This is a genomic window from Vibrio gelatinilyticus (assembly GCF_022836845.1).
GTDB classification, from domain to species: Bacteria; Pseudomonadota; Gammaproteobacteria; order Enterobacterales; family Vibrionaceae; genus Vibrio; species Vibrio gelatinilyticus.
Window position 1 is genome coordinate 1 of sequence record NZ_JAJNNZ010000021.1, and the last position, 46,008, is coordinate 46,008.

The 46,008-nt window shown below is 44.5% G+C and carries 48 protein-coding genes, 1 tRNA gene and 1 riboswitch; of the genes, 18 read left to right on the forward strand and 31 right to left on the reverse strand.

The window, feature by feature from the left end:
- Positions 1–412 precede the first annotated feature (412 nt).
- Entirely contained in the window at positions 413–859 is a 447-nt protein-coding gene (locus tag LNL84_RS17985; RefSeq protein WP_244359098.1) for an RNA recognition motif domain-containing protein, read from the forward strand.
- On the opposite strand, the gene murI is transcribed toward LNL84_RS17985, so the two are convergent.
- The 3 genes from murI to LNL84_RS18000 all read right to left on the reverse strand — a co-directional run bounded on the left by murI (position 822) and on the right by LNL84_RS18000 (position 4,261).
- Positions 822–1,631 carry a glutamate racemase gene (gene murI, locus LNL84_RS17990; RefSeq protein ID WP_244359100.1) on the reverse strand — a complete coding sequence of 270 codons (810 nt, stop codon included), beginning with the start codon at positions 1,629–1,631 and terminating at the stop codon, positions 822–824. The genes LNL84_RS17985 and murI overlap by 38 nt on opposite strands.
- A gap of 97 nt (positions 1,632–1,728) precedes the next feature.
- Positions 1,729–2,382 (reverse strand): Dph6-related ATP pyrophosphatase, encoded by a 654-nt coding sequence (locus LNL84_RS17995; protein WP_244359101.1) that lies wholly within the window; start codon positions 2,380–2,382, stop codon positions 1,729–1,731.
- A 43-nt stretch (positions 2,383–2,425) separates the two neighbouring features.
- Positions 2,426–4,261, reverse strand: a complete 1,836-nt coding sequence (locus LNL84_RS18000; RefSeq protein WP_244359103.1) for a TonB-dependent receptor domain-containing protein — start codon at positions 4,259–4,261, stop codon at positions 2,426–2,428.
- Between the two features lie 51 nt (positions 4,262–4,312).
- Positions 4,313–4,522: riboswitch (cobalamin riboswitch) on the reverse strand.
- Positions 4,523–4,676: 154 nt separating this feature from the next.
- Here LNL84_RS18000 and trmA point away from each other — a divergent pair.
- Positions 4,677–5,783 carry a tRNA (uridine(54)-C5)-methyltransferase TrmA gene (gene trmA, locus LNL84_RS18005; protein ID WP_244359105.1) on the forward strand — a complete coding sequence of 369 codons (1,107 nt, stop codon included), beginning with the start codon at positions 4,677–4,679 and terminating at the stop codon, positions 5,781–5,783.
- A gap of 77 nt (positions 5,784–5,860) precedes the next feature.
- Here trmA and LNL84_RS18010 read toward each other — a convergent pair whose 3' ends face one another.
- Positions 5,861–6,235 carry a YijD family membrane protein gene (locus LNL84_RS18010; RefSeq protein ID WP_244359154.1) on the reverse strand — a complete coding sequence of 125 codons (375 nt, stop codon included), beginning with the start codon at positions 6,233–6,235 and terminating at the stop codon, positions 5,861–5,863.
- A gap of 4 nt (positions 6,236–6,239) precedes the next feature.
- On the reverse strand, positions 6,240–6,875 hold the full coding sequence (gene fabR / locus LNL84_RS18015; protein WP_244359107.1) for an HTH-type transcriptional repressor FabR: 636 nt from the start codon (positions 6,873–6,875) through the stop codon (positions 6,240–6,242).
- Between the two features lie 329 nt (positions 6,876–7,204).
- On the opposite strand from fabR, the gene sthA reads away from it, so the two are divergent.
- Complete coding sequence (sthA, locus tag LNL84_RS18020) at positions 7,205–8,605, forward strand: Si-specific NAD(P)(+) transhydrogenase (RefSeq protein ID WP_244359108.1); 1,401 nt, start codon at positions 7,205–7,207, stop codon at positions 8,603–8,605.
- 81 nt (positions 8,606–8,686) lie between these two features.
- Here the strand turns inward: sthA and dinF are convergent, their stop codons facing one another.
- From dinF to lexA, 3 genes are all read right to left on the reverse strand, one after another.
- Positions 8,687–10,033 carry an MATE family efflux transporter DinF gene (gene dinF, locus LNL84_RS18025; protein WP_244359109.1) on the reverse strand — a complete coding sequence of 449 codons (1,347 nt, stop codon included), beginning with the start codon at positions 10,031–10,033 and terminating at the stop codon, positions 8,687–8,689.
- Positions 10,034–10,143: 110 nt separating this feature from the next.
- Positions 10,144–10,956 (reverse strand): class I SAM-dependent methyltransferase, encoded by an 813-nt coding sequence (locus LNL84_RS18030; protein WP_244359110.1) that lies wholly within the window; start codon positions 10,954–10,956, stop codon positions 10,144–10,146.
- Between the two features lie 117 nt (positions 10,957–11,073).
- Positions 11,074–11,694, reverse strand: a complete 621-nt coding sequence (gene lexA, locus LNL84_RS18035; protein ID WP_244359111.1) for a transcriptional repressor LexA — start codon at positions 11,692–11,694, stop codon at positions 11,074–11,076.
- A 291-nt stretch (positions 11,695–11,985) separates the two neighbouring features.
- Here lexA and plsB point away from each other — a divergent pair, with 291 nt between their 5' ends.
- Positions 11,986–14,409 carry a glycerol-3-phosphate 1-O-acyltransferase PlsB gene (plsB, locus tag LNL84_RS18040; RefSeq protein WP_244359112.1) on the forward strand — a complete coding sequence of 808 codons (2,424 nt, stop codon included), beginning with the start codon at positions 11,986–11,988 and terminating at the stop codon, positions 14,407–14,409.
- Positions 14,410–14,483: 74 nt separating this feature from the next.
- Here the strand turns inward: plsB and ubiA are convergent, their stop codons facing one another.
- Positions 14,484–15,338: a 4-hydroxybenzoate octaprenyltransferase gene (gene ubiA / locus LNL84_RS18045; protein WP_244359113.1), complete on the reverse strand. Its 855-nt coding sequence runs from the start codon at positions 15,336–15,338 to the stop codon at positions 14,484–14,486.
- Positions 15,335–15,889 (reverse strand): chorismate lyase, encoded by a 555-nt coding sequence (locus LNL84_RS18050; RefSeq protein ID WP_244359114.1) that lies wholly within the window; start codon positions 15,887–15,889, stop codon positions 15,335–15,337. Before LNL84_RS18050 ends, ubiA begins: the two co-directional genes overlap by 4 nt.
- 157 nt (positions 15,890–16,046) lie before the next feature.
- On the opposite strand from LNL84_RS18050, the gene LNL84_RS18055 reads away from it, so the two are divergent.
- Positions 16,047–16,460: a flagellar basal body-associated protein FliL gene (locus LNL84_RS18055; protein ID WP_244359115.1), complete on the forward strand. Its 414-nt coding sequence runs from the start codon at positions 16,047–16,049 to the stop codon at positions 16,458–16,460.
- Here the strand turns inward: LNL84_RS18055 and glpG are convergent.
- The 6 genes from glpG to ftsY form a co-directional block, all read right to left on the reverse strand.
- A complete protein-coding gene (glpG, locus tag LNL84_RS18060; protein WP_244359116.1) occupies positions 16,457–17,293 on the reverse strand; it encodes a rhomboid family intramembrane serine protease GlpG in 837 nt (278 codons plus the stop codon). The genes LNL84_RS18055 and glpG overlap by 4 nt on opposite strands.
- Positions 17,294–17,620 carry a thiosulfate sulfurtransferase GlpE gene (gene glpE, locus LNL84_RS18065; RefSeq protein ID WP_244359117.1) on the reverse strand — a complete coding sequence of 109 codons (327 nt, stop codon included), beginning with the start codon at positions 17,618–17,620 and terminating at the stop codon, positions 17,294–17,296.
- Between the two features lie 451 nt (positions 17,621–18,071).
- Complete coding sequence (rpoH, locus tag LNL84_RS18070) at positions 18,072–18,929, reverse strand: RNA polymerase sigma factor RpoH (RefSeq protein ID WP_244359118.1); 858 nt, start codon at positions 18,927–18,929, stop codon at positions 18,072–18,074.
- Positions 18,930–19,100: 171 nt separating this feature from the next.
- A complete protein-coding gene (gene ftsX / locus LNL84_RS18075; RefSeq protein WP_425244336.1) occupies positions 19,101–20,069 on the reverse strand; it encodes a permease-like cell division protein FtsX in 969 nt (322 codons plus the stop codon).
- Positions 20,056–20,727 carry a cell division ATP-binding protein FtsE gene (gene ftsE, locus LNL84_RS18080; protein ID WP_244359120.1) on the reverse strand — a complete coding sequence of 224 codons (672 nt, stop codon included), beginning with the start codon at positions 20,725–20,727 and terminating at the stop codon, positions 20,056–20,058. The genes ftsX and ftsE overlap by 14 nt, the downstream gene beginning before the upstream one ends.
- Before the next feature lie 110 nt (positions 20,728–20,837).
- On the reverse strand, positions 20,838–22,052 hold the full coding sequence (gene ftsY, locus LNL84_RS18085) for a signal recognition particle-docking protein FtsY (RefSeq protein WP_244359121.1): 1,215 nt from the start codon (positions 22,050–22,052) through the stop codon (positions 20,838–20,840).
- A gap of 186 nt (positions 22,053–22,238) precedes the next feature.
- Here ftsY and rsmD point away from each other — a divergent pair, with 186 nt between their 5' ends.
- Together rsmD and LNL84_RS18095 are read left to right on the forward strand one after the other, a co-directional pair.
- Positions 22,239–22,838, forward strand: a complete 600-nt coding sequence (rsmD, locus tag LNL84_RS18090; protein ID WP_244359122.1) for a 16S rRNA (guanine(966)-N(2))-methyltransferase RsmD — start codon at positions 22,239–22,241, stop codon at positions 22,836–22,838.
- A complete protein-coding gene (locus LNL84_RS18095) occupies positions 22,835–23,101 on the forward strand; it encodes a DUF1145 domain-containing protein (protein ID WP_244359123.1) in 267 nt (88 codons plus the stop codon). The genes rsmD and LNL84_RS18095 overlap by 4 nt, the downstream gene beginning before the upstream one ends.
- Before the next feature lie 55 nt (positions 23,102–23,156).
- Here the strand turns inward: LNL84_RS18095 and LNL84_RS18100 are convergent, their stop codons facing one another.
- The 4 genes from LNL84_RS18100 to LNL84_RS18115 all read right to left on the reverse strand — a co-directional run bounded on the left by LNL84_RS18100 (position 23,157) and on the right by LNL84_RS18115 (position 26,088).
- Positions 23,157–23,744, reverse strand: a complete 588-nt coding sequence (locus tag LNL84_RS18100) for a YhgN family NAAT transporter (RefSeq protein ID WP_244359124.1) — start codon at positions 23,742–23,744, stop codon at positions 23,157–23,159.
- Positions 23,745–23,865: 121 nt separating this feature from the next.
- Positions 23,866–24,102 carry a YecH family metal-binding protein gene (locus LNL84_RS18105; RefSeq protein WP_244359125.1) on the reverse strand — a complete coding sequence of 79 codons (237 nt, stop codon included), beginning with the start codon at positions 24,100–24,102 and terminating at the stop codon, positions 23,866–23,868.
- Positions 24,103–24,164: 62 nt separating this feature from the next.
- A complete protein-coding gene (locus tag LNL84_RS18110; protein WP_244359126.1) occupies positions 24,165–24,785 on the reverse strand; it encodes a lysoplasmalogenase in 621 nt (206 codons plus the stop codon).
- A gap of 934 nt (positions 24,786–25,719) precedes the next feature.
- Complete coding sequence (locus LNL84_RS18115) at positions 25,720–26,088, reverse strand: DUF4145 domain-containing protein (RefSeq protein WP_244359127.1); 369 nt, start codon at positions 26,086–26,088, stop codon at positions 25,720–25,722.
- Positions 26,089–26,352: 264 nt separating this feature from the next.
- On the opposite strand from LNL84_RS18115, the gene LNL84_RS18120 reads away from it, so the two are divergent.
- Together LNL84_RS18120 and LNL84_RS18125 are read left to right on the forward strand one after the other, a co-directional pair.
- Positions 26,353–26,679, forward strand: coding sequence for a DUF2500 domain-containing protein (locus LNL84_RS18120; RefSeq protein ID WP_244359128.1), 327 nt, complete (start codon positions 26,353–26,355; stop codon positions 26,677–26,679).
- Between the two features lie 68 nt (positions 26,680–26,747).
- Positions 26,748–27,758 carry an amidohydrolase family protein gene (locus tag LNL84_RS18125; RefSeq protein ID WP_244359129.1) on the forward strand — a complete coding sequence of 337 codons (1,011 nt, stop codon included), beginning with the start codon at positions 26,748–26,750 and terminating at the stop codon, positions 27,756–27,758.
- A 65-nt stretch (positions 27,759–27,823) separates the two neighbouring features.
- Here LNL84_RS18125 and rhtB read toward each other — a convergent pair whose 3' ends face one another.
- Positions 27,824–28,441, reverse strand: coding sequence for a homoserine/homoserine lactone efflux protein (gene rhtB / locus LNL84_RS18130; protein ID WP_244359130.1), 618 nt, complete (start codon positions 28,439–28,441; stop codon positions 27,824–27,826).
- A 129-nt stretch (positions 28,442–28,570) separates the two neighbouring features.
- Here rhtB and LNL84_RS18135 point away from each other — a divergent pair, with 129 nt between their 5' ends.
- Both LNL84_RS18135 and LNL84_RS18140 read left to right on the forward strand, forming a co-directional pair.
- Complete coding sequence (locus tag LNL84_RS18135) at positions 28,571–29,554, forward strand: alpha/beta fold hydrolase (RefSeq protein ID WP_244359131.1); 984 nt, start codon at positions 28,571–28,573, stop codon at positions 29,552–29,554.
- Between the two features lie 115 nt (positions 29,555–29,669).
- Entirely contained in the window at positions 29,670–30,497 is an 828-nt protein-coding gene (locus LNL84_RS18140) for a Cof-type HAD-IIB family hydrolase (protein ID WP_244359132.1), read from the forward strand.
- 43 nt (positions 30,498–30,540) lie between these two features.
- Here LNL84_RS18140 and LNL84_RS18145 read toward each other — a convergent pair whose 3' ends face one another.
- A complete protein-coding gene (locus LNL84_RS18145; protein ID WP_244359133.1) occupies positions 30,541–31,002 on the reverse strand; it encodes an EVE domain-containing protein in 462 nt (153 codons plus the stop codon).
- Positions 31,003–31,044: 42 nt separating this feature from the next.
- Between LNL84_RS18145 and LNL84_RS18150 the strand changes: the two genes are divergently transcribed.
- Together LNL84_RS18150 and LNL84_RS18155 are read left to right on the forward strand one after the other, a co-directional pair.
- On the forward strand, positions 31,045–32,070 hold the full coding sequence (locus LNL84_RS18150; protein ID WP_244359134.1) for a COG3650 family protein: 1,026 nt from the start codon (positions 31,045–31,047) through the stop codon (positions 32,068–32,070).
- Positions 32,071–32,080: 10 nt separating this feature from the next.
- Positions 32,081–32,662, forward strand: a complete 582-nt coding sequence (locus tag LNL84_RS18155) for a tRNA-uridine aminocarboxypropyltransferase (RefSeq protein ID WP_244359135.1) — start codon at positions 32,081–32,083, stop codon at positions 32,660–32,662.
- Here the strand turns inward: LNL84_RS18155 and yigB are convergent.
- The 6 genes from yigB to lptM all read right to left on the reverse strand — a co-directional run bounded on the left by yigB (position 32,659) and on the right by lptM (position 37,411).
- A complete protein-coding gene (gene yigB, locus LNL84_RS18160) occupies positions 32,659–33,375 on the reverse strand; it encodes a 5-amino-6-(5-phospho-D-ribitylamino)uracil phosphatase YigB (protein ID WP_244359136.1) in 717 nt (238 codons plus the stop codon). The two genes, LNL84_RS18155 and yigB, sit on opposite strands and share 4 nt — an antisense overlap.
- On the reverse strand, positions 33,372–34,301 hold the full coding sequence (gene xerC / locus LNL84_RS18165; RefSeq protein WP_244359137.1) for a tyrosine recombinase XerC: 930 nt from the start codon (positions 34,299–34,301) through the stop codon (positions 33,372–33,374). The genes yigB and xerC overlap by 4 nt, the downstream gene beginning before the upstream one ends.
- Positions 34,279–34,980: a DUF484 family protein gene (locus LNL84_RS18170; RefSeq protein ID WP_244359138.1), complete on the reverse strand. Its 702-nt coding sequence runs from the start codon at positions 34,978–34,980 to the stop codon at positions 34,279–34,281. The genes xerC and LNL84_RS18170 overlap by 23 nt, the downstream gene beginning before the upstream one ends.
- 163 nt (positions 34,981–35,143) lie before the next feature.
- Complete coding sequence (gene dapF / locus LNL84_RS18175) at positions 35,144–35,974, reverse strand: diaminopimelate epimerase (RefSeq protein ID WP_244359139.1); 831 nt, start codon at positions 35,972–35,974, stop codon at positions 35,144–35,146.
- A 10-nt stretch (positions 35,975–35,984) separates the two neighbouring features.
- A complete protein-coding gene (gene lysA, locus LNL84_RS18180) occupies positions 35,985–37,238 on the reverse strand; it encodes a diaminopimelate decarboxylase (protein WP_244359140.1) in 1,254 nt (417 codons plus the stop codon).
- A 38-nt stretch (positions 37,239–37,276) separates the two neighbouring features.
- The gene (gene lptM, locus LNL84_RS19845; protein WP_425244337.1) at positions 37,277–37,411 is read right to left on the reverse strand and encodes an LPS translocon maturation chaperone LptM; all 135 of its coding nucleotides are present in this window, start codon (positions 37,409–37,411) and stop codon (positions 37,277–37,279) included.
- A gap of 75 nt (positions 37,412–37,486) precedes the next feature.
- Here lptM and cyaY point away from each other — a divergent pair, with 75 nt between their 5' ends.
- A complete protein-coding gene (gene cyaY, locus LNL84_RS18190) occupies positions 37,487–37,801 on the forward strand; it encodes an iron donor protein CyaY (protein WP_244359142.1) in 315 nt (104 codons plus the stop codon).
- On the opposite strand, the gene LNL84_RS18195 is transcribed toward cyaY, so the two are convergent.
- Positions 37,798–40,335, reverse strand: coding sequence for a class I adenylate cyclase (locus LNL84_RS18195; RefSeq protein ID WP_244359143.1), 2,538 nt, complete (start codon positions 40,333–40,335; stop codon positions 37,798–37,800). The two genes, cyaY and LNL84_RS18195, sit on opposite strands and share 4 nt — an antisense overlap.
- A gap of 337 nt (positions 40,336–40,672) precedes the next feature.
- Between LNL84_RS18195 and hemC the strand changes: the two genes are divergently transcribed.
- The 4 genes from hemC to LNL84_RS18215 are packed head-to-tail and all read left to right on the forward strand — an operon-like array spanning position 40,673 to position 44,737.
- Positions 40,673–41,611: a hydroxymethylbilane synthase gene (gene hemC, locus LNL84_RS18200; RefSeq protein WP_244359145.1), complete on the forward strand. Its 939-nt coding sequence runs from the start codon at positions 40,673–40,675 to the stop codon at positions 41,609–41,611.
- A 3-nt stretch (positions 41,612–41,614) separates the two neighbouring features.
- Positions 41,615–42,373, forward strand: a complete 759-nt coding sequence (locus LNL84_RS18205) for a uroporphyrinogen-III synthase (RefSeq protein WP_244359147.1) — start codon at positions 41,615–41,617, stop codon at positions 42,371–42,373.
- A complete protein-coding gene (locus tag LNL84_RS18210) occupies positions 42,363–43,559 on the forward strand; it encodes a uroporphyrinogen-III C-methyltransferase (RefSeq protein ID WP_425244338.1) in 1,197 nt (398 codons plus the stop codon). Before LNL84_RS18205 ends, LNL84_RS18210 begins: the two co-directional genes overlap by 11 nt.
- Positions 43,559–44,737 (forward strand): heme biosynthesis protein HemY, encoded by a 1,179-nt coding sequence (locus LNL84_RS18215; RefSeq protein WP_244359150.1) that lies wholly within the window; start codon positions 43,559–43,561, stop codon positions 44,735–44,737. The genes LNL84_RS18210 and LNL84_RS18215 overlap by 1 nt, the downstream gene beginning before the upstream one ends.
- Before the next feature lie 34 nt (positions 44,738–44,771).
- Here LNL84_RS18215 and LNL84_RS18220 read toward each other — a convergent pair whose 3' ends face one another.
- Positions 44,772–45,758 (reverse strand): ecdysteroid 22-kinase family protein, encoded by a 987-nt coding sequence (locus LNL84_RS18220; RefSeq protein WP_244359152.1) that lies wholly within the window; start codon positions 45,756–45,758, stop codon positions 44,772–44,774.
- Positions 45,759–45,881: 123 nt separating this feature from the next.
- Positions 45,882–45,972: transfer RNA gene (locus tag LNL84_RS18225), tRNA-Ser, on the reverse strand.
- Positions 45,973–46,008 lie beyond the last annotated feature (36 nt).

The following is a 46,008-nucleotide window of genomic DNA, read 5'->3' on the forward strand; positions in this document are numbered from 1 at the left end:
TCTTTTTTGATTATCATCAACGAGTGCCCACACAGATTGATAGGTTTAAATTGTTAAAGAGCGTTGCTTAGCGAACTAAGCAAGGGGTGCGAATTATACTCTTCAAAGTATCCGAGTCAACAACTTTTTCATTGTTATTTTTCACCCCTCAACACGATGTGTGATTTGTCTCTCACTCCGTGTCGGTGAGGCGGCATTATAGAGATCACTCAAAGTATGACAAGTCTTTTTTCTCACTTTTTTTTCGTTCGCTCAAAAACCAATCAACCGCATATTTTTCGGATAAAAATTCAACATTTGAAACATATCACATCAATTAATTGGAAAAACCATGCTCATAAACGTAATATTCATGTATCTATTTTGTTAAAAATAGATTCGTATTTTTCTCTTATAAAAGTAGTAATTAAATATGGACTCCAAAAAAACAATTTTACTGGTGATTTCCCTTGTGGTTCTCGGGGGACTGCTCTTTTCACGACTTGATGTAAATCCTGCTGTTTCTTTTATAATTGGTGTTGTTGTTACTTTCTTTATTTACCATTTCTCACTTTCTCCTAGAAAAACGGTAAGTAAAGAAGAAGCACCATCAACTAAAACCCTTTATGTAGGCAACCTTCCATACAAGGCCAATGAATCACATGTTCGTGATCTGTTTTCTGAGTATGGAGAAGTCTTTGCCGTTCGCCTAATGAAAGACAAGCGAACAGGTAAACGCAGAGGTTTTGGTTTTGTTGTCATAGCGAGTAACGAAGCTGAGGCAGCAATTTCGGCGCTAAATGAAAAGGACTACATGCAGAGAACGTTAAAAGTTCGAATTGCTAACGATCCGAAGCATCCTGAATCGGAAATAGATTAACCGAAGCAAACCCATAGTTTTTAATCATAGAATTTAGTGCGTCCTCTTTAAAAGGAGGCGCACTACAAAAAGCCTCGTAACAGACATTGCTGTTTAAACGGCTCTCTCCTAGCAATTCTCTAACTCGCCTTGCAATCGCCTCACCTGAATCAACCAACTTTACTCTATCTCCCAATACCCTTCCAATTTCACGCCTAATTAGGGGGAAGTGAGTACAGCCCAGAACGGCCGTATCTACTTTTCCAATCAGTGGTAACAGAATATCTTCAAGTTCGGACAAATCAACGGCAATTCCGCGTAGCTTTTCTTCTGCTATTTCAACTAGACGCGTAGAGCCCAGCAGTTTTACGTCTTTATCAATCGCAAAGTCACGAATAAGGTCATGTGTGTATTCACGTTTCACTGTCGCTGGTGTCGCTATAATAGCCAATGCCTGAGTAGATAGCTGAGATGCTGGCTTTACTGCAGGGACGACACCGACAACCGGAATGGTTAACTCTGCTCTGAGCGTAGGAAGCACTATGGTGCTTGCCGTATTGCACGCAATAACCACGATATCGATGTGGCGCTGCTCAACCATTTGGCTAACCAGCCGAGAAGTTCGATTGATTAGTTCGCTAGGCTCTAGTTCTCCATATGGATACGCTTCGTTATCAAATAAGTACACAACATTGATATCCGGCAATAGCAGTTGGATTTCTTGTTGAACAGAAAGTCCTCCGATTCCTGAGTCAAAGATCAGAACGGTTTTATTTGTCGACTGCTTTTGCATAGGTAATAAGTTCTATTATTGAGTAACGAAACGGGGAAATCATACTGACTAACCCAAATATGGTAAAGCGATTCACTTCCTTATGAGCGCTTGTACTTTACACACAGTATCTCAAATGAGTAAATCTAACGTGATGCTCTAACGACTCACAGCGCAGTGTGATTGGGTTGGCAAAGTATTTAGAATTGCATACTAGAGTATGAAACTCTCCGTTTTCGCCACAGGGATCGACATTCTCTGGCAGCATATCTATCAAACTTTTCGAGTACAATTCACCGCACAGGTTTCTTGATAACACATTTGAGTCTACAGTCACCAATCGAGTCTCAATATTTCGCTTCAATATCTCGTTTGCAAGAGCCTGGCTATCTTCCCCTAACAAGGGGAAAACCGGCTCAAAGCCAGCAGGCTCGATGTAGCTCTTACGATATTCAACGATTCCATTGCAGAACATATCCCCAAATGCAACAGCATCAATGGTTAAATGAGAATTCTTCAAGCCGTCAATGACATGTTTTTGATAAATGGGATTACTCGGAAAAACCTCGGGGAGTTCAATAGCAATAAGCGGTAAGTTTAGGGCGTCCGCTTGCATTTGAACGACATGAAGAGGAGTTACCTGAAATGGAACCTCGCCTTTTACATGGGTGGTATACAAACCGACAACATTGTATTGGTTGGACTCGAATAGTCGTTCTAGTGTTAGCATAGAGTCTTTGCCAGAGGACCAACTGATAATGATATTCTTCATACATTCAACCTAAAAAAAGCCGCCTTTCGGCGGCCAGAAATAATTAAAATTCGTAGGAGGCATTCACATAATAGTTGCGCTCTGGAGTCTTATAGCCCTTCGCAGTTTCATATTTAGCATCAAATACATTTCCAACTTTAGCGCCAAGTACTAGTCCATTACCAAAGAAGTAGCTGCCCGCTATGTCGACCAATGAATAGGGGTCAAGTTCCTTTGTATTGGCTAAGTCATCAAAGCGTTTCCCTTGATACAGATAGCTCAAGTTAAACTGCCATTCGGCATAGCTGTATGACGCATTCCACTTTGCACTATGTTGCGCTCGACGCGCCAAAAAGTTTCCTGTTGTTTTGTCTCTCGCGTCTAAATAGTCATAAGACACCTCGTGAAACAGAACCCCTGTATTAAAACGCGTGAGTAATTCAACGCCTTCTATCTTTGCTTTATCAATATTTACCTGAGTCAAACCATTACTGGCGATCATTTTATCCACGTCACTTTGATGAGCCGCGACTCTAAAACTCGCGTACGAATAGCTTCCCTCGATAGCCACTTCAGATGTTTTTGATTCTTCAGGAACGAGGTTAGGATTCCCCGAATAGCATCCCCAGCCACCACACTGCAAAGGCCAGTACAGTTCATTGAAGGTCGGTGCTTTAAAAGCTGTACCATGCATAGCGACGAGTTTGACTCGCTCAGTAACTTGATAGCCAGCGCCCAACTGATAGGTCGTGTAGTTACCATAGGCACTGTTATTATCAGCTCGAACATTGCCCTCTAATGAGACCTGTTCACCAGTAAACGTCGAGCCAATGAATGCAGCGCCGTTATCGCGAGTTGTTTCTGTCATTGTAGTTGAAGTGTTATCGACTTTATCTTGATACCAATCCAGACCCGCGAGGATATTGATAGACTCGTTCAGTTTGACATTGTTATTCCAGTTTGCCGCCACTCGATTAGTCGATATTGTACTCTCCGGGACGCCTTGACCATAAGATTTGGCCTTATCCTGGTTCGTCGACAAGCTGACTTTAGAATCAAACAGCCCCTTACTGTATTCACCAGCCACCGAAAGGTTGTAAAGGTCGCTATCAGATTGATCAACACCTTGCCATGGGTTATCGAACTCTAAATTGTGCTTCTGATAGTAACCGTTAGCTTTTAACAGCCATTCATCTGTTAGTCGGTTTCCCATATCAACGATCAGATATTGACTAACATAGCCATCATCATCGGCGTCTACAGGGTTCGTACTCGTGGGTTGAATGTTATAACCATTGCTTTGTTGATGAGTCGCTGTCATGTTGAGCCAGCTATTTTCGTTACGACCAAGCGATAACGTTGCTCCAAGGTTATAGCTGCCATAACTGCCAGCGCCGAGTTTGACACGGCTCGTGTCATTGTTTCGGTTACTGGTAATGATGTTAACGACACCACTAACAGCATCCGAGCCATAAACCGCGGCTCGCGCACCTCGAATCACTTCAATTCGTTCGACACCATCAAGCGGAATGGCTGACAGGTTTGCAAATCCTAAGGTAGCACTACCAATGCGTACTCCATTGATAAGAACCAATGTGTTTTTGGTTGAACGTCCTCTGATATAAAGCTCACTGTTATGCCCGACACCTCCAGCATTCGCAACTTGCACCCCGGGTAACCGTTGAAGAACCTCTGACAGTGATTTGGCTTGAATAGCGTCAATTTGTGTTTTATCGACCACTTCAATTGGCGCTAAAACATCTTTAAGCTGCTGTTCAAAATTATTCGCCGTCACAACCATAACTTCGTCAGTAAACTTATTTGGCTCATTAGCTAAAGTGTAAGGGGTATAAGAAGAGAGCGATGCAGCCACTGCTATCGCTAAAATAGATTTGTTCATTTTTATTGTCCTAAATCGCGTAAGTCCTACCAAGTTACCGTTATCCATATATCGTCAACTTGGCTGCTGGCAGGTATTCGGACTTAAGAGCGTAAGGAACATCGTATTCCTAAACCTACTAACTCGACTTCCCGTATGCGATACAGTGTCTTATGAATGTTCGTTCTCTTTTACCGCTGCGCGTCAGTTCTGGATTTACACCAGATTCCCTTTTCAGTGAGATTCCTTTGTCATTCTCACACCAGCTAGGCGGCATGGTATTAACAACATGATAGTTTGTCCATAACAGATTGGACTAAGCTATGAATATACAGCCCTATGAATAGGCATTTTTGGGAAAAACTGGACATGTGGCGGATATTGAATAAAATCTGCCCTCTTTTGTTGCACTTAATCCATAACAGTAGGCATTACAATGGCAAATCTCGACTTCACACCCGAAGGCTATCAAATTCAGCTTGATGAAAAGGCACAACGTTTAGCCGATATGATGGTGCCATACCATGCTCCAAAATTGGAAATCTTCACTTCTCCTGAAAAGCACTACCGGATGCGTGCAGAATTTCGAGTATGGCACGAAGGCAACGACATGTATTACATCATGTTTGACAAAGAAACTCGCCAGAAGTATCGCGTGGATCAGTTTCCTGCTGCAAGTCGCCTAATCAACGATTTAATGCCGCTTCTTATTGAAGCAATGAAAGACAACGAGACCTTACGTCGCAAACTGTTTCAGGTCGATTTCTTATCGACATTAAGTGGTGAGGTTTTGGTTTCTTTACTTTACCACCGCCAGCTAGATGACGAATGGAAAGCACAAGCGAACGCACTCAAGCAGCGTCTCAATGATGAAGGTTTTAAACTCAACATCATTGGTCGTGCACGCAAGATGAAGTTGGTATTGGATCAAGATTACGTTATCGAGACCCTTACTGTAGAAGGCAAACCCTATATCTATCAACAAGTCGAAAACAGCTTTACTCAGCCTAATGGGCCTGTTGCTCAGAAAATGCTGGAGTGGGCGGTAGACTGCACTCAAGATAGCAGCGGCGATTTATTGGAGTTGTACTGTGGAAACGGTAATTTCTCGCTGGCGCTGGCACAAAACTTTGAGCGAGTACTGGCCACTGAGTTGGCAAAACCATCCGTAGAGTCTGCTCAATTCAATATTGCGGCCAATAACATCGATAACGTCCAAATCATTCGTATGTCGGCTGAAGAATTTACCGAAGCGATGGAAGGTAAGCGTGAATTTCGCCGCTTGAAACAACAAAACATCGATCTTGGCAGCTACAACTGCAATACGATTTTTGTTGATCCACCTCGTGCGGGTATGGATGTTGATACATGTAAGATGGTACAAGGCTATGAACGTATCCTCTACATCTCGTGCAATCCAGATACGTTAAAAGACAACCTCGACATTTTGGCCAGTACTCACACCATTACGCGCTTTGCTTTATTTGACCAATTCCCATTTACGCACCATATGGAAGCGGGTGTTTTACTTGAGCGTAAGTAACATTGGATATTGAAAACCGTCAAAAAAACAAAAAAACGAGCCAATCGGCTCGTTTTTTGTTTGTTCAAAGTTTACTGCTAGTTCGCTTCTTTCAGAACATAGCCCATCTTTTTACCTATCCAAAATAGCAATGCCAGTACGATCACAATGGCAATAAAATTAGACCCGGAATCTGGGTACTGAGCTTTAACGAAAGCAGAATGACCAAAACCACCAACAAAAAAGGCCGCTAATCCCACCAATGGGAAATCCTCTGGGATCGGATTGCGCAGATATTCTTGATATAGCGCTTGTACGGACAACACCAATGCTATCCATGGAAATACGGAAAATGCCACTTCACTAATAGTCATCCAAGACAGCAATGCGTTACCGCACATCCCTGCAACTAAAGCGAGTACCAGAGTTTTCTTTCCGTTGTTTTGTAATTCGGCGTTATTTACATTAGACATCATCTCACCCTTCTTTTAAGCGATTACGTTCACGTTCTTTTCGGTACCAGTACGCACCTTTTGCCACAATTCGCAGTTGAATAATAAGCCTTTCAGAAAGCTCATTACGCTCTTGTTTATTCAAATCTAACGCTTCTGAGCCAGAGCTAAAAACCAAAGTCACAGAGGCTTCAGCTTGAGCCAATGCCTCATCTCGACTCATATTGGTGCTGATTAAATACTCGGTTAATTCCGCTGAAAAATGTTGTATCTCACGTGCAACAGCAGCACGAAAGTCAGCTGAAGTCCCTGAACGTTCACGAAGTAACAAACGAAAAACGTTGGGACTACTCTCAATAAACTCCATAAAGGTGTCTACCGATGTACGAATCACGCTGCCCTCTTTGGCGATACGTTGGCGCGCCTGGCGCATCAATTGCCTCAGCAACAAGCCTCCTTCGTCGACCATCGTCAGGCCTAACTCATCCATGTCTTTAAAGTGCCGATAAAAAGAAGTGGGGGCCAGCCCTGCCTCTCTTGCCACCTCACGCAAACTTAAATTAGAAAAACTTCGCTCTGCACTCAGTTGACTGAACGCGGCATCTATCAATGAGCGACGGGTTTTTTCTTTTTGTTGTGCACGGATTCCCATTGATTTCATGTTTGACCTAAGTTCGTTGTTATTGACCATATCTCATGGCAATCGAAAGAGAGCCTGTAATATAGCGCGATTATTAGCATTGTATAAGCCTGCTTTTTCTCAAATCTAAAAAATTCCGCAACGAAGCTTTTCTAAGTTGTAAGCAATTACGTCTTTCGCTGCAACAGCCTCTAACTAATTGCCCATGGTTGCGTGATCTTTCACACCCTATCGTGCCAGATTGGTTTACCCTGATAAATATTCAGTTAAAATTGCGCTAACACTATGTTAACGCCGAACCTCATCTCTTTATTAGGGCCTTCGGCTTCAACAAAATAAAAGGATAGGATATGAGTCGCTCCAAACACTTTGATGTCATCGTTATCGGCAGTGGTCCTGGTGGTGAAGGTGCTGCTATGGGCTTGACAAAAGCTGGATTGAAAGTTGCCATCATTGAAAAAGAGTCAAGTGTTGGTGGAGGCTGTACCCACTGGGGAACTATTCCTTCAAAAGCTCTACGACACGCAGTGAGTCGTATTATTGAATTCAACAGTAACCCGCTTTTCTGTGGTAACAACACCAGCCTTCACTCAACCTTTTCAAATATCCTAGGGCACGCCAAAACCGTGATCGACAAACAGACCCGATTACGCCAAGGCTTCTACGACAGAAACGAGTGTGCTTTGTTGTTTGGTACCGCGCGCTTTGTCGGCCAAAATGCTCTCGAAGTGACTAAAGCCGATGGCACCGTTGACCATTACACTGCAAAGAAATTTGTTATCGCCACGGGCTCGAGGCCTTATCGACCAGACGATGTCGACTTCTCACATCCCCGCATCTATGACAGCGACTCCATCCTTTCTCTTGAACACGACCCTAGACACATCATCATCTATGGTGCGGGAGTGATAGGTTGTGAATATGCCTCGATTTTTCGCGGCCTCGATGTTAAAACCGATCTAATTAACACTCGCGAACGGCTGCTTGCCTTTCTTGATAACGAAATGTCCGATTCATTGTCTTATCACTTCTGGAATAGCGGCATGATGATCCGCAACGACGAAACCTATTCTAAAATTGAAGGAACGGAAGACGGCGTTATCATTCATCTAAAATCCGGGAAGAAAATGCGCGCTGACTGTTTGCTTTTCGCCAATGGCCGAACAGGTAATACCGATGCACTTAACTTAGGGTCCGTTGGGCTCGAGGCTGATTCTCGTGGCCAGCTAAAAGTAGACAGTAACTATCAAACTAAGGTTGATCACGTTTATGCTGTTGGCGATGTCATTGGTTACCCAAGCCTTGCTAGCGCAGCGTATGACCAGGGGCGATTTGTGGCACAAGCCATCACTAAGGGTGAAGCCGAAGGCAACCTGATAGAAGACATTCCAACAGGTATTTATACGATCCCTGAAATTAGCTCAGTAGGAAAAACAGAACAGGAGCTCACTGAGGCAAAAGTGCCTTACGAAGTCGGACGCTCTTCTTTTAAGCATTTGGCCCGAGCTCAGATTGCTGGCAAAGATGTTGGTAGTTTGAAAATTCTTTTCCACCGAGAAACAAAGGAAATTCTTGGTATTCACTGTTTTGGCGAACGTGCAGCTGAAATCATTCATATCGGCCAAGCGATTATGGAGCAAAAGGGAGAAGCGAATACGATAGAGTATTTTGTGAATACGACTTTTAACTATCCAACGATGGCTGAAGCCTACCGTGTGGCCGCTCTCAATGGATTAAATCGTTTGTTTTAAAAATAGTCATTCTAAAGCCATTCGGATTAAGTGTTCAGGAGTTTCTAGGGTTCGCCCAGTGAAACTCCTTTCGTTTGAAGTCTACGCCAATAGAAACGAGTTTGTTTTCCACTGCTTAAAAAGGACAACGGCGAGAGTGACACCGCGTAGCAACATAAAGCACAACATGGCTAACCAAAGTGCATGATTGGCAAAGTCTGAAAATGAATAGAACACCACAAAAAAGCTAATCGTTGAAAAGAACATACTGTTACGCATCTCCCTACCCTTAGTTGCACCGACAAAAATCCCATCAAAAAGAAAGCACCACATTGACACCAGCGGCATGGCAATCAACCAAGGTAAATAGAGGGAGGCTTGTTGCTGAACGCTCTCAATAGAAGTGATCAACGCTACCAGCTGTTCACCACCAGCCGCAAACAATACGGTTAACAAAGTGCAAATAATCAAACTCCAAAAGAAGGTTCCTATCAGAGATTGCGACAACGCTTTAGGGCTCTTTTCTCCTATGGCCTTCCCTACCATGGCTTCGATAGCATAGGCGAAACCATCCATGCCATACGAAATCATCATAAGAAAACTCATTAATACTGCATTCGCCGCGATGATATCATCCCCAAATGCAGCTCCTTGGAAAGTCATAAAACTGAAGGTCGCTTGCAAGCAAAGTGAGCGCAGAAAAATATCACGATTGAGCTTTATGAAGCGGCCAATATCATTGAAAACATCGCCAATAATCGAGGTAACACTTGGTAGTTGTTGTCGCTTCCAAACCCGAGAGGCGCACAGCAAACCAAAAGCGAAACCCATATAATCAGCGATCACCGATGCCAATGCTGCTCCTTCAACTTTCCAGTCCAACACCATGACAAACAGAATGTCTAAGACAATATTCGTTGCGTTGGTAATGATTACCATCCACATAGGAGCTTTGGCGTTTTGAGTTCCTAAAAGCCAGCCCAACAAGACAAAGTTCGCCAAAGCGGCCGGAGCACTCCAAACTCGAATCGAAAAGTACTGGTTACCGTAGAACTTGACCTGTTCTCCGGCACTACTGAGCGAGAATATTACATCTGCAACCCATGAGTGGATGAACAAAAACAATAAGGCAAATAGCATCGCCATGACGATACCCTGAGTAAAGACAAGAGCAAGCTGACGCTTTTGCTTCGCACCAAAAGACTGAGCGGACAAACCGGTGGTCGACATTCTGAGAAAACCCAATAGCCAGAATGTCACGCTGATCATGGTACTGCCTAGTGCAACACCGCCAAGGTACCAAGCATGTTCAAGATGGCCGATCACTGCGGCATCCACTAAGCCCAGCAGTGGAACGGTGATGTTGGATAACACCATTGGGATGGCAAGCAACAATACTTGCTTATGAACCTCAATATTGGATAGGGTCCGACGAAGAGATTGGGGCATGAATACCTCTCATGGTTTTCTAACCAACCTAAAAAGACCTAGGCAGCAAGAACTAAGGAAGGTCATGGTACTCTTTTCCCATTGCGCGAACAATTAGCGCCTGTGCATGACTACCATTTCATTCGCAATACGACAGGGGTAAGCCGATGCTTCAAAGACGGTATCTTAGCTATGATGCGCTGCCAACGAGCCCAGCGGCGACAATTTTGATCCAGTGGTGAGAAAAGTCGCGTCGAATATATCCATGGTAACCACCTCACCGCTTTTTGGGCGATATTGTGAATACCATGCTGATACTGCTCACACCCCATTGCTTTGCCGATTTGGCTTCCAGCTTTGTCCCCTGCGACCACCATGCACAATTCGGCATGGCTGAAGTAACAACCTAAAGACTGGACAAAATGAGCAATGTGATTCTCACCACGCATCAACAAGGCTTGTTCGCACAGGATCAACACTGGGCCGTCACAAGAAATACTCAGCTGGGATAACCAAGACATATCGTCAATAGAGCCACAAGCAAGCTGGTATCGTTCACTGCGATGGAACAACTTTTGTCGCCACAGCAAGTTTTCACTCACGTCCAGTTCAATCCATTGGCAGCGGCCGTTATCAAGACGATAAAAACGCGTATCTAATTCGGCACCCACATTAATAATCAGGCCATTAGGATTGAGCTCTAAGAAGTGACTAACTTGGATGTCACAAATCTGTGCCAGCGAGACATGGAGTAGCTGATTCTGGTCAACGTTACCTCTAAGACACTCGGTAGCGAGTTCACAACGATTACAGGCATGTGCTGCAATTGGATCATAAATAGAGGCATTGTCGAGCAAGCTTTCTCGACTGCGCAGCCATAAAGGACGAAGCAGATGACTAGGCACCCTAAACGGTTTGTTTTCAGATGTTGATTGAACTTTCATTATCATCAGCCTCTTACAATATTCCGAAGACCCAGATGATAATGAATATCAATTAGATTTGCAATCTGACAATATTGCCTAAATCGCGTTAATGCGACTCAAGCCAAGTGTGTATCGCTACATCCAGTCAGTATTGCGAATAATACCAACGGCAATGCCTTCAATGGCCAAGTGCTGTGAGGTTAAATCCACAGAGATAGGACTAAACTCTTCATTTTCAGCATGCAGTAAAACTGTCGCACCTTTGCGCTCTAAGCGCTTAACCGTCACATCATCATCAACACGAGCGACAACCACCTGGCCATCACGTACGTCTTGTGTTTTGTGCACAGCCAGAAGATCACCATCCATAATGCCAATGTCTTTCATACTCTCGCCATTGACGCGCAAGAGAAAGTCAGCTTGTGGTCGAAACATCGAAGGATCTACCTGATAATGCGCTTCAACATGCTCTTGAGCAAGAATCGGTTCTCCAGCAGCAACTTGACCGATAAGGGGTAAACCTTCATTGTCGTTTGCAGAATCCTCTAGAAGAATGCGAATGCCACGCGATGCTCCAGGGATGATTTCAATCGCCTTTTTACGCGCTAATGCTTTTAGGTGTTCCTCGGCCGCGTTTGCTGAGCGAAATCCGAGTTCTTTCGCAATTTCTGCTCGTGTAGGTGGCATGCCTACGTCGTCAATTTTATTCTTAATCAAGTCGAACACTTGTTGCTGTCTTGCAGTCAACGGCTTCATACATCACCTGTCTGTTTATACAGTTCACTGTGAGTATATCCAGTAGAGCTGTATTTGCAAATACAATTGGTTGTTTTTTAGTAAATTAGCTTACAACCCCGTCAAAGTGAGTCATTTCTACTTTATTTGCTTTGCTTGACTTATTTCCATGAAAGGTAGGACCAGTTTCTGGTATTCTTGGCGCGCTTTATTTTTGATGCTTGAGCTAAACTATTGAAGGTCACCTTATTGGATGGCTTAACTCAGCTTGGGTGCGATAACTTTTGAACATAATTGAGGCTGTGAATCCCTATGTCTTCAGGACAATCTCTTTATCGTTCACTATTGAAACTGCCATTGTCAGCATTAGTGAAAGGAACGGCAATTCCGTCAAACCCAATTGACGATCTTGGTATCGATATCAGTAAGCCGGTAGTGTATGCCTTACCGTTCAATTCTAATGTTGATCTGCTAACACTGCAAAAGAAAGCCATTGAATTAGGGCTGCCCGATCCACTCGAACCTATTGTGTTAAATGGAAAAGAAAGGCATCGTTTCGTCTTCATCGCTTCTAGACCGACACTGGTGCATAGTGACAACCATGTACCGAACGACTCTATTGAGCTTTTTTCCGATCTACTAAAAGAACACGAAACCGACAAAGCGCTTGATATACAAGTCATTCCAACCACCGTGCTCTGGGGAAGAAAGCCAGGAAAAGAAGAAGTTGCCAAGCCTTACCTTCAGGCAATGAATGGTCCACAAAAAACCAAAGCCATTCTAACCTCTGGTCGTGACTGCATGGTTCGCTTCAGCTCAGTCGTGTCTCTACGTTATATGGCGGATGTACACGGTACTGACAAATCGATCGCACAAAAACTGGCTCGTGTCGCCCGAATTCATTTCTCTCGCCAGAAACTCGCAGCATCAGGGCCCGATTTACCCAATCGGCAGCTGCTGTTTAAACGTTTACTACGATCTCCTGTGATTGAACAAGCCATCCAAGAGCACGCGGAAAGCAATAGTGTTTCCATTGAGAAAGCCAGAAAAGAAGCGCATACCATCATGGATGAGATTGCCGCCGATTTTTCTTACAACCTGGTCAAAAGCGGTAAAACCATCCTCTCTTGGCTTTGGAACAAGCTCTATCAAGGTATTAACGTTAATAACGCTGCGACCGTACGTCGATTGGCTCAAGACGGCCATGAAATCGTGTATGTTCCATGTCATCGAAGCCACATGGACTACCTTCTCCTCTCTTATGTGTTGTATAACGAAGGAATGGTCCCTCCTCATATTGCCGCAGGTATCAACCTTAACTTCTTCCCAGCTGGCCCCATTTTTAGACGCGGTGGTGCATTTTTTATCCGACGCAGCTTTAAAGGCAACAAACTGTATTCAACCATCTTCCGTGAATATCTATCAGAGCTGTTTTCCAAAGGGTATTCGGTCGAATATTTCAGCGAAGGTGGGCGCTCCCGTACTGGACGGTTGCTTCAGGCAAAAACAGGAATGCTAGCGATGACCATTCAGGCCATGCTACGTGGGCAAAAGCGCCCTGTCACTCTAGTCCCTATCTATATTGGCTACGAACATGTGATGGAAGTGGCGACTTATGCAAAAGAGCTTAGAGGCAAACACAAAGAAAAAGAAAATGCCGGGTTAGTGTTAAAAACTCTCAGGAAGCTACGTAATTTCGGCAAGGGCTACGTCAACTTTGGTGAGCCAATTCCTTTAAACCACTACTTGAACGAGCAGGCTCCTAACTGGACTCAAGATATTGACCCAATGGGGGCAAGTCGCCCACAGTGGTTAAATCCGATCGTCAACTCATTAGCAACTAAAATGATGACGCACATTAACGATGCGGCCGCGTGCAACGCACTCACATTGTGTGCGACGGCGCTACTCGCCTCCAAACAAAGAGCGCTTTCGCGTGACAATCTTATCAAACAGATCGACTGCTATCTTTCGTTGCTAAAGAACGTCCCCTACTCTGACACGGCGACGTTACCGCAAGGCAGCGCAGATAAGCTTGTTAACCACGCGGAATCCCTCGACAAGTTCGTTATTGAATCTGATAGTCTCGGCGATATTATTTCGCTCGATCGAAATCAATCGATTTTGATGACCTACTATCGAAACAACATTATTCATCTTTTCGCACTGCCGTCGTTAATCGCACAAATGTTGATTCGTCAGCATTCTCTATCCGTTGAAGAAATTAAGTTCAATGTTGCAAAACTGTATCCCTTCCTTAAAAAGGAACTGTTCCTAAATCTAGATATGTTGGAGTTGGATAGCACTACTGATGCCATTCTCAAGGAACTAACTCGTCAAGACTTGATCATCATCGACGAAGGCAGAGTGACAATGAATCAATCCAATACACAGTCACTAATGCTACTTGGGCGAACCATTTCCGAAACGCTGCAGCGATACGCAATCACACTCAATCTTTTGGTTTGCAATCCAGACTTAGGAAAAAGCGATCTGGAACAGCGCAGTCAGGATATTGCTCAACGCCTTGGTCGACTACACGGTATCAATGCGCCCGAATTTTTTGATAAGGGAGTGTTCTCTGCAATGTTCAGCACACTAAAAGAACAGAAGTATTTAGACAGAGAAGGGAATTGCGATCTTGCAAGTTCACAAGATCTCGCCACTCTGCTGTATGCCTTCTTATACCCTGAAGTACGCTTAACCATTCAAGAAAGCGTCTGCCAAGCCGACTAGCCAACAGTATACTCATCGCATGAAAAAGCCGCTCATATGAGCGGCTATTTTTATTTTTCCTTGCCAAGCTGAGGCTACCAAAAACCCACAAGCAGCCCAATCGTCACTGCCATACCAACATAGTTGTTGTTTAAGAAAGCTTGAAAGCACTCTGGTCGGGTGCGATGTCTGATCAACCATTGTTGATACACAAAAAGAGCACCCACAATCAAAAGACTCCAAAAATAGCTCGCGCCAAGCGCGTACCATTCGCCGAGGGTCATCAACATTGCTAAAGTCAATATTTGCAGCACACCAATCACTAGCTTATCACGGCGACCAAACAGTATAGCCGTAGATTTAATGCCGATAGTCAGGTCATCGTCACGATCGACCATGGCGTATTGAGTATCATAAGCAATGGTCCAAAAGGCATTAATGACGAAAATAAACCAAACAATCGCTGGCAGTTCATTCGCTTGAGCAGCCCAAGCCATTGGGATCGCCCAGCTAAATGCTAACCCTAAAAACAGCTGCGGTAAGTGGGTAAAGCGCTTCATAAACGGGTAGATAAACGCAAGCACCATACCCACGAATGACAACTGTATTGTCAATGGATTCATTGTCAGGACGAGCAAGAATGACAGAATCGCGAGGGCGAGAAACAGGGTTATAGCTTCTTTTTCCGATACCCTTCCTGACGGCAGCGGTCGTAATTTCGTCCGTTCAACATGGCCATCGACATGACGATCGGCAAAGTCATTTATCACACACCCGGCAGAGCGCATCATCAATACGCCCAAGCAGAATACCACCAATACTTTGATGTCAGGGATCCCCTGGGCTGCGAATATCAGCGCCCATAACGTTGGCCAAAGTAACAACAAGCTACCGATGGGACGATCCATTCTCATCAATTGCCAATACGCTTTCGCCTTAACTAGTGTCATGCATCCTTCTCCATTGCATAAACTGGGGACTCTGGTAAAAAAAGCTCTGCGACTAAACAAGGTGACTCGGACATCCACAGTCTCGAGCGCCTTGCCAATAACGTGCTACCATTGATATCCACGCTTGCGACCATCAGTGAGTCTCGTTTGGCATTGGCCGACGAAAATACTGTGATTCCTAAAGGAATGGTTCCTTGTTGTGATAAATCAAATTGACCGACTTTCATAGTGGAGACTGGCATTAGCGTACGTCCTAACACCCATGGTGTATTGTCACCAAGCAATACCACTTCACGCAGCCAGCTGTCTTCTTGCGACAGCATGCCAATTTCTTCACCTGTCATTTGGCTCATGTGATGTTCATGGTTGCTGACAAGCTCTACCGATAGCGATGTACACGATTGTTTAATCCGCCTAGATAGAGAGCCTTGCTCTGTAAGCCACTCTTTGGCCGTTGGACTAGGGAACACAAACTGTTCAAGAGTCTGCCAATTCGCCGTGCTTAAGGCGTGTAAATAGTGCGATAGTGAATGATTCATTTTACTGTTCAATAATACGCAGTTAACGCGTACAATAATTATTCTGATGACGGTTTTAATGTACCGTTTATAAAATTTTGGAAAAGCTCAATAGCTCTTTTAGTGTGCGCTATTGTAGCAAACAATACCCACTGAAATATCGGCTAAATGGTAAATCAAAGAGACAAATATGCGTAAACGTTATTCAACTCAGTTTTTGCTAGCTTTGAGCTTGATCTTCTCTGCTTCTAGCTTTGCAACTCAAGAAGGTACCGCGCCGACATTATCATATTTCACATTAGAACCCGAATTGACCACCAATTTTCATACCGAAGGCAAAAAACTCGGTTACGTGCAGGTCAGAATAGATATCATGGTAGGCGATAGCAACGACCTGTTTATCATTGAACACCACCAACCACTGATTCGCGACGCTGTAGTAGAGCTGCTCGGTAGACAAAGTGAAGATGTCATCAAATCTCTGGCAGGTAGAGAACAAATTCGTAAAACACTGGTGGAGAACTTAAATAACTTATTACTGGTTGAGACTGGTAAATCCGTCATTGCTGATCTTCTCTTTACCAAATACCTGTATCAGTATTAACGCACTTTCAAACGGCGCCGACTATCCACAAAGCCGAGCACCATACCGGATAGCAAACCGGCTAAATGTGCCATATTGGCAATGGCCATGAAAGGTTGAACAAACCCTAGCACTAACCAAACAAGCATAAAACCGACGATCGGCTTTGGCATGTCCAGGCCAGCCTCGGGGCGCAGCCAGGTCACTATCCACAAGTAGCCAACTAGCGCATAAACCACTCCTGATAAACCACCAAAGTTGGCGCCAGCAAGCCAGTATTGCCCTGTCCCTGATACCGCTGCTGAAATAAGAAAGATTTCCAACAACTTACGAACGCCTAGTTTTTGCTCAATGTCACCGCCCAGTTGCCACCACCAGAGTAAGTTAAACACGATATGCAGTACTGAAAAGTGCAGAAAAGCGTGCGTGAACCAGCGCCAAACCTGCCACTGCTGACCCTCAAGAGCGGGGAAATGCAGACTATCGAATATAACTTGCCCTAATCCCAAAGTCTGAAATGCAAAAATCACGCAACTAACCAGCATCACTGATAGGGTTAGTGGTCCCGCTTTAGCTTTTAATAGATTCAACAGACTGGGCGTATTGTAGCGAAAAGGATTTTTCCTGGTTTCCGCCATATCCCATGAGGATGCTTGATATTTAGGATGCTGTGGCTGGGCCAAAAACTGTTTAAGCTCAGCTTCGGCCTCAGTGCTATCCTCATCATTTAAAAGCCAAATGACAAACTGATCACCATTTTCAGGCATCATTTGTGCCTCAATTTTGCGCGTTGCAAGATAGTCAATGAACGCCTGCCCCATACGAGGGTTATCTAATGTGATCAATCGAAGCATTTATACCACCCTATTAACGGGCAGCTGTGCCCTGTGCCAAGCCTCGAATCCACCATCGATGCTGTAGACTTCCTCAAAGCCCTGATTAAGAAGGTATTGCGCCGCCCCCTGACTGCTTATCCCGTGATAACACATAACAAAAATAGGAAGCTCAAAATCGACTTCTTCCATGAAGCTAACCAACGAGTCGTTAGTTAGATGGAAGGCACTTGGCGCATGCGCGACTTGAAACGATTGAGCATCACGAATATCCACCAATCTCGCCAAAGGATTTTCTTGCAACTTTTGATATGCTGCTACAACATCGATTTGTTTCATTGATTCCATGTCACTCTCATTCTCTGCTAAAGACCACCCTGTTGAGTCATCCAATCTAGGGCTTTACAATGGCCATTTTGAACCGATTTTTCCATGCCTTATTCTAACACTATTCAGTGCTGAATAAGTACATACGTAAATTGGGGTTATCTGGATGCGTACAACTATCAATCAATTGTGCATAACTCTGTGGATTGCGTGAATAAAGTAGCTTTTGATCTTTTGATCCACAATATGTAGTAATGATCGTGATTTTTCTGTGTGTAAATTAAATACTATCCCCAATGCCTCATCACGATCTAGCGCCCGACAGTTGACGCTTTCCTACAGCTCACAAAGAAATTTACCACAGAGTTATCCACAGAATTTTCTGCACAAAATGATCACAAAATCGATCGCAATAAAAAAGCCGAGATCTAATGATCTCGGCTTTTTCAATATTCTTTCTTTTTTGGTGCTGTTAGAACTCACCAACCGCCAGTTTCAGCTTCTTCATCGCATTCTTTTCTAACTGTCGAATACGTTCTGCTGAAACACTGTACATTTCAGCAAGTTCTTGCAGCGTGGACTTCTCATCGTTTAACCAGCGAGAGCGAACAATATGCTGACTGCGCTCATCTAAGCTTGCCAGTGCATGGCCTAAACGAGTATTGGTATGATCTTCCCAGTTCTGGGCTTCAACGTGTTCTGCAACATCAGAAGCTTTGTCTTCTAAATACAACACAGGCGCGGAGTATGATGCCGCAGAGTCATCGTCATCAGAAGGCATTTCGAACGTAGCGTCCTGCGCCGCTAAGCGAGATTCCATTTCGCGAACCTCTGACGGTTCAACACCCAATTCACGAGCAACAGTTTCAACTTCTCCGTTGTTAAACCACCCTAAACGCTTTTTCGATTTGCGTAGGTTGAAAAACAGTTTTCGTTGAGCCTTGGTGGTTGCGATTTTCACAATACGCCAGTTTCTCAGCACGTATTCATGAATTTCGGCTTTAATCCAGTGTACCGCAAATGAAACCAGACGAACCCCCACTTCTGGGTTGAAACGTTTGACCGCCTTCATTAGGCCAATATTGCCTTCTTGAACAAGGTCAGCCATTGGTAGGCCGTAACCAGAGTATCCACGAGCAACATGAACAACAAAACGAAGATGTGACAAAATCAGGCCTTTTGCAGCCTCAATCTCACCTTTGTAATGCAATCGCTCGGCAAGTTCACGTTCTTCGTCTGGCGTTAGCATCGGGTAGCTGTTTGCTGAACGAATATAGCTGTCTAAGCTATCTTGTGTCACTAAAGCCATTGGATAAGCTTGTTTAGTCATTCACTTCCTCATCAAATCTGATCTGGATATCAACCCACTAAGACCTTATTAATACTGTTGACTATAGCCAATAAGATCATAGAAGGGGGTAGATATTATGCACAAATCCTAGTGCTGGGCAAGTCATATGCCGCTTAAAGTTTGATCGCCTCTCAATATGACAAGCGAAGTTTAGGTCGGTTCAATCTGTTTGAGATGACGCTTAACAGACACTCGCGCCGCCCCAATACCTAAGAATATCCCGAGCATCAGAATTAGCAAGGTCTCATCCCAGCTTAAGCCAATTAACCTAAACTCACTGTCGTACAGATCAGCAAGGGTACTTACCGCACTGTTTAGCAAAATGGTAATCAAGGCGGTCAACAGCCACGCAACTGATGCGCCAATAAGTCCATACCACATGCCAGAATATAAGTAAGGACGAAGAATATAAGGATCTGTCGCGCCAATTAACTTCATCGTCTGTATTTCTTCTTTATTAGCTAACACGTTGAAACGCAAAGTATTGCCCACTATGAGAAACACCGAAACCAGCATGAGAACCGAGAGAGTGATCACTAACGTCGTCGCTAGATTTTGAATCGCACCAAAGCGTGACAGCCAATCTTCATCGGTTCGGATATCAATCACGCTCTTTTGCTGACCCAGTTTATCTATTAAGCTCTGATGACTGCTTTGCGATAACTGCTTTGGTTCGATAATCAATACCGCCGGTAGGGCATAACCTTCCAATACACTGAGCGCTTGATCTAAACCTGAATGCTCACTGAGATCGGCAAGGCCTTGCTGCGGCGTGATGTACTTGACCGAAGACACTTCGGGCCAGGTTTCGACCTGATCTTTTAAAATAAGTGCTCTTGCATCAGGAGACCCCACCTGCAAATAGGCCGAAATATTCGAGTGATTGACACTCTTATCGGCTACCGCTGCCACATTTTTACCCAGCAAGTACAAGCAGGATGGCATGGTCAATGCCATTGAAATCACTGCGAGTGTCAACATGTTACCTAGCGGTCTTTGCCATAACTGCGATAGCGCATTTTTGGCCTGCTTCCAGTGGATAACAAAAAAGCCATCGGACTTTAAGTGATGTCTTGCACCACTTTTGGTTTTCAATTTGTTTTTCTTAAACATGACCACCAGCCTCACTTAGAAAGCCCTGATTAAGCTCCAAATAACGATACTGAGGTCGAGATTCCACAAGCTGGGTGTCGTGAGTTGCCAGCAAGATTGAAACACCAGCACGGTTAAACTCTTCAAGCAAGTGCAAAACCTTATTTGATAACTCAGGATCTAAGTTACCTGTAGGTTCATCGGCAAGTAGCACTGTAGGGCGATTAACGACCGCTCGTGCGATCCCAACACGCTGCTGTTCACCGCCTGAGAGCTGACTAGGTAAACAACGCGCTTTATCTAGTAAACCGGTCTTGTCCAGAGCAGCTGAAACCCTACGTTTGATCTCATGCTCATTGATCGATTCAATTCTCATCGGCAACGCCACGTTATCAAAAACACTTCTATCCATGAGCAAACGATGATCTTGAAATACAATTCCAATGTTGCGTCTAAGGAAAGGGATATCTTTAATTGGGATTCGGGTAATGTCATGTTTATTAAATAGGATGCGTCCATCTGTTGGGCGTTCAAGTGCGCAAATTAGCTTCAATAATGTACTTTTACCCGCACCTGAATGGCCTCCTAAAAAAGCCATTTCACCCTTTCGCAAGTGGAAGTCAACTTTCTGTAGTGCTTGTCGCCCACCACGATAGGCTTTACTCACTTGTTCAAACTTGATCACAAACTCTTCCTCTGACGTCTCAGAATATCTGCAGTATTAGTGTGTAACGAATCAGAAGCTCCTTTCTGATCCATAGAGAAAAAGAGATGCTATGCATCCCTCTTGTTCTATTAGTCTTCTCTGCTGAATAGCGCTTCAATAAAGTCATGCGACTTGAATTGACGCAGATCATCAATACCCTCACCAACCCCAATGTAACGAATTGGGATCTCGAACTGATCTGCAATGGCAAAGATTACGCCACCTTTCGCCGTACCATCCAGTTTGGTTAAGGTGATCCCTGTTAATGGGGCAACCTCACTAAATAATTTCGCCTGACTAATCGCGTTTTGCCCTGTACCGGCATCAAGCGTTAGCATAATTTCATGAGGTGCAGAGTCGTCCACTTTCTTCATTACCCGGACGATTTTACGCAGCTCTTCCATCAAGTTAGCTTTGTTTTGTAAACGGCCAGCGGTATCGGCAATAACAACATCCACACCACGAGCTTTTGCCGCTTCAATAGCATCGTAAATAACAGAGGCGCTGTCTGCTCCCGTATGCTGTGCAATCACGGGAACTTGATTTCGTTCACCCCAAACTTGCAATTGCTCGACCGCTGCAGCTCTGAACGTATCGCCAGCAGCCAACATCACTTTCTTGCCTTGAGCTTGAAACTGTTTAGCTAATTTGCCAATAGTGGTGGTTTTCCCTACACCATTAACACCCACCATAAGAATGACATACGGCGTTTTACTGGTATCCACTTCTAATGGTTTCTCTACGTGGCTCAGTATATCGGCCATCTCTTCTTTCAATAATCCGTATAGGGCCTCACCGTCTTTCAGGTCTTTCTTAGAGGCTTTTTCCGTCAAGCTATCAATGATCTTGACGGTGGTATTCATTCCCACATCTGCAATTAATAATTGCTCTTCAAGCTCTTCAAACAGCTCATCATCGATCTGTTTGCCTTTGAACATACCGAAGAAGCCCGAACCTATATTCGCTTTGGTTCGACTCAAGCTGCGCGTTAGACGAACAAAAAAGCTCTCTGTCGGCTTTTCTTGCTCTACGATTCTAGGCTCTTTTGCTCGCTCTTCTGCTTCTGCTTCTGCTTCTGCTTCTGCTTCTGCTTCTGCTTCTGCTTCTGCTTCTGCTTCTGCAAGAACATTCTCTAGCTCTGGCTCTGCTCGCTCAATATCGGCTTGCTCTGACGATGCCGTCGTATCCGCTGTACTTTGTTTTTCCAAGCCCTCTTGAGACTGTTCATTTTGCTTGTTCTCGCTTTGTTCTTCATCGCCAAAACCAAGCCAAGAGAGTAATCCGCGTTTTTTCTTTTCTGTCATCTGGAGCAATCCTAGAGCGTGCTTTTCAAATATCTAAATCATGGCATGAGCTTATCTTTGTATTAAACAAATTATGACAAAGCAGTGAAAAGTTTTATCCTAAATTGATACACTTTATCATTTGTCGAAATACACCCATGCTTTAGGGCTAGGTATAATATCACTTTATTGGCGGTCAAAAAATCAATGGTTAGACGTCGCAAGCAAACCCCATCACAAAAAACAGCCTCAATTGGCAGTGTTCGCATTATTAGCGGACTGTGGAGAGGGCGAAAACTCCCTGTTCACGATGCACAAGGGCTTCGCCCAACGACCGATCGAGTTAAAGAAACGCTCTTTAACTGGCTCGCTCAAGACATTCCACACGCTAAGTGTCTTGATGTCTTTTCTGGCTCGGGGGGCTTAGGCTTCGAGGCTGCATCGCGTCAGGCCGAGCTGGTCACTATGGTGGAACTTAATGATCAAGCATTCCGACAGATTAAGGAAAATATAGAGCGGGTGGCTGCTACCAATATCGAAGTACACCACGGTGACGCTTTGCAATACTTGGCTCAGTCTGGGCAAGCTTATGACGTTGTCTTTATCGACCCTCCTTTTCGACAAGGTTTGTTGGCCGAAACTATCGATAAGTTGGAAAGCAATGGATGGCTGGCACGAAATGCCGTAGTTTATATAGAGACAGAAAAAGAACTTGAGCTACCGAACCTTCCAGAACATTGGCAGCTAACAAAAGAGAAAACAGCAGGACAGGTCTGTTATCGCTTATTTGAGAGGAATGAAAAATGAAAATACTTCTGCTAATAGCTAAAGCCGCTATAGCCTTTGTTTGGTTTGTATTGCTGGTGAATATTTTTCATCCTTTTCCAGGAAAAGCAGCCATTGCCTTATACATAATGACGGCTTTTCTGTTTATGATGCACGGTGTTCAAATGCTGATTTTCATCGGTGCATTCGGTGAAAAGGTCAATATGTCCCGCTGGGAAAAGTGGTCCATTCTGGTATTTGGCATCTTCGCGTTGCTCGATATTCGACGTAAACACATGATGTAAAAAAAGCCGCTTAAAGCGGCTTTTTTATTGCGTATCACATTAGCGCCTGATAACCCTACCCACCTAAATAGCTTTTCACACCATTTAAGAACATTTGCGTCGAAATCATTACCAATAACAATCCCATCAACCTTTCGATGGCTTTCAGGCCTCTTTCGCCGAGCATTTTATGGAAGAAGTTGTAGAACATGAGAATGAAGAAAGTGGTTCCCCATGCAATCATCACCGCTCCAGAAAGCTCCAAAAGTTGATCTGGATTCTGGGTAGACAGCAACAGCAAAGACGCGATCACGGATGGACCTGCAATCATTGGTATCGCCATTGGAACAAAAAACGGCTCTTCACCCGCGGCCAAACCCGTCACACTTCCTGTCTGTGGGAAGATCATGCGAATGGCAATAATAAAGAGGATGATCCCGCCTGAAATACTGAGCGTTTCAGGTTCGACATGTAAGAAGCTTAGAATACTTTGTCCCGCGAAAAGGAACAGCAGTAAAATAGCCAGCGCGAAAAACAGCTCTCTTACGAGTACTATCCGACGCCTTTTAGGGTCGAGATGCTTAAGTATCGACAATACGATAGGTAGGTTCCCTAGAGGATCCATGATTAAAAACAACATAGTCGCTGCGGATAGAATATCCATTGATTACAGCCTGGTAGCGATGGGACATGGCGGCAAGTATAGCAGGGTGATGTGATGATTTCGAAGTACAAAAAAAGCAGCCTAGAACGGCTGCTTCTCTGAATTCGTGCGACTTGACTGATTAATGTGAACAGACACGTTCTACGTTGAGGTGAAATTTACCGTCGGTTAACGTCACTTTCTGTTTTGCGATAAAGAACGTGAGTAGAGACTGAACATCGAATCCCTCTCGACTACAGGTATGAAAACTCACATCGGTTCCGAAATCCGATGCTATCTTTAGTAATAACTCATCTTGAGACAACGCTTGCTCACGAAGCAAGTTAAGCACTTTGTGTGCATGAACCGATTTCGACATTTGTATACACCTCTTACGACATCTAACGTTGATAACTTCTAAAGCTATACCAAACAGGCAAATTATAACACCGAAGCGACGATCAGTGCATGTGATAGAAAATAACTACCCGAAATTAGATAACGAGCACCTGACCGAGGCCGCTTATATTTTTCAACAGCAAATAGCAGCGCTGAAACAGCCATAATTAGGGCACCCAAAAAGCCTAAAAAATCACTTTGACTATGAGTGGTTAACCACACTTCCCCGGCACTGCAAACCAATAAAAGTAAGGCACAGCCCATAACTGTCACTGGGAGCACTAAAGAATCTAAGCGTGGCAACAAAAGGAAAAAGGTGACAACGGCTATACCGACCAACAAAGCGGGAAGCCATAACACCACATCAGACTGTATCTGCAACCAGAAGAACTTACTGTAAAACACTTGGGCGACTATATACCCCAGAAAGCACATTTTATGGGACAACTTCATGTACCCGGCAGCATCAACGATGAGAAACAGCCCAAGGCCAGCTACAAGCCAGTAAATCTTTGCAGACCAGCTACCCATTTGGCCGACCACTAACACCATAAGCAAGATATGGGTAAATGAACCAAAAACAATTGACCAAGAACGATTGTTATTCACTGACGCAAAAATTGATAGTAATGACGACAAAGCAATCGCAAGCCAGCTCCACATAAACCCACCTATTTATAATTTTCGAACCCAGTGTATGTGGCCAATTAGACATGTCCAGTATCAAGCTATAAAAGTTGGACTTACCTTAAAAGAAAAATTCCTTCGCTACACAAGGCTAAGTAAGCACTCGCCGTTCAAAAGCAGACAAAATTGTAATTTCGGTTATGGTTCTCCCTAATTGCATTTGGCACCAATACCAACAATGATAAAGCAAACGTTTGCTTGCTCCTGATGGAGTCTATTAACAATAACATCAGGTAAAGAGCTAGAAATAGGATTTAAAAAGCGATATTTAAAATAATCTACCAATATTAATTATCTGTAAATAAAGAGGAAATAATCATCAAACCTTCTAAATTGCACCAATCATCCTACCGGTGAAGCTGAGAGTCATTTTCCTGATTTATCTGCTCATTTTGATAAGAAGTGTGGCTTTCAATCCTCGAACACAGTAAACGGCGTGTAATAAATTAGCCTACAATGTGATTTTCTCGCCATCACCACCAGCAGATCATCCAAAGCTACCAAACACACAAAGAACAAAAGAGAACAACTATTAACCCACTATTAGGCCATTAAAAACAATAAGTTGAACCCCAAGAAAGGCAAAACAGTGACAACAACTCACATAATAACCAATAAAAAAACCATGTTTCATTGCCCACATACGGTCATCAATATGAAAGAAAACATACAAAAATGAAGAGTTGGCAATAAAATGGTTGATCAAACACCAAAAGCAGTGCTATTCTAAATACATAGATTGAAGAATTAAAAAAGGAGCAGTGTTATGATTTCTTCCTCTCAAAAGCAGGGACTAGTAATGATCGCCGTGGTAGTTGGGCTAATGACACTGCCAATGATGTATTAAACTTGTCGTTTACAAAAAAGGGACGCCTATCTGGCGTCCCTTTTTGTTTTTATGAATCTAACGTTACGACAAAATGGTCATCACTTTTTCCCAGTGAATATAATAGAAGCCAAGCGCAAGCAAGGTGATGAGCGCCATTAACCAAAAGGCGGCTCGCCAGATAAATCGGTTGCTGCGGGGGGTAAGCTCTTCTTCGCACTCATCACAGACTTGTAGAAAGTCTTGCTGATCATCCAACTCAAAATCATCTTCATGTACCACCTTGTTTCTGATGGTCGCTACGTATCTGAGTTTTGCAATCACGTCGTGAGGCAAACGCTCCTCACAACTCGATATCAGTTGGTGTAGCCCCTTGCCGTTGGCACGGTATTGCTCTCTCAACAATTGTTCAATACGCCGAGAGCGCCTAACCACTCTATCAATATCAGCCATACTCAGATCTCCTTATGAGTCAGCCTTCGAGAACATTGACTGCTGCTCGCCTAAATGTGGAACCATTACTATTATTCTTATCGATTTTTTCAAATAGATCGATACAAGCCAGACAAATTCAGGCAAAGATGTCGCGGACCTCACAGACTATTAGTGTGATGTGACACTCAAATCGCAATATGCTGTACAACTCCACTCGTTTTTCACATGCAAAGTATGCGATCTTACTGTCAATTCAAGTCTCGCGTTTCTAAAGAGGTCATCATGCCGACTGTTTTGATACTTTCGATTTTCATTCTGATAATTGTAGCCGCTTGTTTTTTCTCTCTATTTTATACCAAACACATTTCAGGGAAAGACGCGCCAGAGCAGCAAGCGCTGGTGACTATTTTAGATAAACAAGCCGTGACTCCCACAGACCCAGACAGTCATGAAGAAGAATATTGGATCTACGTGAGAAAGGGCCGCTTTGGCCCCAAAAGAGAATTTCAAATTGGTGTTCAGTACTATCATCACCTCAACCCCGGTGATCGAGGAATACTGACTTATCAAGGTCAACGCTTTCTGCATTTTGCCTTACAGCGCAATTAAGGCTTTTTATTCCCATCCTTTGAATGCTAGGGTTAGATGATAAAAGCTCTCTTTTGAAGGACTGTTACTTGAACACTCATTCCATACTCCGAATACTGGTCACTCCTTTGTTGGGGCTTCTCTCTGTTGCATGCAGTGCTGGTTACCAAGGCGCAATAAACGATGCAGAAGTCCATCTGGTCGACTATTTTCAACGTGGTGAAGGTGCCGAGGCGCTTATCCACAACATGGACAAGCTGAATATCGACCACGCCTACGTAATGGGCCTACCGGTCATTAAAAAGTGGGACATGTCACAACCCAAATCGCCCCGATTTGTCTACGGGGACGATGCTCCTGTTTATTATTACCCGAAGACCGATGAAATCATTGCCAGACAAATAGAAAGCTTGCCTAAGCAGCAACAAGAACGCTTGCACCCTTTCCTTAGTGGTATTAATACCACCGATCTCAATGCTGCCGAACAACTAGAGCGTGAACTTAAATTTCGCCCTGATTTTTGGCAAGGCATTGGCGAAATCATTACCCGTCATGATCACCTGACGGCACTCACGGCCGATGAAAAACCCCGAGCGAATCACCCTGCACTGCTCAAAGTCTATCAACTCGCCGAAAAATACGATTTGCCCGTCATTCTGCATTCAAATATTACTTCGCGACGCGAAAACAACCCTCTTTATCTAAGAGAGCTCAAGCAGGCACTAGCATCGAGTCCCAACACTCGATTCTTGTGGGCGCACGCTGGAACAACGTCGACACTCACCAAGCATTTGTCACTGGATTTCCTGTACGACACCGTCAGTCACTTGCTCGATGAACATGATAACTTGCATATCTTGGCCTCCTGGACATTGGCCGATGTGATTATGGTTAAAGGTAAAGCCGATCCTCGCTGGGTTGAGCTCGTTAAACGCTACCCAGACCGATTTGTCATCGGCTCTGATATTGTCGGCTCTTTTGGCTACCAGGAAAAAGCCTTGATGAGCTGGGCTCCACTGCTAAATGCTCTTCCCGACGATGTGGCTCATCAGATCGCCTATCAGAATATGCTGACCTTGCTTCCTGGCTCTTCAGGTTAATATCAAGCTCTAGCCGCATAATAAAAAAAGAGCGTAATAACGCTCCTTAATCATTTTGGCTACTTTTAAGACTTGGCGGCCGCCAGAAGTGCACCACAACCAACAAACATCGAGCCAAATACCTTATTAATTCGTCCCATAATGCGTTCTGAACGAATATAACGTCCCAATTGCGCTGCCAAAGAGGTGTAGCCCAGCATCACAAAAGCATCAATACATACGGTGGTGACTCCTAACACAAGAAGTTGAGGCAACTGATCTTTACCTGGATCCAAAAACTGCGGGAATAGCGCAACCAGAAAAACAATAGACTTGGGGTTAGTCAGATTAATCAAAATAGCGCTACGTAACAGTTTCACTGAGCTTTGAGGTAACGGCTGCTCAGAGGATTGGATGTTGGCTTTCTCACGCCACTTCTGTACTCCGAGCCACAATAAATAGACGACACCAATCCACTTAATAAGGGAGAACGCTACCGCTGACTGAGCGACCAAAGCGCCGATACCCGCCCCAACCAAAGCAATATGAAAGGCCAAACCAATTTGCAGTCCTAAGATGGCTGCTAGCGACTTTTTCGTTCCATAGTTAATGCCATTACTGATGGAATTAACCGTACCCGAGCCTGGTGCCAAGCTAAACACAATTGCGGTAACGACATACGCTAACCAAACATGATAATCCATTGCAATTCCCAACTACTTGATTCATCTTAACCCTACATTCTACCCACTTCGATACAGTAAGAGAGCATTAATACTGTATTACCGATATCATGTCGTAAAGAGCACATTTCTTGGAATATAGGTTCATTAATGAGTGAAACATCTACAGCTGCTACCCTTTATACGCAAGAGTCAAATTTTGAGCAAGCGATCCAAGCAGACATAGCCGCACTATGGGAAACTCGTGATGAAGGCTATTTCTCGACCAAAGACAATAAACAACTGTTCTGGTGTAGTCTGACTCACCCAAAGCACAACAAAGCCCTTTTGGTGGTCAACGGTCGCATTGAATCTGCGTGGAAATACCAGGAACTTTTCTACGACTTCTACCAACAAGGCTATGATGTTTACTCGTTTGATCATCGAGGACAAGGGCTGTCGACACACCTTGCTCCCGATCCTCAAATGGGCCACATCATAGACTTTGATGATTACATCAATGATATGGATGATCTCGTTTCCTTTTTCCCGCTTTCACGCTACCAGCAGCGCATGATACTGGCCCATTCAATGGGGGGGGCGATAGCCACCCGTTATATTCAAACTCACCCTGATCATGGCTTTGACAAAATCGCCTTAAGCGCACCGATGTATGGAGTAAATATACCCTGGTATTTTAAGCCGCTCGCCATCACTGTCAGCCAGATCATGACCGCACTGTACCCGACCCCCACCTATGCGCCAGGCTATCAGTCATATGCCCCCAAGCCGTTTGAGATTAACCCTCTCAGTCAGAGTCGAGTACGCTATCAATGGTTTCGCCGCCTTTATGAAGACAAGCCCGAACTAAAAATAGGTGGCCCAAGCACTCAATGGGTTTGGCAAGGACTTATCGCTGCTAAGCAATGTATCCAGCAAACCAGACAGATTTCTATCCCCTTGCTTCTGGTTCAGGCTGGTGAAGACAAAATCGTCTGCAATGACTCTCAAATCAAGTTCGTGCATAAACTTCAACGCACCAACCCAAAGGTTCAAAGCCTGACTATCAACGGCGCTAAACACGAAGTTCTATTTGAATCCGATCAGTACCGCAACGCGGCATTATCGGCTATTGGAGCCTTCTTTAACCTTTAAACAGACACGCAGTAAATGAGGAAAACAAATTCTGACGCTTTTACCCTCTTTTTTGTGTCAGATATACCATACAATGCTCCGTGTTATTCCTAGCCGAACTTGCAAAGAGATATTTATGACCGAACAAAATGTGACTTCCTCTATTAAAATTGTTGCTTCTGATCTGGATGGTACCTTGCTAGCACCGAACCACCAGCTCAGCGAGTTTTCTAAGCTCACTTTAAAGAAACTGCATGAGAAAGGATTCACATTTGTTTTCGCCACAGGCCGTCACCATGTCGACGTTGCCGGCATCCGAGAAGTGGTTGGAATTCCCGCCTACATGATCACGGCCAACGGCGCACGTGTCCATGATCAGCATGACGAGCTGCTGTACTGTGGCAATGTCAAAGAGTCTTTAGTACAGCCCGTAGTTGATATCCTCAAGCAAGACGACAGCCTGTTCGTCCATATGTATCAGGATGAAGATTGGTTATTAAGCCGAGAAGACGATTATTTTAAGAAGTTTCACAGTGATTCAGGCTTTAGCTACAAGCTGTTTGATGTTGATAACGCTCCAGTAAATGGCATTGCCAAGATTTTCATCACTCATCCACAGCACGACCATGAACACTTAGTTGAATTTGAACAGCAACTCAGAGAGACTTTTGGAGATCAACTCAATATTTCTTTTTCCACACCTTGGTGCTTGGAGGTCATGGATGCAGCAGTGTCTAAAGGCGCTGCGTTGCAAGCTGTCTCTGAGAAGCTTGGCCTTAACCTGGACAACTGTATTGCATTTGGTGATGGCATGAACGACGTTGAAATGCTTTCTATGGCCGGTAAAGGGCTAGTTATGGGCACATCACACGATAAAGTGATGAAAGCGCTGCCTGATAATGAAGTCATTGGCTCCAACGAGCACGATGCCGTGGCTCATTACCTGTGCGACAACCTGCTGTAAACAGTTAGCACCCATAACGCCAGTGGCGAAGTGGGTGCTTTTGTTACTTTGCATTCACCCGTATCATAATGGCCTGCCATTCCGATTCAGAAACTGGCATGACTGATAGTCGATTTCCCCTTTTGACTACCGCAAGCTCGCTGAGTTCAGGCATAACCTTTAATGCAGACAAAGGCAGAATTCGATCAAACTTTAGCTCGAACTCGATGTCTACCATAAACCAACGAGGTTGATGGCTATCCGACTTGGGATCATAATAGTCACTGGTTGGGTCAAACTGAAAGTGATCGGGGTAAGCCCCTTTAATCACTTTTGCTACACCGGCAATGCCGATGTTCTTGCAAGATGAATGATAAATAAACACTTGGTCACCCACCTGAATTTGATCCCGAATCATATTCCGCGCTTGGTAATTGCGAACGCCTTCCCAGCAAGAGACGCCTTTTGACTGCAACGTGTTAATAGAGAATTCATCGGGTTCTGTTTTAAATAGCCAATATGCCATAATAGTTCCTGTACAATCCGACCGTCTTAAGGAAGATACAACATGAAAGTATCTCATATCGCACTAATGAGTATGTTGCTGGCTATGCTACAAGCTTGCAGCACGACAAATCAATCTCAAGCTCCGCAAAAAGGCATCAACAGTGCTGAACTTCAGCGTCCTGAATCGGTCATACCGCAAAGTTACGTGCTCCGAGGAATGGCGGTGATCGGTCACGAGTCTCGCACCTTACAGCCCTGTGGCAGTCATCAACAATTTTGGCTCGATCTGCCTCTCGATATTCAGCAGCAAGCACAATCGATGATCACCAGTCCCTACCAGCCTATTTATGCTGAGGTGATTGGCTACCTAGAGCCACCCAGTCACCGTGGCTTTGATTCCGACTACAGTGGCCGCTTTGTGGTTAAAACCGTGAATCTGCTGACCACTGAAAATCCTAAACGCTGCGAACAACCGGTAAGGGCAACGCAGGTTCTTGGTAACGAGCCATTTTGGTCGATCCGATTTGAGCAAAATAATTTGGCGATCTTTCAGGAATTGGGCCAAGAAAAACAATCGCTTGAACTGGTCAATAAGCAGCTGCACAGCCAAAGCCGATACTATCAATTTAAACAGGCTGAGCTGACTCTTGCTGAACAACGATGTAATGACACCATGAGTGATACCATGTATGGCTGGAGCGCGACTTATCTGTCAGACGGCAACAAGCGGCAAGGCTGCGCGATGCTCTCCAACCTGGATGCAACACTAATCTGGAGCGGTGAATACTTAGCACAATCAACAGAAAATAGCGGTTTTACCGTAAAGATGACATTACTGCCGGATCACAGCGCCGTCACGACCTATGAGTATTCCGACAATTCTCCGGCCACGATCGAGCGGGGTTTTTGGCAGCAACTCAATGACAAACAAGTGCAAGTGATTATGACGCGCCACCAGCAACAATACTTAGTTTCGCAGCGAATCTTTACTCTAAAAGACAATTCCCTTATCGCAACGCAGGAGAAAGTGGGTGACGTACTCTACCCCATTGCCAACGGCGGTTTGGTTCTGTTTCGCGCAAAGTGAGCGGTAGGTAATGAAAACTGAAATGGCTTGCCGCAAATGTGGCTTTCAATACAACTGCTACTGCGATGCGATCCCATCCATCACGTCGCAGCTCAATTTTACCCTGCTGACTCATCCCAATGAGCGCTCAAGAGCCACCAACACCGGTGCAATACTGACCCGGCTGCTTAGCAATGTGGATGTTGAATTATGGGCTCGCCAGATCCCTAGCGAAAAGCTTGTAACTTTACCTTCGCCACAACAAGCTGTGGTGTTGTATCCGTCAGACAACAGCACAGAGATATCGACTCTGTGCGACCAAGATGTCAGTCAAGCCCACATAATTGTACTCGATGCCACTTGGCAAGAAGCGAAAAAAATGTTGTTACGCAGCCCTTGGCTCAATGCTTTGCCAAAGGTTCATGTCGCGGCAAGCCAGACTTCCCAGTACCAACTGCGTCGCAACCAACAAGCGGGTAATTTGTGTACTTTTGAGGTTGTTAGTGAAGTCATTGCTGTTTTGGAAAGCCAGCAGACTGCGCTGCGTATGCAAGAGTTTTTTGCACATTACCTCGCCAACTTTCAGGCTGAGCGCAGTGGGCATCAACGCTAAATAAAATACAATAGCGATGACAACGATGATACTTCAATATCGGGTAACAATTTAAGCCTGTCTTTTTGACGGCAGGTTGCCCCGCTATCGTTAAACCAACAAGCACTAAACCCATGCTGTTTGGCTCCATAGACATCGGTAATGACATGATCGCCAACATGAAGAATGTGACTCGCTGGCATATCTAGGTGCAGCTGGGCTTTAAGAAACATGTCAGCGAACGGTTTTGCTCTGCCGTCAGGGCCCGCTTTCAGCACTAGCGTGAAGTATTCTGACAATCCAATGGCATCCACATTGACGTTACCATTAGTGATCGCGACAAGTGGTAATGACTGACTAAGCTGTGCTAGGACGTCATGACTTTCACTTGGTATCGAGACTTGATTACGCCATTGTAAGACTCGCGCTATAAGTTCATTGGCAGCAGACTGAGCTTTGGGATCATCATAACCCAAAAGCTTTAATCCCTGACGAATTTGGGTATGACGCCATAACGTCACATCGTGGCGGAGTTCAGGTAATATCTGCAAAAGATCCATTTTCAGAGATTGCCATTGCTTCGCACTCCAATTCAAACTCACTGGGTGATGCTGATTAAGCCATTTTGCCGCTTTTTGCTCAACTTGACGAATCACAGAACCGTTTTCGTAAAGCGTATCATCCAAGTCAAACGTCAATGCGGTTATTCTCGGGATTGAACGATATACCTTCATGAGTTTTTGTTTCCCTTTTTATGTGCTCTTGGATGAGCCTGATCGTAAGCTTGCGCCAGATGCTGAAAGTCCAAATGCGTATAGATTTGCGTAGTGGATATGTTTTCATGTCCTAGCAGTTCTTGTACCGCACGTAGGTTATTGCTTGACTCCAACATATGTGTCGCAAATGAGTGCCGTAGCTTGTGCGGACTAACGTGGCTAGCCAAAGACTGCTTTTGCCCCCATTCAGACATACGCTTTTGCACGCTGCGATGAGAAATACGAGTGCCCAGTTTTGAAACAAATAACGCCGATTCACTCGGTTTGGCAAACTCACTGCGTCGTTTCAGCCACTTTTTTACCCACTCGAGGGCAAGACCGGAAAACGGAACTTTACGCTCTTTATCACCCTTGCCAATGACCCGAATTTCACCGCTTGAAAAGTGAATATGCTTAACGTCGATACTGACCATTTCAGCAAGACGTAAGCCAGCACCATACATCAACTCCATCATAGCTCGATCACGAACCGCCAAAGAATCTTCTTCGTTCACTTCTAATAACTGTGAGACTTCATCAACATCGAGGTTCTTAGGTAACGGCCGCTGCTTTCTTGGTGCACTGACCCCTTTTGCAGGGTTCGCGGTGAGTTCTCCACGGAGGATGAGAAAATCGAAGAAGCTACGCAGCGATGATAGGCGAGTAGCAATGCTACTGGCTTTCATACCCTCACGCATTCCTTTACTCGCCACCTGTCTTACCCAGCCCGCATCAACCTGACTCCAATCCTTTAAGCCCATTTCTGAAAGGTGTAAGGCCATAGTTTCAAGTTGTTGGCGGTAGTTACGCTGAGTATGCAAGCTTAAGCCTTTCTCGCTTCTTAGGTATTCATAAAAGCGCTGCAAAGATTTGGCTAAACGACTAGGCAGTATTGGGTCTGACATGCTCTTCCTCGTGACGGTGCCAAACTAGATTATCACTCAAATAAGACACTAAATAGGACAAATGGCGCAAAAACAGGGTATCCATTTCTGGCTGAAAATGGCCTCCGTCTTCGCTAGAAAAGGCCAAAATCCCCTGAGCAAATTGACGTTTGAGCGGCAACACCACGTACGAACCTAGCTCCGGTGCATTATCATCGGAGAATAAGCTATCTCTGTCCGCTTGTCGTAATCTCCCTAGGTAAGCCTCTTTCCCGTTCAAATGGTTAGCGCTAAACCTTTGCCAGTTATCCATCGATAGTGCATGGGGTATATGCTCATGATTCAATAGTTTGATATACGACTTCAAATTCAAGCTGCGCGCGGTCGCTCTGATGGCCTGGATCACTGAATGAAAGTCTGAACACTTAAGTAACGTTTCTTGTAGCGACATGAACTCATAGAAAGTTTGGTCGTTTCTGGCTGCCAGTGACATCAAGGCTGTGATCTCTTCTTCTAGAGCTTCAATGCGATCGCGCTGTCTTTTCAGCTGGATCCCTACTAAAGACACGGTGCCTTGTTGTTGATAAGGAAGGGACAGCCGCTCAATGAGAGATTCACGTCCGTTAAAAAAATCTGGGTGCTCTTGCAAATACTGTGCGACGACTTCCGCTGTCAAATTGTCGGCTTCAAACTGAGACAAAACGTATCCTTTATATTCAACTTAAATAAAAAGTGGTTGAACCCTGTGAAAGATTCAACCACTTCAAGTATATACACAATCTCTGTAGATCCGAACAGGCAATCTGTTTCGCTTATCAATTCAACGTCAAAAAGCAATCACTGAGTGCTGAAGCAGCACCACATCAGCAAGAAATTTGACCATCAAACACATGCGCTGCAGGCCCGGTCATGTAAAGAGGGCTTCCTTCACCGCTCCAGCTTATGGTGAGATCACCTCCTGGCAAGTGAACCAAAACCTTATCGTTCAATAATCCCTGTACGATTCCAACCGCCACAGCCCCACAGGCACCACTACCACAGGCTTGTGTTTCGCCCGCTCCGCGCTCATAAACCCGCAGATTGACTTCATTGCGATTAATCACCTGCATGAAGCCAGCATTCACTCGCTCAGGAAAGCGTTCGTGAGACTCTAACAATGGCCCAAGCGCATCAACATCAGCCGTTTGCGTATCATCGACAACGGTGACCACATGAGGGTTACCCATGCTAACAGCTCCGCAGAACAATGTTTTTTCCGCCACACGCATGATGTAGGTTTTCTCTTTTTGCTTGGCTTTAAAAGGGATCTTGTTAGGTTCGAACTCTGGAGCTCCCATATTCACGGTCACAAGATCATCGTCTTCAATCTTAAGTATCATTTTCCCTTTTTTGGTACTGACACTTACCGTGTATTTATTGGTTAACCCCTTCATTCGTACAAATCGGGCAAAGCATCGAGCGCCATTGCCGCACTGTTCAACTTCACTGCCATCTGCATTGAAAATTCGATAATGGAAATCGGTTTCAGGATCGTAAGGTGCCTCTACAATGAGAAGCTGATCAAAACCAACACCAGTGTGTCGATTCGCCAAGCGACGAATTAACTCAGGAGAGAAGAATACATTTTGAGTAATGCAATCGACCACCATGAAGTCATTACCCAATCCGTGCATTTTAGAAAAGTGAAAGTGCATAAGGTCTCTATTACTCCGGTAAGATGCTTTCAAGAGCCCAAAGGCTAGACAGCTCTTCTCGTTGTCGTACTAAATGTGCCTGATTACCATCTACAATGACTTCAGCCGCTCGGGCTCGAGTGTTGTAGTTTGATGACATTGCAAAGCCATAGGCACCTGCGGAGCGTACAGCCAATAAGTCACCTTGCTCCAATACGAGGTCACGATCTTTACCCAAAAAGTCACCTGTTTCGCAGATAGGACCAACCAAATCATAGGTTTCAGATTTTCCTTCGCGAGGGATCACAGGAACAATATCTTGCCAAGCCTGATACAGGGCTGGGCGCATTAGATCATTCATTGCTGCATCCACAACAGCAAAATTTTTGTGTTCGGTATGCTTTAAGAACTCAACTTTCGTCAGTAAGACACCTGCATTGGCAGCTATAGCGCGGCCTGGTTCAAAAATAAGCTCCAAATCTGGATGATTATCTAGTCGAGCCAGCAGTGCCTTAGCATAATCAGACGGCTGTGGTGGTAATTCATCTCGGTAAACCACTCCCAAGCCACCGCCAACATCCAAGTGTTTAATTTCAACGCCATCAGCACACAAATCACCAATTAAAGCCAACAAGCGATCCGTGGCATCAATAAAAGGTTCAATATCGGTCAATTGTGAACCGATATGGCAATCAATGCCCTGTATATTTAGGTGCGACAAGCTTTGGGCAAACTTGTAAACTGCCGGCGCCTTATCAAAAGCGATACCAAATTTATTATCACGCAAACCTGTAGAGATATAAGGGTGAGTATTCGCGTCTACATCGGGATTAATACGCAAAGAAATCGGTGCAATGACGTCCAATGATGCTGCCACTTGGTTCAGAAGTTCCAACTCTGGCTCTGATTCAACATTAAAGCACTTAATACCTAGCTCTAGAGCTTGACGCATTTCTTGCGCCGTTTTACCTACACCAGAAAATACCACTTTAGCAGGGTCTCCTCCGGCAGCAATCACACGCTCTAACTCTCCACCAGAAACGATATCAAAACCAGAACCCAGACGTGCTAGGGTATTAAGCACGCCGATATTAGAGTTTGCTTTCACGGCATAACACACTAGATGAGGATGCTCGCCAACCGATTTATCAAATGCATTCCAATGGCGTTCTAATGTTGCACGTGAATAGACATACAAAGGTGTGCCATATTCAGTCGCGAGTGATGATAACGATATATTTTCGGCCCAAAGCTGGCCATCGTCCTGATAGTTAAAATAATCCAATTCTCATATCCCTTATGCTAATTCAATCGCGCTTACAATTATTGGTCGTTGACTGGCTGAGGTTGCTCATTCGTCGGCTGAGGTTTCGCTGGTAAATACAATGGACCTGTTTGGCCACATCCAACAAGAGTCATCACTCCGAGCATTAATAGTGCCGTAACTGTCTTTTTCATTTTGTACATCGTGATTATTGTTTCAATGCCCCCTATAATCGCATCAGGATTTAGAAAAGCAATAGGATAACAAAGATGAACGATACGGAATTTCATCAACTGGTCGATATTCAGATGCAAAATATTGAAGAAGCCATCGATGAATCAGGCGCCGACATAGATTACGAGGTGACGGGCAACGTGATGACACTGGAGTTTGACGATCGCAGTCAGATTATCATTAACCGACAAGAACCTATGCGTGAGATTTGGCTTGCTTCCCGTTCTGGCGGCTTTCACTTTAAGTTGATTGACGAAAAGTGGACGTGCTCCAAGACGGGTGTGGAACTGTTTGAAATGGTCAAACAGGAGTGCGTGAAGCATGCTGGCGAAACGATAGACTGGAACTAAGCGTTGGCGTTGACCGCCTTGGATAGCTTTGAGTTGGGAGAGGCATCATTACGATAAGGGATCACGTAAGCCTCCCCATCTTCGGGGTGCACCAACTGATAGTATTGCGGTAAATTAAAGTTGATGATTTTCGTCGCCATTTCACTTTCTTGGCTAATATTCGAGGTGTAGAAACTGTTTACACTCGAGATCATGTCATCTTTACTGCCCCTCATTTGATGGTAAACCTCAACTTGGTTATTCTCATCTAAAACATAGATATTGAAACCACTATCGGTATCCTCAAAAAAGAACTGTATTAACCCTTCACTGGCAAAGCCATCAACAACGTCAGGCAAGTGATACTCTTCTTCGCGATCCAACATTAACAAGGGGGCACCTTGAAGCTTGTTGCTGGAAATGCTGCTGTAAAAATCAACAGAATTTTCTAGACGCTGTACTGAAACCCCACGACGCTCAAAGAACAATCCGTACATCTGATTAGCAATCTTAATTGCCTTAAAGCGACGACGCTTCTCTTGCTCAATTGGCTTAAGACGTAATTCAATGCACTCAGCTAACAGTTGATACACTGTGTTTCTTAACACGCCGCGCAGATTCTTGCTATAACAAAACACATCCACAGAATCTGGCGGGATCGCATCTTGATGCATCTTACCTAATATCGTTTTAAGCGCATCAAGTATGGCCGTTTCGCCTGTAAAGTGCAGAGTACGCACTTCATGCCACGAGTTTCGATACACTAAATCTACGCTGCCAATCAAACTACAACCTTGCGAACCAAAGCTAAAGATATCAATATTCTTGAGATCCACTTTCATAGATTTAGCGGACAAATCGCTGGTAGGATCATTTTCAAAGTTAATGAACATCGCTAACTGGCTGATCTCACAAGGACTAGCCAACGCCTGCATACTCGGTCTGCGTTTTCGCAGAGAAAAAGTATTCCTCAAGTCGCTAACCATTTGATAGAACTTATCGATATCAATGTGTGCTTCACGCACTACTGAATTAAGACGTGTCGACTCGGTGATCAAACCATTAAAGAAAGACCACGCGACTAACTTGCTTAAATACTCATTGTGCTGCAGCGTTGCTTGCCCCAAAATTTTGTGCGCGACCAAAGGCTGCTTATACAGATACCACCCTGGCTTATTAGTGCGACCTTCTTTTACTTCTATAAAGCTAAGGTCAGGCTCGTGCAAATCTGGTGAGATCTGTGGATTAAGAAGAGTCACTTTACCTGGGAGCACCTCGAAGGCAGCGTAAAGCTTACGAGCGAGAATGCTAATATCTTGCGGACTAATCGCCGAGGTTATCCCATTTCGGCGAGCAAACTGAATCAGGTTACGGTAGCTCAACATCAAGGCGTCAAGCAAAGCGTTGTGTACCACGATCACCTGTTCGACTTTCCAATGACGTCTATTATCAAGCTCTTTTAAGACCTCATGAGACCAACCCCAATTCGAGGTCATCTCCATTAGCGCTTCACGACGCCATGCGACGGAGCCGGCACTAGGTGCTCTAGACAGTTTTTCATGAGTTTTAAGGTAAAAACAGCGCCTGACCAAGTCCAAGCGGCTATGATCACCAATGCGCTCTAAATAGAGTGTCACCTTTTCCAGCATAAGATAGTATGCATCCATGCCGTACAGGTCGGGTTCATGGGCAAAAAAGCGACGTTTGGTATCAATACTCAATAGTTGGGTGTGAGGGTATTCCCAAGAATACGCTTCCAATAAAATGGCTTTAAGTACTGACTTATAGGGTGAGTCAATACTCTTATAGAGTTGCCATAAACTTGAACCAAAATACTCTTCGGCCGGAATTCGATTCAATCGACCAAAATCCAACCACTCATCACGTTGAATATAACCATTACGACACAGTAATTCGACATACTCGTCGTAGCATTCTTCCATTTCTGGCGGAACGATTTGCCATAACAGTCGCTGTCCAGCCAAACACACGGCCGAACGATAAAACTCATCGAGCAGCAATAAGTGCTGAGACGAGCCGCAATTATCACCTGTCATTTCTTCAGAAAAATTACTGCGAAAACGCAACTCGTCCATCAGGAAAAAATTAGCTTCAACGCCTAAGCCTTTCGCCCAGTCAGTGATGAGCAAGCATTTATTGCTCAAGCTCTCACGATCTTCCGTCGTCATACTTGGTGAGATACACACCCAAATATCTAGGTCACTCGAAGTACTTTGACCTATAGAAGAGGTGCTGCCCATGGTATACAGCCCAAGGATCTGATTATCTTCTGATCTTGCTAACTTAGAGCCGAGAGCCAATTCCACATCGTCGATGAAAGTTTGTTGTATCTCATTGGCCTGAAAACCATAGACTCCACGCGGCGTTGATTGCTCGAAATATCCTGGGATTATAGGGTGATTGAAGTGAAATAGAGCAGGTATGAGTTGGAAAATACGTTGCCCTTGCAAGTCCATCAGCGTCAACGCTCTTTCGATACGTTGTCGATTCAGTTTATCTAATCGCTGAGTTAATGTTTGAGTGTATACCTGCAAAGGGTTTTCCTAGGTTGAATTCTATTTGTACATAATGATTAGCTTTTGCTCTAATCCAGCATTAAAACGTGATCAATTTAACACTTTTATTAAATCAGGTAAAGCTAAAGCATGAGTCTTCCCAGCGTGTCTGCCATCATCTAGGCGAACCATTCGTTGATAAATAGTAGCTGCCAATTCTAACAATAGCGCAACGAACAAATGCGACAAACATCACACTCCCAGCAATCTATTGCAACTGGCCTTGTTTCGATTCACCGCTAAATTACGAAATACTAAGATTTTCCTGACTTGAATGATAGGATTAGAACATTCGTTTTACATTGATGAGAAAACCATGAATTCATCCGCTCCTATTCGTATCGCCACCCGCAAAAGCCCGCTGGCTCTGTGGCAAGCACATTATGTGAAAGACGCCTTAATTGCCGCTCACCCAGGATTAGAGGTAGAGTTGGTCACTATGGTAACCAAAGGGGACATCATACTCGATACTCCATTGGCCAAAGTCGGTGGCAAAGGGTTATTTGTGAAGGAGCTCGAAGTCGCCATGCTCGAAGGCAGAGCCGATCTGGCGGTTCATTCAATGAAAGACGTCCCTGTTGATTTCCCTGAAGGACTTGGTCTAGTCACTATCTGCGAACGAGAAGATCCTCGAGACGCATTTGTCTCCAACACGTACAACCACATTGATGAATTGCCTCAAGGGGCTAGCGTTGGTACCTGTAGTCTAAGGCGTCAGTGCCAATTAAAAGAGCGTCGTCCTGATCTGAATATCAAAGAACTGCGCGGGAATGTTGGTACTCGTCTTGGCAAACTCGACAATGGTGACTACGACGCCATCATTCTAGCTGCTGCGGGGCTAAAGAGACTGCACCTTGAAGATCGTATCAAGAGCTTCATTGAACCGGAGGTTTCCTTACCAGCGGTAGGCCAAGGCGCTGTCGGTATCGAGTGCCGCTTAGATGATGATCGCTTGATTAAACTGTTAGAACCTCTGAACCACCTCGACACCGCCGATCGAGTAAAATGCGAACGCGCAATGAATTTGACCCTACAAGGTGGATGCCAAGTCCCAATTGGTAGCTATTCAGTGCTAGACGGTAACGATATTTGGTTGCGAGCTTTGGTTGGAGAACCCGATGGTAGTGAGATGGTTCGTGGAGACATTAAAGGACCACGTGAAGAAGCTGAGACTCTTGGCGTTACTTTGGCAAACCAGCTACTTGAGCAAGGTGCGAAAGAAATCCTAGAGCGCCTCTACGCTGATCACGAGTAATTTATGCCTATATTGGTCGCTCGTCCAGGCTCTAGTGGCGAACTGCTATGCCAATCTATCCGTGATTCGGGGGGCATTGCCCTCCACTTCCCATTCGTAGAAATCAAGACCAACACTAAAAATACCAATTGGCTCAATAGCTTGAAGAAAGCCGATATCATCATTGCTGTGAGTCAATATGCGGTAAGTGGTATTCAAGAGTTATTCGGCAACGAAAAAGCATCTTGGCCTAAGGGGTGTATTTATCTTGGCGTTGGTCAAAAAACTGCGCACGAATTAAGCAAAGCAAGCCAACAAAACGTACACTACCCTGAGATTAGCGACAGCGAACATCTGCTGCAACTTCCTGAATTACATCAGGTCAAAGGCAAAAACATCATCATACTGCGTGGTAATGGTGGGCGTGAACTCATTGAGCAAACCCTGACATCCCGCGGAGCTCGCGTCAACTATGAAGAGGTGTATGTTCGCACAAAATTGCCCATATCTTTTCAGTCAGATATCAAACAGTGGCAAGATAGCCACATCGATACCTTGATTGTAACCAGCGGTGAGCAACTAGAGCATTTAGTGTCTAGTGTTGTACTCGCTCATGAAACACCCTGGTTATTTAAACAAACGTTAATAGTGCCGAGCGAGCGAATATTGCAACAGGCTAAAGACTATGGCTTTTTGCATATAACTAACGCCAAAGGCGCATCCAATACCCAACTACTTGCTGCTCTCCAGCGTCTAAGAATAGGACTTAAGCATGACCAATAAAAAAAACGATGAGCAAACTCCATCTGAAGACAAAAAAGACGTGGTACAACACAAAGAAGCCCTCGACACCACAGACTCTGACAGTTCAGCGGCTGTCGAACAGCAGACAACCCTCAAAGCAGAGATGTCCAACAAAAGTGACTTAGCTGCTGAGAAACAAGGAAAACGTGGCGTTAAGTTAGCCAGTATCGCTATCGTTATCGCGATTGCGTTTGGCGGTGGTCTAGCCTTTAAGCTACAACAACAAGCACAAGATTATGAGGCGAAGATAGCGCAGCTAGAAGCCAAGATAGACTCCTCAAATAACATCATCTCCTCACAGATGACTCAAGTGAAAGAAGAAACAATTAGTCAAGCAACGACCGCTGCTCATAAAGCTGAAGTGGTACTTGGGCAGCAGCAAAAAAGCATCGCAAGCTTGCAACTGGCTGTCGCCGATGTCAAAGGCAGACGTCCAAATGATTGGCTACTCGCCGAAGCTGACTATTTGGTTAAACTCGCTGGCCGTAAATTGTTTTTGGAACATGACGTTGTTAGCGCGACACGTTTGATGGAAAGTGCCGATCAACGCATCGCAGCCTTAAATGATCCGAGTCTCGTCTCACTCCGTCAAGCTATGGCCAATGATATTACCAAACTAAGAAGTGTTCCTCTTATTGACAGAGACGGCTTGGTGTTGCGACTGACAAGCTTACAGCAGACAGTAGACACTCTTCCTCTTGCCAACGCTATTCTTCCTGACGCGCCGGAAGAGGTCAAAAAAGAAGTCTCTCAAGATCTTTATGATTGGCAAGATAATCTAAAGACATCACTAAAAAACTTCTCTGAAAACTTCATTACTTTTCGCACGCGAGATGGAAATGTTATTCCACTGCTCTCACCAGAGCAGCACTTCTATTTAAGAGAAAATATTAAATCTAAACTCGAGACCGCCATTCGTTCAGTGTACAAAGAGCAAGGCGAAGTTTATCAGCTATCACTGTCTACAGCTGAACAATGGTCAAAGTCTTTCTTTGATAACAATGATAATGCGGTCAAAGAGTTTGGAAAATCTTTGGCTGCATTGAGTCAACAAAACATTCAAGTGAACTACCCAGTCAAACTGGAAACCCAAAGTCAACTGTCAGACTTTATCAACGAGCGTTTACGTCGTGAAGTCACTACCATCATTACGGAGGAGAAATAATGTTTCGAATTATCTTCCTCTTTGTCGTTTTAGGAGCAGGCCTGTTTGTTGGTACTCAGTTTTCGGGTCAGCAGGGTTATGTGCTTATTTCAATCGCCGACAAAACGCTAGAAATGAGCGTAACGACACTGGTCATATTTTTGATCGGCACCTTGGCGGCTCTGTTTTTTCTAGAGTTCGTTATTAAGAGGTTTCTTTCTGCCAGTAGTAGCACCTGGAACTGGTTCAGTGTACGTAAACTGAAACGCTCACGTCGCTATACTAATGAGGGCATCATTAAGTTGATGGAAGGTGATTGGAAAGCGGCAGAGAAAAAAGTGACACGCTGGGCCAATCATCATGATATGCCTCTACTATGCTACTTAGCAGCAGCTGAAGCTGCCTTCGGTCAGGGGAATAAAGAAAAACGCGACCACTATTTGCAGCTAGCTTCCGAGCAAAATAATGCCGAACTGGCTGTTCAATTAACGAGGGCTAAGCAAGCTGTTCGCGAAGAAGACTTTCAATTTGCACTGTCTGTTCTCACAACGCTCAAAGAACACCATTCGAGCAACTCTATCGTATTGTCATTGCTAAAAACAACACTGGTTCAACTTAAAGATTGGGATGCTATCTTAGATTTACTGCCAAAACTTAAAAAGGCTAAACTAATCGATAACCTTGAGCTTGAGCAGCTAGAACAACACGCTCAGTGTGGAAGAATGAAGACGATTGCCGAGGCTCAGGGCAGTGAAGGGCTAATCGCTCATTGGGACAAGCTGCCAAGAAAAACTCGTCAGGATGACCACCTAATTACATGCTTTACCAAGCAACTCATCGCAAGAAAAGCAGATCACGAAGCGTTTACCATCATTAAAGAAGCTCTTAAAAAGAGCACCTCAGATGAGCTGTACCTACTCATTCCTGAGATGAACCTTTCGGATATTCATCCGGCAATAACTTTATTGCAGAAGTATACGAGCAAAACTCCGAGCAACGCAGCCGCTCATAGTGCGTTAGCACAGCTTCATTTGCGTGAGCAGCAATGGTCTGATGCTCAAATTCATTTTGAGAAAGCACTTGAGATACGTTCTAGCCTATCGGACTACGCTTACCTCGCCGATACACTAGAGAAGCAAGACCTTATAAAAGCAGCCAATGAAGTTTCTAGAAAAGCGCTCACCCTGATCGAAAAGTAACATAGCAAAACGCGCTCACATGAGCGCGTTTTCTTTATAGGCCAATCTCTCGTAACGCCTTATCGACTATCGCTTCCGTAAGCGGATTGACCTTAAAGTGAGTGGGACACCAACCTTTCATAAAGCGCTGAAAGTCAGCCCACGCCAATCCAAATAACGGACGCCATACTTGTTCTACTTGCCTTGCACACATATCGGGACGGTAAAATGACAGGGACGTAGCCAACGAGTTAAAGTACACATCAAGATAGTCGTTGATCTGAGAGGCATGTTCGTCAAAGCTGATGACACTGGTTAAAAATAGCACCACATCCTTCATCCCAATGCCTCTACCAACATATTGAAAATCAACAGCTGCCGTTTTAGTACTATCCTCACTGAAACAAAAATTAGCAAGCTTTGCATCACCATGCACCAATGTTTGAAAAGGGCACGCGTTTAGCATGTCATCAATTTTACTAGCCACTGCTTTTAATCGCTTATCTTGAAGTGCATCATGCTCGTCAGGCCGCGTTGCTAAGTGCCAGTATGTACCAATATCCCACAACCCCTCGGAACTACTTCCCATCCAAAACGCATGAAAGTCTGCCAACCAATTAAGAACGGTGACAATTTCCAATGGGCTTGCTTTATCAATCACCTTAGGTAAACCTGCCGTTCTAAGATCCTCTATCACTAATACATAACCATCAGAAGCTACAGTAGATCCAAGGTAAGTGGCCACTTGCTTACTAAGCATCTGGTTCGAGTACTTCGCATACCAGTTCAGTTCAACATTATAAGAATTAAGTTTGCGCTGATGGGAGAATGAAGTATTCCAGCCTCTAGGATGATGAAGGCTTTCTCTTTGCGCTGGCCATCGAATTGATTTGATAATGATAGAGGGTTGCTCAAGCGAATTGAGGTGTACTCGCAATAAATGGCCATAACCACTCCAAAGCTCTTGGATAAGCTCATACTCTATTATGTCTTGAGATTGAATACCTAGGGTCGACAAAACGGCAAGGTTCTGTTTATGCATCGAGCATCCTTAGCCAAATAACACTCAGTAAAGGCAAATAGTCAGAAAATGAACACCGGAAAACACTGTAGCAAATTTTGAATGAAAAAAAACCGCTGACATTATCAGCGGTTTTTTTAATAGTGGCGGAGGGATAGGGATTTGAACCCTAGAAGGGCTATTAACCCTTGCCGGTTTTCAAGACCGGTGCTTTCGACCACTCAGCCATCCCTCCACAAATTGTTACTAAATAAAGTCTTATGATTAGGTG

Excerpts from the sequence above, each read along its gene's own strand:
- LNL84_RS17985 (WP_244359098.1), top strand. The coding sequence starts at position 413 with ATGGACTCCAAAAAAACAATTTTACTGGTGATTTCCCTTGTGGTTCTC.
- murI (WP_244359100.1), bottom strand. The coding sequence starts at position 1,631 with ATGCAAAAGCAGTCGACAAATAAAACCGTTCTGATCTTTGACTCAGGA.
- LNL84_RS17995 (WP_244359101.1), bottom strand. The coding sequence starts at position 2,382 with ATGAAGAATATCATTATCAGTTGGTCCTCTGGCAAAGACTCTATGCTA.
- LNL84_RS18000 (WP_244359103.1), bottom strand. The coding sequence starts at position 4,261 with ATGAACAAATCTATTTTAGCGATAGCAGTGGCTGCATCGCTCTCTTCT.
- trmA (WP_244359105.1), top strand. The coding sequence starts at position 4,677 with ATGGCAAATCTCGACTTCACACCCGAAGGCTATCAAATTCAGCTTGAT.
- LNL84_RS18010 (WP_244359154.1), bottom strand. The coding sequence starts at position 6,235 with ATGTCTAATGTAAATAACGCCGAATTACAAAACAACGGAAAGAAAACT.
- fabR (WP_244359107.1), bottom strand. The coding sequence starts at position 6,875 with ATGAAATCAATGGGAATCCGTGCACAACAAAAAGAAAAAACCCGTCGC.
- sthA (WP_244359108.1), top strand. The coding sequence starts at position 7,205 with ATGAGTCGCTCCAAACACTTTGATGTCATCGTTATCGGCAGTGGTCCT.
- dinF (WP_244359109.1), bottom strand. The coding sequence starts at position 10,033 with ATGCCCCAATCTCTTCGTCGGACCCTATCCAATATTGAGGTTCATAAG.
- LNL84_RS18030 (WP_244359110.1), bottom strand. The coding sequence starts at position 10,956 with ATGAAAGTTCAATCAACATCTGAAAACAAACCGTTTAGGGTGCCTAGT.
- lexA (WP_244359111.1), bottom strand. The coding sequence starts at position 11,694 with ATGAAGCCGTTGACTGCAAGACAGCAACAAGTGTTCGACTTGATTAAG.
- plsB (WP_244359112.1), top strand. The coding sequence starts at position 11,986 with ATGTCTTCAGGACAATCTCTTTATCGTTCACTATTGAAACTGCCATTG.
- ubiA (WP_244359113.1), bottom strand. The coding sequence starts at position 15,338 with ATGACACTAGTTAAGGCGAAAGCGTATTGGCAATTGATGAGAATGGAT.
- LNL84_RS18055 (WP_244359115.1), top strand. The coding sequence starts at position 16,047 with ATGCGTAAACGTTATTCAACTCAGTTTTTGCTAGCTTTGAGCTTGATC.
- glpG (WP_244359116.1), bottom strand. The coding sequence starts at position 17,293 with ATGCTTCGATTGATCACATTAGATAACCCTCGTATGGGGCAGGCGTTC.
- glpE (WP_244359117.1), bottom strand. The coding sequence starts at position 17,620 with ATGGAATCAATGAAACAAATCGATGTTGTAGCAGCATATCAAAAGTTG.
- rpoH (WP_244359118.1), bottom strand. The coding sequence starts at position 18,929 with ATGACTAAACAAGCTTATCCAATGGCTTTAGTGACACAAGATAGCTTA.
- ftsY (WP_244359121.1), bottom strand. The coding sequence starts at position 22,052 with ATGACAGAAAAGAAAAAACGCGGATTACTCTCTTGGCTTGGTTTTGGC.
- rsmD (WP_244359122.1), top strand. The coding sequence starts at position 22,239 with ATGGTTAGACGTCGCAAGCAAACCCCATCACAAAAAACAGCCTCAATT.
- LNL84_RS18095 (WP_244359123.1), top strand. The coding sequence starts at position 22,835 with ATGAAAATACTTCTGCTAATAGCTAAAGCCGCTATAGCCTTTGTTTGG.
- LNL84_RS18100 (WP_244359124.1), bottom strand. The coding sequence starts at position 23,744 with ATGGATATTCTATCCGCAGCGACTATGTTGTTTTTAATCATGGATCCT.
- LNL84_RS18105 (WP_244359125.1), bottom strand. The coding sequence starts at position 24,102 with ATGTCGAAATCGGTTCATGCACACAAAGTGCTTAACTTGCTTCGTGAG.
- LNL84_RS18110 (WP_244359126.1), bottom strand. The coding sequence starts at position 24,785 with ATGTGGAGCTGGCTTGCGATTGCTTTGTCGTCATTACTATCAATTTTT.
- LNL84_RS18115 (WP_244359127.1), bottom strand. The coding sequence starts at position 26,088 with ATGGCTGATATTGATAGAGTGGTTAGGCGCTCTCGGCGTATTGAACAA.
- LNL84_RS18120 (WP_244359128.1), top strand. The coding sequence starts at position 26,353 with ATGCCGACTGTTTTGATACTTTCGATTTTCATTCTGATAATTGTAGCC.
- rhtB (WP_244359130.1), bottom strand. The coding sequence starts at position 28,441 with ATGGATTATCATGTTTGGTTAGCGTATGTCGTTACCGCAATTGTGTTT.
- LNL84_RS18135 (WP_244359131.1), top strand. The coding sequence starts at position 28,571 with ATGAGTGAAACATCTACAGCTGCTACCCTTTATACGCAAGAGTCAAAT.
- LNL84_RS18140 (WP_244359132.1), top strand. The coding sequence starts at position 29,670 with ATGACCGAACAAAATGTGACTTCCTCTATTAAAATTGTTGCTTCTGAT.
- LNL84_RS18145 (WP_244359133.1), bottom strand. The coding sequence starts at position 31,002 with ATGGCATATTGGCTATTTAAAACAGAACCCGATGAATTCTCTATTAAC.
- LNL84_RS18150 (WP_244359134.1), top strand. The coding sequence starts at position 31,045 with ATGAAAGTATCTCATATCGCACTAATGAGTATGTTGCTGGCTATGCTA.
- LNL84_RS18155 (WP_244359135.1), top strand. The coding sequence starts at position 32,081 with ATGAAAACTGAAATGGCTTGCCGCAAATGTGGCTTTCAATACAACTGC.
- yigB (WP_244359136.1), bottom strand. The coding sequence starts at position 33,375 with ATGAAGGTATATCGTTCAATCCCGAGAATAACCGCATTGACGTTTGAC.
- xerC (WP_244359137.1), bottom strand. The coding sequence starts at position 34,301 with ATGTCAGACCCAATACTGCCTAGTCGTTTAGCCAAATCTTTGCAGCGC.
- dapF (WP_244359139.1), bottom strand. The coding sequence starts at position 35,974 with ATGCACTTTCACTTTTCTAAAATGCACGGATTGGGTAATGACTTCATG.
- lptM (WP_425244337.1), bottom strand. The coding sequence starts at position 37,411 with ATGAAAAAGACAGTTACGGCACTATTAATGCTCGGAGTGATGACTCTT.
- cyaY (WP_244359142.1), top strand. The coding sequence starts at position 37,487 with ATGAACGATACGGAATTTCATCAACTGGTCGATATTCAGATGCAAAAT.
- hemC (WP_244359145.1), top strand. The coding sequence starts at position 40,673 with ATGAATTCATCCGCTCCTATTCGTATCGCCACCCGCAAAAGCCCGCTG.
- LNL84_RS18205 (WP_244359147.1), top strand. The coding sequence starts at position 41,615 with ATGCCTATATTGGTCGCTCGTCCAGGCTCTAGTGGCGAACTGCTATGC.
- LNL84_RS18210 (WP_425244338.1), top strand. The coding sequence starts at position 42,363 with ATGACCAATAAAAAAAACGATGAGCAAACTCCATCTGAAGACAAAAAA.
- LNL84_RS18215 (WP_244359150.1), top strand. The coding sequence starts at position 43,559 with ATGTTTCGAATTATCTTCCTCTTTGTCGTTTTAGGAGCAGGCCTGTTT.
- LNL84_RS18220 (WP_244359152.1), bottom strand. The coding sequence starts at position 45,758 with ATGCATAAACAGAACCTTGCCGTTTTGTCGACCCTAGGTATTCAATCT.